This is a genomic window from Acidovorax sp. Leaf191, from assembly GCF_001424425.1.
GTDB lineage: Bacteria > Pseudomonadota > Gammaproteobacteria > Burkholderiales > Burkholderiaceae_C > Acidovorax.
Genome location: NZ_LMPT01000021.1, coordinates 1 through 57,671, shown reverse-complemented (window position 1 = coordinate 57,671; position 57,671 = coordinate 1). Strand labels below are relative to the sequence as shown.

Here is a 57,671-nt window from a genome sequence, read left to right as displayed (position 1 = left end):
CAGACCAGTACGTCGTGGGCCGGGGTGCCGCCGCTCATTCGCCGCTCCGGTCCTTGTTGTGGCCTTCGCCCGTGCCGCGGTACGGCACCTCGTGGTCCACCAGGTCCCACACGAAGCGGGCGGACGGCACGCGCTGCTCTTCAGCGATGTGCGCCACCAACCCCGCCGCACGCGAGATGACGGCAAAGCCGCGCATCAGCGCCGGGGGCACGCCCAGCTCGCCCAGCAGCGTACCTACCGCGCCCGTGGCGTTGATGGTGATGTGCTTGCCAAACGCGGCATCCACCTCGCGCGAGAGCACCTCGATGGCGCGCAGGTAGTGCCCCTCGAAGCGCGGGTGCTCGCGGCCGATGGCCAGCAGCCTGGCGGCGCGCGGGTCGTCGGGCTTGTGCATGTGCTGGCCGAAGCCGGGGATGGGCTTGCGCTCGGTGCGGTAGCGCTGCACCGCGGCGCGCGCCGCGGCCTCCACACCTTCGGGCGCATCGAGTATCTGGCGCAGCAAGATGGCCGAATTTTCCACCGTGCCCACGAACTGGCTGCCCACGGCCAGGAGGCCTGCGGCCACGCCGCTCTGGATGTTCTCGGGCGAGCTCATGTAGACCATGCGGGTGGCGATGGCGCTGGGCGTGAGGCCGTGCTCCATGATGGCGATGAGCGCTGCGTCGAGCACACGCAGGTCGTCGGCGTCAGCCCGCCGGTTCAAGATCTGCGAGAACAGCACATCGGTGAAGCCGCGCTGCCCCAGCACATCGTCGGCCAGGTTGTCGCCCCGGTAGTGGATCGACGTCTGCGAATGCGTGCACAGCTCGGTGTACGGGCGGTCGGTGGGTTTGTTGCTGCTTTGGCTCATGCGGCCCTTTCCTGGCTGGCCTGGCGCACCAGGTGCGTGATGTCGGCCTTGAGCGTCACCTTGTGCACCTTGCCCGCCACGCTGCGCGGCAGGTCGTCGTAGAAGTGCACGGCCTTCGGTGTCTTGACGGACCCCAGGTGCTCCTTGGCAAACGCGATGATCTCCTGCGCGCTGACCTGTGCGCCGGGCTTGAGCTGCACCGCCGCATGCACGGCCTCGCCCCACTTGTCGTCCTCGATGCCGAACACGGCGGACTCGTGCACCGCCGGGTGCTGGTCCAGCACGCTTTCCACATCGATGGGGTAGACGTTGAAGCCGCCGGTGATGACCACCTCGCGCAGCCGGTCCTTGAGGAACAGGTAGCCGCGCTCGTCCACATAGCCCCGGTCGCCCGTGTGCAGCCAGCCGTCGATGATGGTCTCGGCCGTCTTGTCGGGCGCCTTCCAGTAGCCGTTCATGATGAGGTCGCCGCGCACCACGATCTCGCCCGCCTCGCCCGTGGGCAGCAGCGCGCCCTCGGGGCTCATGATGGCCATGTCGGTCAGCAGGCCCTGGCGGCCCACGGAGCGCCAGTTGGCCTCGTCCGCGAAGTCTTCCGCCCGCATCACGCTGACCACCTGCGGCGCCTCGGTCTGGCCGTAGGTGGTCTCCAGCACAGGGCCGAAACAGTCGCGCACCACACGGATCTTTTCAGGCGGCATGGGCGCGCCGCCGTAGATCAGGTGCTTGAGGCGCGGCAGCTGCAGGCGCTCGCCATGCGCTTCTGCCACCAGCATGTACAGCAACGTGGGCGGCATGAAGGTGGTGGTGATGCCGTCCTCGCGAAAGCTGCGCAGCAGCTCGGCCGGCTTGTTGCTGCCCGGCAGCACCAGGCAGCCGCCCTGCGCCAGGATGGGCAGCAGGTAGGTAGAGGTACCGTGCGTGACCGGGGCCGAGATCAGGTAGCGGTCATCCGCATCGAAGCCGAACGCATAAATCTGGTTCACCAGCGTGGTCACCCACGAGCGGTAAGGCTGCATCACGCCCTTGGGCACGCCGGTGGAGCCGCCGGTGAACTTGATGGCCTGCGCTTCGTCGCGCGAGCGGCCATGGGGCTGCGGCTGCTGACCGGTGTGCGCGGCAGCGGCCACGTCCAGGGTCGCATAGATGTCGCCGCGCTCGCCGACTTCACCGCCTTCGCCGCCTTGCCCTAGCGCGAGCACGGCCTTCACGCCCGCCAGGTCCAGCGTGCCCAGGTGGGCGGGTTCTGCCAGCACGATGCTCGGGTCGGTAAAGGCAATGATGCGGTTGAGCTCCGCCGCAGGGTTGCGCCAGTTGAGCGGCACCCACACCTTGCCCGCCGCCAGCACGGCCAGCAACGCCACGATGTGCTCCACCGTGTTGCCGGCGCAGATGCCCACGCGCGAGCCGGGCGTTGCATCCAGCTGCTGCAGTGCGCACGCTGCCGCATTGACACGTACCGCCAGCTCGGTGTAATTCAGCGCTTGGCCGCCGCCGGTCAGCGCCGTGCGCTGGGGATACATCCGGGCGGCCCGGTGAAAGAAGTCGATGGGGTACATGCAGATATTCCGGGATACGGACTTATTTAAGCTTGCCACCAACACAATCGGTAGCAAAATCAATGGAAATTATTGCCACCAATGCCTTTCCAGCAAAGGGTAAAAGTCCGCCATACGGATTAACCGCGAATTTGATGCTCCCATGACCACCGTACAAAGCCTGGACCGCGCCATCGAGCTGCTGCGCCTGATTTCTGCCGAACACAAGTCCGGCGCGCGCCTGTCCGCCCTGGTGGCCGCCAGCGGCCTGGCGCAACCCACCGTGCACCGCCTGCTCAAGCAATTGGTCGAAGGCGGCCTGGTGATGCAGGACGCCCAGCGCCGCTACCGACTGGGCCACTTCGCGTACGAGCTGGGGCTGGTCGCCTCCACCCACTTCCACCTGCGCGACCAGTGCGCGCCGTACCTCGCGCGCATCAGCGCCGAGACGGGGGACACGGTGTTTCTGGTGGTGCGCAGCGGGGCCGATTCGTTTTGCCTGGACCGGCAGTCGGGCAGCTTTCCCATCCAGGTGCTGACCGTGGAAGTCGGCAAGCGCCGCCCGCTGGGCATCGGCGGCGGCGGGCTGGCGCTGCTGAGCTTCATGCCGCCGGACGAGTTGCCCGACGTGCTGGACCGCATAGAGCCGCACCTGCATGCCTACGGCGGCCTGACGCGGGAGACCCTGCTAGGGCTGATACAGACCGCGCGCGCGCAGGGCTACGCCAGCATCACCAACTACGCGGTGGCGGGCGTGACGAGCATTGGGGTGCCGATCCGCGACCGTGGCGGTGTCGTGATCGGCGCGATCAGCGTGAGTGCGATGACGGCCCGGATGCAGCCCCGGGAGGGGTTGGTGGTGCAGACGCTGCAGCGGGAGATTGCGGGGTTGCAGAAGGGGTTGTAGGGGAGGCGCTGTCGACGGCTTTGCGGCGGTTGTCGTCGTACACGGAGCCTTGCCGAAGCCAGGCCGAAGGCGCCGAGCGCTTTGTCACCTTACCTGCGCAAGGTCTTTGAGACCACGGCTTGAAAGCTATCCATCACTTCATCCATCGGATGACCCATCTGGACATGGACGATAGCGCCGTCGATCACTAGCGATAGAGGCCGTCCCGCAGCCACAGCATCGCGCGCAAACAGGTCATCGAGCACGGACGCCATCTCTTGCTTGTGGCGACGGACAGTTTCAAGGATGGCGGGATCGGACGAGCCCAGTTCAGCCGCTGCATTGAGAAATGCACAACCCCGAAAGTCCGGCTGGCTGAACCAAGTTTCGAGGCTCGCTGCAAGCGCCTTCGCCGCTGGCATACCAGTGGCGGTGGCTTGCGCCAAGCTGGCTCGGAACCAGGAGATCCACTTTTCATGGCGATAGTCGAGGTAGGCGCGGATGAGGTCGTCCTTGCTTGGGTACTGCCGGTAAAAGGTGACTTTGCTGACCGAAGACCGCTCGATGATCTTGTCCACACCTGTCGCCCTGATGCCCTCACCGTAGAAGAGAGCATGGGCAGCGATCAGGATGCGCTCCCGCGGGGGCAATGGCTCCAGCGATTTTTCGGAAGTTGTCATGACCATATTGTAGACAGATCGTTCCACATGCACTACATTGTGTATGTAGACAGATCGTTCCACATTACTTCAAGAGGTCAAACCATGGAAACTCGCCCTCCCCTTCCCCCGTTCTCGCTCGCAACCGCTGTCGAAAAAGTCCGCTTGGCCGAAGATGGGTGGAACACACGCGATGCGGCCAAGGTCGCTATGGCATACACCCCCGACACGAAATGGCGCAATCGGGCGGAGTTCGCCAACAGCCGAGCCGAGGCCCAGGCCTTCCTTGAGAGAAAGTGGAAAAAGGAGCTTGACTACAGGCTCATCAAAGAGCTGTGGCTGTATGGAGAAAACCGCATCGCAGTTCGGTATGCGTACGAGTGGCATGACGACGCTGGGAACTGGTTCCGTTCGTATGGGAACGAGAACTGGGAATTCGAGGCCAACGGCCTCATGCATCGACGTTTCGCGTGCATCAACGACATGCCTATCCAGGAATCGGAGCGCAAGTTCCATTGGCCTCTGGGGCGTCGGCCAGACGACCACCCTGGATTGTCTGACCTGGGTCTGTGAGGAAAGCCTCGGGCGGTGCCGACCGCAGCATGATCATGCCGTGGCACGAGCAAGTGCTGGCGGCGCCCCTTGGAACAGCGATGCACAGAGCGCTGCAGGTGCTCAAGCCGGGCGCTGGCGGGCCACCCACCCAGCAAGCCCCAGGCCTACCACCGAAGCCACCCCGGTGACCACCCAGGTGAAATGCCAGCCGCCCGCCAGGCCCGCCACCCAGGCCACGAGCGGTGGCCCCACGAACTGGCCACAGGCCGAGCACTGCTGCACCCAACCCATCGTGGTGGACACGGTCCGCTCGCTGGGTGCCAGCCGTACCGCCAGGGCAAACAAGGTGGCGGGAATCATCCCGCCCACCGCCGAAAACGCCACCACCGCAGCGAACCGAAGGACCGCGCCGTCGCCCGCCAAGGGGCTGAAGGCCACCACCGTCGCCAATGCCGAGCCGCCGAAACCGATGGCCAACAGTTGGTGCGTGCGCCAACCCGCCCGCATCAAGCCGCCGGCCCCCAGGTTCCCCACGACATTGGCTGCGCAGGCCAGTGCGGTCAGCGCACCGGCAACCACGCTGCTGACGCCCGCCTGCATGTAGATGGAGGGCAGAAACCCGATGACAGCCAGCCACTGGCAGGAGTACATGCCAAACGCCACCGCCACCACCCAGGGGCCGGGACTGGCCAGCGTGAGCCGCAGCCGCCGCGCCAGGAGCACCACCGCGGGAGACGGCGGTTCGGTGCGCGGCTGCGCCACCGTGGCGCGCCGTGCATCCGAATCAACGGCCAGGGCCAGCCAGAGCCCGGCGCAGCCCGCCAGCACCCCCAGCAGACCCCACCAGGCCTGCCAGCTCCACAATCCCATGACCACCGGCCCCGCCAGAAGCGCCAGGGCAACGCCGGCAGGCATGTAGGCACCCCACAGCCCCATGAAGGCGGGCAGCCTGGCAGCGGGTACCAACTGCCGCATCAAGCTGGGCGCTGGAAGCACGACACACAGGAAACCCAAGCCCTCCAGCGCCCGCAACGCGAGCAGCTCAGCCGGATGGCGGGCCCACGCGCCCGCGAAGCTGGCGACACACAATACGGCCAGCCCCCACAGCATGCTGCGCCGCAGGCCAAGGCCATCAGCCAGCCCCCCAACCAGAACGCCCAGCAGCATGCCCGCCAGCTGTACAGCCGACAGCAGGAAGCCCGCCTCGACCAGCGAGACCCCCAACGCATCCCTCAACACGGCGATGGCCGGTGGGATCTTGCCGATGTGCACGGCGGCAGCGAGCCCGGCCAGAAAGACGGCGATGGGCGCGCGCAGGGGAAAGGACATCAACGATCGCATTTCTTCAAGGCCTGGATACGGAACGGAGCGGCGGACATGCAATCCGCCGCACGATAGCAGGCGGCCCCGCCGCCACGACCACCGCCGTCACCAGTGGGGCGCCTCATGGACCAGGCAGGCGCGGCCCTGCGTGGCGCTTGCAGCCATCGCGGGCATGGGCGCGTCCCATACGGACCGTGCCGCGCGATCGACCTGCCGGTCTTGCGGGGCGCCCAGGCTCCTGCCGCGTTGCCCGCCGGAGGGCTTCACGCCCTTTCTGATGATGGGTAGCCCAGAAGCGCATCCCACACACGCATCTGGGCGATCTTCGGCACCGTGCCGAACGCGATGGATGATGACGCCCCGGGTCCAATCAGCGCAGAGCTTGTGTTGCCGCTGCCGTAGCTTTGCCAGACGGTGCCATCCGCAAAAGTTGCCGTCCCGCTTTGGGCGAAGGTGGTCATCGCGCTCATCAGATGCCGGCTGAGCTGCTGTTCTGCAGCGCCCGATCCGACTTTTTGGCGGTAGTAGTCCAGCCCGTATGTGCCAAACAAGAACGGCAGCTCTGCGCAATGGGGAACACCCCGCCCCGGGGCCGGCAATTCATGCATGAAGGTTCCGTATCGCACATTGGCGCCCTGCTTCACGAGACTGTCGGCATAACGAACGCAGAAGTTGCGCAGGTTCCGGTCACCATTGATTTCAACCCACAGGTTGCCCGGCGCTGGTGAACGGCGATCAGCCAGGGCCTCAGACTGATAGCTGCCGATCACCTGAGAAGCACGACTGGCAGAGCCAGACAGTGGAGCAACGAGTGCCGTGAGCTCCTCCATCGAGGAAGGCAGTGGAGCGGTGAGCGAAGCCTGCGTCGCTGGATCGACCAGGTCCACAAAAAAGGACCCCTCGGTCAGCGTGTTCGTGATCAGCACCGGCACGCGCTGGGGCCATGCCACCCGGGTCCAATCGGCAAACACCGTCTTCCCATCCATCACGGGCGATGCCTTGACGCCGAAGCCGGACCGAAAAGTAGAGGGCAGTGGTTGGGCGTTCAGTGCCAACTCGGCCGCATGCAACGTGGCCGCAGGAATGCCCAACAACCCCTTGGGTGTGGTCTTGAGGCTCGTGGCCAGCAGCTCTGTGTAGCTGGCCGCGTCCTGCAGGGTGAACCCCGCAGGCGCGGCAATGCCGGCAGAACTGAGCAAAACAGCTTTGTGCAGCCACTGGTTCCAGACCGGGTGCTGCGCGATCAATGCCGTGTTGACAGCGCCCGCTGATTGCCCCGCAAGGCACACATTGCCTGGGTCTCCGCCGAAGCGGGCAATGTTCTCGTGTACCCACCGCAACGCGGCTGCCTGATCCTGCAGGCCCCAGTTTGCAGCAAGTCCGGTTTCAGGATCCGTGAAATCTGGGTGGGCCAGGCTGGACATTGCACCCAAGCGGTAGTTGACGGTGACGACGACCAACCCCTGTTCGGCCAGTCTCTGCCCGTCCATCAGGGGCATGCTGGTCGCGCCCGTGCGCCACGCGCCGCCATGGAGCCAGACCACCACTGGCGCCTTGCCCATGCCGCGAGGCGCCCAAATATTGAGAGTGAGACAGTCTTCGCTTTGTGCTGTGGGCTGGGTGTAGATCCACGTCACATTGGCTGGCAAGGTCTGCAAGCTGGCAGGACCAAACGCGGTAGCCGGGGTCACCTGGGCCGTGACAGGCACATAGGGTCTGGGCGATTGAAATCGCAGCGCTCCAACCGGCGGCTGCGCGTAAGGGATACCCTTGTATATCGCAGTGCCGCCCGACACTGTTCCGCTGAACTTGCCTGACGTGGTGTCCACCACGGGGTTGTCGTCACCTCCGCCGCCACACCCTATCAATGAACCGGCAAGCGCCCCGGAGGAAACCTGCAGAAAGATCCTTCGCGTTGTCATCATGTCTCCTCGAATAGTTGGTCTGGATATCAGCTGCTGACAAACTTATGCTAGATAACCAATCTTGTGGTGGCGAGACCCAGCGGTAGAACGCCCTGTTGCGAAAACAGGCCCGCTGAAGAGGCGGTGCGCCACAGCAAGCTATGGCAAGCTGAGACGTACACAGAGGGGGAGCTTGAATCTCGGGCTCACGCCCCATTTGCACAACGACGATGACGGACGGGCCGAATGGACAACGTGTTGCTGGCTGTGGAAGACCTCCTGAGTTTTGTAGAGGTCGCCGATGCAGGAGGCTTCACTGCCGCCAGCAGGCGCACGGGCATACCGAAGTCGCGATTGAGTCGTCGCGTGGCGGCTCTTGAATCTTTCCTTGGGGTTGCCCTACTGCACCGCAATGCACGGCGGTTTGAACTGACCGACGTAGGGCAACGCATTTTTCAACATGGCCAGACGGTGCGAGCGGAAACGCAAACTGCCGTCGCCGTCGCACGCGAGAGCCTGGAGAGCCCCTGGGGGCAACTGCGGGTGGCTTGCCCAGCAGCCATTGCGGCATCGCTTGTGGGCCGCATCGCATTGCAATTCAGCGCTCGCTATCCCCGCGTCACCCTGTCGCTTCAAACCACCGACGGGCGTTTGCGCCCTCTGGATGACACGGTGGACCTCGTGATTCAGCCGACCGCGCAGCCTCTGACGGACTCCAGCCTCGTCGCCAGACGGCTGGCAACGGTCCCTTATGCCTTGTATGCCAGTCCTGCGCTCGTTGCAGCCCTCGACACCCCGCAGACGCCCTCGGCACTGTCCCGCTGCGCTGCGGTCGGCTGGAGCATCACTGCGTCACTGGCTCGCTGGACATTGATCGGCCCCCAGAACGAAAGTGCGGACGTTGAACTGGACGTGCGCTTCGTGAGCGACAACCTGCTGTTGAACCGCGAAGCGGCGCTCCAGGGCCTGGGGGTTGTGCAGCTTCCGAGGATCATGGCGGCCAGCTTTGTCGCGAGCGGGCAACTGCTTCAGGTAGCGCCCGACTGGGTGCCTCCCGCGATACACATCTACGCCCTGTACCCGTCGCGCCGCCACCTTACGCTCGCGGGTCGCTGCTTTCTGGACATGCTGGAAGAGGGCATGAAGGATGCAGCCATTCCTGCGGCCTGAAGCGCGCCTGCGGCGATTGGATGGTGTTGTATGACCGGCGCTTGCGATCCGGCCTGACCGCCGCAGAAAAGGCCGCGGAACTTGAAAAGACACCCAGCCGCATCCGCCAAGCCCGCTGTCGATTCGGCAATTTGAAGAGCGCCAACTTCAACCCCCGGATTTCCATTTGCAATCCCCCGCGAATCGCCCAGGTGTCTCTGGGCTGAACAGTGCTTTTTGACCAGCAATCGTGCCCTTGTTGCTGGGGTCGCGATGTGCCGCGCAACGGGCGGATTCCACTGAACCGGGTTATTGGGGATTCTTGTCGCCACAGGCCCTCGAGGCCACGACAACGAGTTGATCCAATACACCAAATGGCCCTGACATTCCGTCGGCGTAAAGCGCCGCAATGCGTATCCGTTCCCCAAACTGCAGGAATCCCGTGTGCGGTGCACCTTCGGCAATGACCTCCACCATGCGGCGTTCGGCAATGCAGGACGAACCAGCGTTGACATCCGTGTTGGACACGGTGCCCGAGCCGATGATGGTGCCGGCCGACAACTTGCGCGTGCGCGCCGCATGAGCAATCAACTGGCCGAAGTGAAAATGCATTTCACGGCCGTGTGGGTGGCCAAACCATTCGCCGTTGCGCTGGCTCTGCAGCCGCAGGTGTACGCGGCCGCCTTGCCATGCGGGGCCCAACTCGTCGGGTGTCACTGCAATGGGGGCGAATGCCGTGGAGGGTTTGGCCTGCAAAAAGCCGAAACCGCTTTTTGCCTCACGCGGCCCGAAGGCGCGCAGGCTCCAGTCGTTGATGAGCACGATGAAGCGCACATACTCCAGCGCGGCCTCAGCGGTGACACCCATGGGGGTTTCGCTCAGCACGACGCCGAACTCACCCTCAAAGTCGATCTGGTCGGCTTCGCACGGTAGAAGCACGCTGTCGTGCGGGCCCAGAAAATCGTCGGCGGCGCCCTGGTACATCAGCGGTACGGTCTCGAAGTCGGCCACCGGCGGCACCTTGAACGCGCGCTCCATGAGGCGGCCATGGTTCAGAAAGGCGGAGCCATCGAGCCATTGCCAGGTGCGTGGCAGCGGAGCCATGCACTGGTGCGTATCGAAGGGCATGGTCCCAAGGGCCGCAGGGGCGTTGACTGTGCGGGACAACTCTTGCAATCCAGGCTCCACCGTGCTCCAGCGCTCCAATGCATCAAGCAGCGTCGGTGCCACGGGGCATGCGTCGATGCAGCGGCGGGCGTCATCGCAGACCACTACGAGGCGGCCATCGCGCTGGCCATTGCGCAGGGTTGCGAGTTTCATGAAGAGACTCCCTGCAACGGCAGCACCGGATCAAAAATCGCCACAGCCCGCGTCCAGCCCGCCGACGCACCGCGCACTTTGACTGGAAAGCACGAGATGTAAAAACCGTTGGCGGGAAGCGCCTCCAGGTTGTGCAGCTTTTCCAGGTGGCAGTAGCCAATGTCGCGCCCGGCCTTGTGGCCTTCCCAGATCAGGGATGCGTCGCCGCTTTCGGCGTAACGCTGTGCGGTGTAGGCAAAAGGGGCGTCCCAGCTCCAGGCGTCGGTGCCGGTCAGCCGCACACCACGCTCCAGCAGGTATATGGTGGCCTCGTAGCCCATGCCGCAGCCCGCGCGGGTATAGCCAGGCGTGCCGTAGGCGCTGCCAGCGCGCGTGTTGACCACCACGATCTCCAGCGGCTGCAGCGTGTGGCCGATGCGCGCCAGTTCGGCCTCCACGTCGCCAGCCTGCACCACATAGCCGTCTGGCAGGTGGCGAAAGTCCAGCTTCACGCCAGGCTGAAAGCACCAGTTCAAGTCCACTTCGTCGATGGACAGCGCCCGCTGCCCGCCGTCCATGGTGGAGGCGAAGTGGTACGGCGCGTCCATGTGCGTGCCGTTGTGGGTGTTGAGATGCACGTCCTCGACCGCCCACGACTCACCATCGGGAAGATCTTCTTTCCTCAACCCAGGGAAGAACTGCGCCAGATCCGCAAAGCTCATCTGGTGGTCGATGTAGTTGATGCGCGGACCCAGGCCTGGCGGGTCGGAGACGACATCGTTTTCAAGGTGCATCGAGATATCGACGATGCGGCGGGAAGGCGTGGCAGTCATGGGCAGTCTCGGATGAATGGGCACAAACAAAACGATCAGGATTCGGCCGTGAAACCGGTCTGCTTGATGAGGCCACGCCACTGGTCGGCATCGGCCTTGAGCATCTGCGCCAGTTGCGCAGGGCTGGAGGACTTGACCTCCAGGCCGTACTGCTTGCCGTAGTCCACCACGTCGGGGTGGACCAGCGCTGCCTGCAGCGCCTGCGAAGCGCGCTTGATGGTGTCTGGCGATGCCTTGCCGGGCAGGAAGAAGCCGTACCACTCACTGACCTTGAGGGGGTGCCCCAACTCCGTCAGGGTGGGCACCTGCGGCAGGAAGGGCGAGCGCTTGGCTCCAGCAATGGCCAGCACGCGCAACTTGCCGCCTTTGCTGTGCTGCAGGTAGTCTCCAATCGGCCCCCAGAACGCGGGGATCTGGCCGCCCAGCAGGTCCTGCATGCCCGGCACCGTGCCACGGTAAGCAATGTGGCGCATGTCGATCTTGGTGAACTGCCCCAGCAGCACGCCCACCATGTGCGGCATGGACCCCGCACCCGGGCTGCCGTAGTTGGCGCTGTTGGGGTTGGCCTGCAGCCATGCCAGAAAGTCGGGCAACGTGCGGACGCTTTCGGGCACACCAGGGCCGACAGCCAACCCATGGTCGAACATCGCTCCCAACGCGACGGGTGCCACGTCGTCCAGCGTGTAGCGCAGCTTGGGGTAAGTGTACGGATAGATGGACAACATGGACGACGGGGTGATGAGCAGGCTGGTGCCATCGGCCGGGCTGTCACGCAGGTTGAGGATGCCGATCTGTCCGCCCGCGCCCGGTTTGTTGTCCACCACCACGGCCCCGGCGTAGTGGCCGCGCATGCGGTCGCCCACCCGGCGCGCCAATGCATCGGCTGTGCCTCCGGCAGGAAAGCCCGAGATGATGCGCGCCATGTCAGGAATCGCCTCCTTGGCGGCCTGCGCCCAGGCGGCGGGAGCGCTGCCAAGGGTAGGCAGCAAGGCGGCAGAGAGCTGGGTGAAGCAGCGGCGGGTGATCATGGTGTCTGTCTCCTGTTGACTGGATGGGATCTGCAATACAGCCCCGCAAACCTCGTGTGACATGGCTTGCAGCGGGTGCATGAAAAAATTATACGAACGTACAAATTCAAGATGACTGGGGTTTGTACGAGTGTTCAATAAATTTATACAGTCGTATAAACCAGTCCATGTCCAAATCCCGCCCCACCGCCAAGACGGCAGCCGCCACACCCGCAACGCGAGCTGCAAAAGCACCGACCCCGGCGCACAAGCGTGCGGCTGCCCGCAGCGCCGCCAGCGAAGAAGACCTGGCACCCAACCGCCAAGCCAACATCCTGCAGGCGGCCGAGCGGCTGTTTGCCTCGCGCGGCTTTCATGGCGTTTCGATACGCGACATTGCCGACGAGGCGGGTGTGCCGCTGGCGCTGGTGGGCTACTACTACGGACCCAAGCTGTCGCTGTACCACGCCATCTTCCGAGCGCATGCGGGCTACATCGACGTGCGGCTGCAGTCGCTGGCCCAGGCGCAGCAGAAGGCGCCGCCCGGCCAGCTGCTGGAAGAGATCGTGAAAGCCTTTGTGCTGCCCGTGCTGGAGGTGGCCAGCCAGCCCGCGGGCCACCACTTTCTGCGGTTGCTGTCACGCGGCATGAGCGACCACCTGGAAGAAGACGAGCCCATCATCCGCGAGCTGTTCGACCCGCTAGCGCACGCCTTCATCGACGCCATGGCGGGCGCTCTGCCCCAGGCCACGCGCAGTCAGGCAGCCTGGTGCTATCAGTTTGCACTGGGCGCACTGCTGCACCACGTGAACGACCAGCGCATTGAGCGCCTGTCGCACGGACAGAACCTGGCCGGCGACGACGCCGTAGCCGGTCCGCTGCTGGTGCGCTTCATCGCACAGGGCATGCGAGGCGCATGCGCAGGCGCGGTGCACTGATGCACCAACGCTGAGCCCAACGGACTTCACACCAGCACTGCCGCGCGAGCGCCGCATGCAAAGCACAGTCACGCCCATTTTTCTGGCCCCAGCCCACCACCACCCGAGGTGGCTGGGGCCCTGCGCCGCCGCCCCACCCACAGCATCGGCCCGGTAGACCGGTACACCCTCGCGGTCTCCATCCCAGCGCACGGTGCGCTGATGTCCTGCCCCGTTTGAACTGACCCTTCGGTCCAGCATTGGCTGCGCCGTGGGCTCGTTCGCCCCTCACCTGCTCCTCATTCATCGAAAGACACCATGAAACCCCGCACCTCCTTCACGACCTGCCCCTCTCTCACGCAGGCCCGTCGGCCCTGGACACGGACCGTGGGCGCCGCGGCAGTCCTGTCAACTGCGTCGTTCGCTATCCACGCTCAGCCAGCAGCTGGGCCCGGCCTGCAGCTGTACGGCCTGGTCGACGCCGCTGTAGGCCGCTTTGCCAGCCCTGCCGGGGGCGTGAACGCGCAGGACCGCGCCGTGACCAAACTGGACGGGGGTGGCATGTCCACCAGCCATTGGGGCGTGCGCGGCGCGGAAGACCTCGGCGATGGGCTGTCGGCCCAGTTCGAGCTGTCGTCCTTTGTACGCAACGACTCGGGCGCGGCCGGCCGCAGCGACGCACTGCCCGCCCCTGTGAATGTGGCGGCCGACCCCGTGTTCTCGCGCGCGGCCTGGGTGGGCGTCTCGCACCGCGACTGGGGCCGCGTTCGGCTGGGCAACGTCACGTCGTTGCTGTTCTTGAACTCCATCACGTCCAATGCGTTCGGTGACTCGACCGTGCTCGGGCCGCTGAACCTGGTCACCTTCATCGGCAGCCCGCTCACGGGAGGCACGGCGTGGGCCAACTCGGTGGTGTACGACAGTCCCGGCTTCGCGGGGTTCAATGCCTCGGTGGCTCATTCCATCTCGGAGGGCCAGGGCGGTGGCAACAGTGCAGCGCGATGGGCCTACGCCCACGGCCCCTGGGCCGCATCGCTGGTATGGCAGAGCGTGAAGAAGAACCCCGGTACCTTTGCCGACGGCACATCACCCAACGACACCCGCGCCTGGCAGTTGGCGGCGTCTTACGACTTCGAGGTGATCAAGCTGTTTGCCCACCTGGGCCGTATCGACAATCTGGGCACTGCTGTTGCGCCGCTCAACGTGTCGTACCGCGTATGGGATCTGAGCGCGGCCGTGCCCGTGGGCGCAGGCCGCGTGCTGGCAGGCTACGCCGTGCGCCGCACCAGTGACACCGTAGGCCCGGTGCCCGCCACGGTGGCAGGCGGCAATGTCGAGCGCAAGGTGTTCACCCTGGGGTACGACTACTTTTTGTCCAAGCGGACGGACCTGTACGCGATGGTCATGCGCGACAGCACCCTGACCCGTACGCTGCCCGCGTCGCCTGCGCTGGCGAGCGCTCGGGGAACCAGCTTTGCGGTGGGGGTTCGCCATCGGTTCTGAAGGTTCCTTGCAACGGTTGCCTCCAAGTTTCAGGGCGCCTTCGGGCGCCCTTTTTTTCAGCGGCAAGCGTGTACACACGCATCCAACTTGAAGCATCTGCCCACATAGAAAGATCTTGACAACACGTTCCGGCCCGAGCCCGCTGATGCTGGGGGAGGACGAACGCAAACGGCTGCTTGCAGCGATTGCAGCCGCTCGCACCTCGGTCACCAATGGGTACTGCAGGCCAACGTCAGCAGGTGGCAGCCAAAGAAAGCGGACCTTCAACCAGTCGACGATCGAGGTTGAAGTGGCTGCGTCTTCGAGGCGTCCAACGACATTCTCCAGTTCCAAGTGGGCTGTGTTTCGACGCATCACACTGTCTTCTTTTCCAGACGCGCCAGCGCCGCCTCATACGCTTGCAGCACATCCGGTCGATCTTCGGCGGCGGCATCGAACCGGCTGGCCAGCACAGCGGCGTCGGCCTTGCTGCCCAGTTGGCCGATGGCCTTGAAGATCCTTTTCATGAAGACGGCGTCGCCACCGACGATGTGCCGCTCCAGGCGCAGCAGGTCCATGATGGGCTCCACCAGCTGCGGCGCCTTGGTCTTGCCCACCACCTCGAGCAGGCATTTGTAGTTGCCCAGATGCGCGTTCGAGAACTGGTTACGGTCGTTGAAGAAGGCGAGGAAGAGGTCGGTGTACGCCGGGCTGGCCACCTGGAGCAGCACGTTCATGATTGTGGCGTGGTCGCTCTTGAGCTTGCCGGCCAGGAACTCTTGCCGGTAGGGGTGAAATGCCAGCGCCTTGTGAAAGCACTCGGTCATCGGCGCGATAGTGCGCTCGCCCAAGCTGCTGAGCACCTCTATCAGCACCGCCCATTCCTCGGTGTAGTGCGGGCGCAGGCCATTGGCCACCAGGGTGTGGAAAGCGCCCTCGGCCGGGTGGGCCAGCACCCCGCGCAGGGCCTCCTCGTCGTAGTGCCCACCTACAAAGCTGGAGAAGCCGCGGGCCAGCAGATCCAGGTCGGTGACGGCATAGACCGCAGGCCAGTTCTTGGCCTGCATCAGGGCAGCCAGGCGCCACGCCTCCAAATTCTCGGGCTGGTGCTCCTGGGGCGGCGGGCGCAAGTCCAGCTTCAGGGCAAGCCGCTCCTCGAGTTGCGGCGCGCTGGCGTGAAAGTCCACAAACTTGCGGCCGGCCAGCGGCGCAAGGCTGCTGATGGGGTTGTAAGCTACGTTCAGCTTCACGATCTGAGGGCATGCCGCCAACGGTGACAGGTCGCTGATCTCATTGAAGCTCAGGTTCAGTTCCGTCACCTGGGTGCACGCCACCAGATGGGACAGGTCGCTGAGTTGGTTGCCCGAAAGGTCCAGCTTGACCATGCCGGGGTAGCTGCGCGCATACCCATCGACAAAGGCCAGGTCCGTGATACCGCTGCGCGACAGGTGCAGGGACTGGAGCTGCGGCAGGTCCAGCCCCGCAGGAAACATTGCCTTCTTGTTGTTGCGCAGAGTCAGGTCGGTCAGCGTCTGAAAGCCGTTGAGTGCCGAGAAGTCGGAGAACCGGCAGTTGTCGATGTACAGCGTCCGCAGGCGGGGCAGCGCGCGCAGCGCGGCGAGGTTGGTGAACTTCACCCTATCCAGTTGCAGCGTGGTCAGGCTGCTGATGTGGGCGATGCGGGCCAGGTCCACGGGCTCGGCCGTCTTGCTGCTGCGCAGGCACAGCGCTTGCACATCATCGCAGCCGGCAATGGGGTCCAGGTCTTCGCTGGTGAAGCGCTCCAGGTTCAGCTCCGTGGTGTGGTTGAGCACCTGGACAGGGGAAAACGAGCTGTTCGTCCATTTGGATTTTTGGGTTGCCATGGTGTTGGACTGAGGGGTTTGTTCCAGGTGGGCGCTGTGGCTTGGCATGATCGCCCTCAGCGCACCGCGCGTGAATCATAGAGGGCACTCGTGCCAGTTTGGCTGGCTACCGGAGCGGCGAGAGCATCCCTTTCCTCCACTCACCGGTCTTTCGCCTTCAACAACCCCCACCAGAAATCGTCCCCATACTTCGTCGCCCCGTACACACACGCCAGCACAGCCACCACGATCACAGCAGTTAGTGCCCAAGGCTCCCGCAGCCGCCCTTTCCAGCAGACAAGCAACCCGACGACCACGCCGGCGAGCGCACCGCAAACGGCTCGTACCGCCAACTCCACAGTGTCTGAGCCGCGCTCGTTGGGTTCTTCGTTGTGCATGTGCAAAGCCCACGTCGAATGGTCTGCCCCACAGCAATGGGGGCCGTGATCAGCGGGCCGTGTCCTCGCCCGGATACGTGCCCGGCAACAAGATCGACCGGTCCACCGTGTTGATGTTCGTGTGTCCACAAAACGCCATCGTGATGTCCAGCTCCCGCTGAATGATCTGCAGCGCACGCGTCACCCCCGCTTCGCCATAGGCCCCCAGCCCATACAGAAAACTCCGCCCGATCAGCGTGCCCTGTGCGCCCAGCGCGCGGGCCTTCAGCACGTCCTGCCCGCTGCGGATGCCGCCGTCCATCCAGACCTCGATGCCGCCACCCGCTTGTCGCACCGCTTCGGCAATGCCGGGCAGCGCGGCGATGGACGATGGCGCGCCGTCGAGCTGGCGGCCGCCGTGGTTGCTGACGATGAGCGCATCGGCGCCGCTGTTGACGGCCAGGCGGGCGTCTTCTGCGTCCATGATGCCTTTGAGGATCAGCTTGCCGCCCCAGCGCTTCTTGATCCACTCCACATCGCCCCAGTTGAGTTGCGGGTCGAACTGCTCAGCCGTCCAGGACGACAGCGATGACAAATCACCCACGCCCTTGGCGTGGCCCACGATGTTGCCGAAAGTGCGGCGCTTCGTGCCCAGCATGCCCAGGCACCAGTGCGGCTTGGTGGCCAGGTTGATCAGGTTGGCGATGGTGGGCTTGGGCGGCGTGGACAGGCCGTTCTTGATGTCCTTGTGGCGCTGGCCCAGGATCTGCAGGTCCAGCGTGAGCTGCAGCGCAGAGCAGTTGGCGGCCTTGGCGCGGTCGATCAGGCGTTCGATGAAGTCGCGATCGCGCATCACGTACAGCTGAAACCAGAACGGGTGGCGGCCCGTGTGCTCGGCCACGTCTTCGATGGAGCAGATGCTCATGGTCGACAGCGTGAACGGAATGCCGAAGGCCTTGGCAGCGCGGGCACCCAGGATCTCGCCGTCGGCGTGCTGCATGCCGGTCAGGCCGGTGGGCGCTATCGCCACGGGCATGGCCACGTCCTGGCCGATCATGGTGGTGCGGGTGCTGCGGCCTTGCATGTTCACGGCCACGCGCTGGCGCAGCTGGATGGACTGGAAGTCCTGCGTGTTGGCGCGGTACGTGCCCTCGGTGTACGAGCCTGAATCGGCGTAGTCATAAAACATGCGCGGTACGCGGCGCTTGGCGACGACGCGCAGGTCTTCGATGCAGGTGATTTTGGACAGGTCAGGCACGCGGCACTCCAAAGCAAAAAGACATTGAACGGTTTCTAAAGCCTGGCCGGATGGTAGGCAGTTGCGCGCCGCACGGCCATCAAAATTATTTGCGCGGGTCTGCAACAAATTTCCATGGCAAGTTCGCGTACTGTGCGACCGGGCCGTCCGTGGCTCTCATTGTGTAGTGGCTGCAGCGGCCCTGCGCTACCCAGGCCGTAGTTCTGCAGACCCTTTCAAACCGATGGCAACGCAGCATCCGGCGCACTGCGCACATCAATGGCGGGCATCTTCTCAGCAGCAATGGGCGGTGCTTCGATATCGGAATCACGGTGGCCACGGCGTTGGACCGGTACCTTCGAACGGCCAATCCCTTTGCCGGCGACCCCGACCCGATGACCGCAGGCAACGGTGCACTGATGCGATTGGCGCCGATCCCGATGTACTACCGCCGCGACGCAAGCCGCGTTGTGCAGTTCGCGGCAGAGAGCACACGCACCACGCACGGTGCCCAGGAAGCCATCGACAGCTCCAAGCTGTTCGCGCTTTATGTGCGGGCAGCGCTGCTGGGTGCTGACAAGCAGGCGATCTGGTCCATGGACGCCCCCGCACACCTGTCTCCAAAGCTCCAAGCCATCGCCGACGGTCGCTTTCTGGCCGCGCCACGCGACGTGATCAAGGGTTCAGGGTATTGCGTCGACGCCTTGCAAGCAGCGCTCTGGTGTTTCAACAGCACGGACTCGTTCGAATCCGCAATTCTCGCCGCGGCGAACCTGGGAGACGATGCGGATACGACGGCGGCCATATGCGGCCAACTGGCGGGCGCGTACTACGGAGCCTCGTCCATTCCTGCACATTGGCTGGAGCGGCTGGCGATGCGCAGTGAGATCGAGGCGCTGGCCGATCAGTTGCTCGACGCCAGCGAGAGCGACACACGGCAAGACGCCTGAGCCGCGGATTCGCGCTTCATGAAGGACGCGGGGTCATCGCCGGGTCCACCTGCACCACTTCAGGATCGGTGTCCGGCCCGCGGTACAGCATGAAGCGCATGCGCCCGCCGCGCTTGGCGGCGTACATGGCGCTGTCGGCGTGGCGCGAGAGCGCGTCAAACGTGTCGCCGTGCTGCGGGTACAGCGCGATGCCGCCGCTCAGCCCCATGTGCAACACGCGGCCGGCCAGCTCGAACGGGGCGTCGCAGGACGCGAGGATCTTGCGGGCCACGCCGCAGGCGGGCTCCACGCCCTCCAGGCCGGGCAGCAGCACCACGAACTCGTCGCCGCCCTGGCGGCACACGGTGTCGGACGCGCGCACGGCGGCCTTGAGGCGCTGGGCGAACTGCACGAGCAGCAGGTCGCCCACATCGTGGCCCAGGCTGTCGTTCACGGCCTTGAAGCCGTCCAGGTCCAGGTACATGACGGCCAGGCATTTGCCGTCGCGCCGCGCCTGGGTGATGGCCATCTGGGCGCGGTCCTGCAGCAGCACGCGGTTGGGCAGGTCGGTCAGCGCGTCGTACTGGGCGAGGTGGGCCATGCGTTCGGCCATGACCACGGCGTCGGTCACATCGCGCAGCACGGCCACGGCGCCGGTGACCTGGCCGTGGCGGTCGGTGATGGGGCTGGAGGTTTTCTCGACCTGGAAGCGCTGGCCGCTGGTACGGTGCACGATCACGCCACGCACCGAATCGACGCCCTCGCCGCTCTGAATGGCGGCCAGCAGCGAGCTGGCCAGCACGGCGTCGTTGTGCGGGCTGCGCAGCACCACCACCTCGTCGATGCGGCGGCCCGCGGCGTCGAAGGCCTGCCAGCCTGTCAGGCGCTCGGCCACCGGGTTCAGGTAGGTGACGGCGCCCTGCGCGTCGGCGCACACGACCGCGTCACCGATGGACTGCAAGCTCAGGCGCACACGCTCCTTCTCGGCAAAGAGCTCTTCCTCCATGCGCTTGCGCTCGGTGATGTCGGTGGCCTGCACGAAGAAGCCGCGCACGTGGCCGTCGACCTCGTCGGGCAGGTAGGACACCAGGGCATGAAGCACCTGGCCGCGGGTGTCCACCAGCGCCCGCTCGAACAACTGGGGCTGGCCGGCGAGCGCGTGCTGCATGAACGGCAGGTTCTGCGCATACACATCCGGGCCCAGCAACTGGCTGATGTGCTGGCCGCGCAGCTGGCCGGGCATGACCCCGAACCACTGGAAGTACACCTGGTTGGCAAAGAGGTTGTTCAGGTCCCGGTCCCAGTAGCTGATGGCGGACGGCAGGTTGTCGAGGATGGTGCGCAAATGGTGCTCGGCCTCGTGCAACTGGGCCGACACCCGCTGGCGCAGCGTGAGCTCGCGCACGAACATGGCCGCCAGGGCCACGCAGGCGACCATGAGCAGCAGCGCGAAACCGCCCAGCACGGCCGCGCTGCGGTACCACTTGGCGAGCACCGTGTCGGCGGCCTGGGCCACGTTGATGATGAGCGGGTAGGAGCCCACCTGCCGGAACGCATACAGCCGCTCCACACCGTCCAGCGCCGCCGTGCCCACGAAGACACCGTTGCCCTCGCGCTGAAAGCGCTCCATGTTGGGCGAGCCCGCGATCGTCTTGCCCACGTCAGATTCGCCGTATGGAAAGCGCGAGATCACCACGCCGTCCTGGCGGAACAGGTTGACGCCGCTGTTGGCGCCCAGGTCGAGCGAGCCGAAGAGTTCGTTGAAGTAGCTCAGGCGCACGGCCCCGACCACCACGCCCGCGAAGCTGCCGTCCGGGTGGCGGTAGGCCCGGGCCATGGGCAGCACGTTCAGCCCGGTCACGCGCGAAGGCACCGGTTTGCCGATGAAAAGCCCCTGGTGCCCGTCCTTGGCGAAGGCCACGAAGTAGTCCCGGTCTGCCAGGTTGGCGCGGCGCAGCGTGCTCGCGCCCGAGTCGAGCACGATGGCGCCCGACGCATCCAGCACGAACACGTCGCCCGCGCCGCGCGCGCGCAGCGAGTTGTCAAAGATAACGCGGTTGCGCAGGTCGGGCGGCAGGGCCCACACGTCGCTGCGGGCCACTTCGCGGGCTACGCCTTCCAGCGACTTGTCGATGGAGTCGAGCGACCAGCTCAGCCCCTGCTCCAGCGTGTGCACCAGGTTGCTGTTGGTCTGGCTGGCGTAGTTCCACTCGTCGGTGCGGATCGTCCAGATCGTGCGGGCGAACAAGGCACCGATTCCCAGCGACAACAGCAGCGCCAACCAGATGAGGCGGTGGGAGAAGAACTGGCGCAGGAACGGCATAGAAATATTTGGTAACCATTCTAGTGGGGGCCGTTGTCCGGAAGCTGACATCCCATCAGGCCGTGCATGGCATTGCCGCCCTGCCCATGGACCAACCCCACGGACTCCGGGCCACCGTCGCGGTCGCCCTGTGAATCCCGCCGAAGCGGCCGCATGCTCTTCTGACGCCACCCCCCTGCCCCGCCAAGCCGCCGCCAATATGCAGCGGCCTTGCGCGGGTCCGTCACACCGTAGCTGCCGCGCCGGGTGCCGTCAATTCGCAGCGCCCCGGGGCGGCTTGGATGCCACACCCGCGCCGCGCACTTCGATGCGGATTTCGTCGAGCACCTCGCCCTTGGCGTCGGTGATCTGCACCACATGCCGGCCGGGCCAGGGCAGCCAGGCCACGCGCGGGCCCTGGCCCAGGGGCTTGCCGTCCATGCGCCACAGCAGGCCCTCGCCGGTGGCGGTGAACTGCAGGCGCTGGCGGGCGGGCGGGATGTCCGGGTCCAGCGCGATGATGGTGCCGCCGGCCGGCGCGGTGATGCGCGCCGGGGCGCCGGACGGGGCATCCGGCACCTTGCGCGCCGCATTTTTGGCATCCTTGACGGCCTTGGCGCTGACCCCATCAGCGCCAGCAGCTATCGAATCAATAGCAAACAGGGGTTGCTGGGTGCCTTGCAGAAACCATTCGTCGCGGGCGGCCTCGAGCGGCTGGCGGCCGTCTGCCAGCGCGGCGGCGGGCCCCGGGCCGAACCGCACCGCGGCCTTGTGCAGGCCCGCGGGCGCCTTGGGCGCACGGCTGGGCTCGCGCGCATGCAGAAAGCCCATCACGGCGCCCCAGATGGGCGCCGCGCCGCTGGTGCCGCTCACGTCGTGCATGGCCGCGCCGCTGGCGTTGCCCACCCACACGCCGACGGTGTAGCGCTCGGACCAGCCCACGGCCCAGTTGTCGCGCATGTCCTTGCTGGTGCCGGTCTTCACTGCCGTCCAGAAGCGCGTGGCCAGCACGCTGTCGGTACCGAAAGTGCGCGCGCGGGCGTTGCCGTCGGACAGGATGTCGCCCACGATGAAGGCGGCGCGCGGGTCCAGCGCCGCGGTGAAAACGGGCGACCGGCTGCGGGCCGGCACGGACACGTCGACGGCGCTGGCACGCCCGCCGTTGGCCAGCGTGCGAAACGCGTTGGTCAGGTGCACCAGGGGCACCTCAGGACTGCCCAGCGCCAGGCTGTAGCCAAAATAGTCGCCGCTCTCGCGCAGCGGCATGCCCACGGCGCGCAGCTGCCGGTGGAATGCATCGGGCGTGACCATGACCAGCGTGCGCACCGCGGGCACGTTGAGCGACGCGGCCAGCGCGGTGCGCACCGACACCCAGCCCTTGAACTGCCGGTCGTAGTTCTGCGGGATGTACAACCCGCCCGCCGTGGCGATGTGGGCGGGCGAGTCGTCCACCAGCGACGCGGCGGTGAGCCGCCGCTCGGCGATGGCCTGCCCGTACAAAAAGGGTTTGAGCGTGGAGCCCGGCTGGCGCAGCGCCAGCACGCCATCGACCTCGCTCGCCTGGCTCAGCTGCCCCGACGATCCCACCCATGCCAGCACCGCACCCGTGGCGTTGTCGAGCACCAGCACGGCGCCGTCTTCCACGTTGCGCCCCCGCAGTTCGCGCAGGTGCTGCTGCAGGGTGCTGACGGCAAAGCGTTGGAGCGGCGCGCGCACCGTGCTCTGCACACGCTCGGGCAGTGCGGCACCGTCCTTGTCGCGCTGGCGCAGCAGGTAGCGCGCAAAGTGCGGCGCCACGCCCTCGCTGGCATCGAATGCGCGGCGCTGCAGCGCGGCGGTGGTGAAGAGGTCGAGCGCATCGCAATCCACACGCGGTGGCTGGGCTGGCGATGCGGGGGCGCCCGCGGTGGTGGCCGGCTTTCTTGGCGGCGGCTGGGCCTGCATGTCCCGCAGCACGCCACAGGCCCGCTGGGCCACCAGCGCGGGGCGCGCGTTGGGCGCCCGCACCAGCGCGGCCGCCACTGCGGCCTCGCGGTCGTCCAGGCCATGGGCGGCCTTGCCGAACAGCGTGCGGCTGAGGGCGTCGATGCCCACCAGCTCGCTGCGAAACGGCACGAGGTTGAGGTACGCCTCCAGCACCTGGTCCTTGCGCCAGCGCCGGTCCAGCACCTGCGCCGCCACCGTCTGGCCGAGCTTTTGCACCACGGTGCGCCCGCCAGGGCCCTGGCGCCAGTCGCCGTCGAGCAGGCCCGCCAGCTGCATGGTGATGGTGCTGGCACCGCGCGTGCGCTGGTTCCACAGGTTGCCCCAGGCGGCGGCCGACGCAGCGCGCCAGTCCACGCCGCTGTGCTCGAAGAAGCGCTTGTCTTCGCTCAGCACCAGCGCCGTGCGCAGCGCGGGCGACACATCGGCCAGGGCCACCCACTGGCCGCGCCGCACGGTCGGGTCGGTGCGCAGCCGCTGCAGCACCTCGCCCTCGCGCGAGAGGATCAGGGTGTCGGACGGCTTGAAGTCGGCCCGCACCTCGTCGTAGGACGGCAGGGCGTGGGCCCGCGGCGCACCGACCAGCAAAAGACAGGCCACAGCCACCGCAGGCAGCGCCGCCGCGGGCCGCGTGCCGGACCAGACCCTAGGCCAGGGCATGGGTACGCCTCGGCGGCTCGACGGCTGGCCGCGGGCAGGCGAACGTCTGCGCCATGCGCATCAACCACCCGGCTCCACGAACTTCTTGTAGTTGCCCAAAATGGCCTGCCAACCCGCACGTTGCTGTTCGTGCGGGAAGGTCGCATCCGGGGTGAAGGACTGCTGCACCTCGGTGCGGCCCTGGGGCAGGTCGACAAACTCGACGACCACCTCGCGGCGGTCGCCCAGGGCATAGCGCAGGCGGCGGTGCGGCACGATCTCGGTGAACGTGCCGGCAAAGTCGAAGCCCATGGAACCGTCCTTGGCCTCCATGCGGTAGCTGAAGGCGCCGCCCACGCGCAGGTCGTTCTCGGCCCGGGGGCAGCACCATTCGGGGCTGGCGAAGTTCCAGGCCGTGATGGCGGTGGGGCTGACAAAAGCCTGCCACGCACGCTGCGCATCGCAACCGACCTCGACGGAGAGGGTGAGCACAGAGGGGGTCGGCGCGGGGCTGGAAGCATCGGTCATGGTCATGGCTCCTTGGGGTCGGGGTGGTGGCCGGTCGTGCCGGCGTCGCCAAAGCTGCGGGCCGGCGCGGAAGGTGCCGCCCGGCCGCCGCGGCGCTGCGGCTGGGCGGACACCTTGCCAGCCGGGGCGGGCACGCGGCCTGCCCCCAGCAGCAGCAGCAGCAGCAGCAGCAGTGACAGCTTACTTGCCGGGCTCCACCTTCACCCGGGCGTTGGGCGACTCGCCGAACATCTCGGGCGCGTACATCGCCTCGACCCGGCTCGGGGGCAGCGCGAAGTCGCCCACGTTGTTCAGGCGCACGGTGTACTCCATCTTGACGGCGCCCTTGGGCAGGTACTCGTAGTAGCTGCGGAAGGACTCGAAGCTGCGCTCCTCGAATGCGGGCCAGCCGGGGCCGGTGCGCGCCTTCTCGCCCTGCGTGGCGATGGCCGAGTCGCGGCCCAGTCCGCTGCCCAGGATGGTCGCGCCGCCCGGGATCGGGTCGGTGATGGCCACCCAGGTCATGTCGGCGCTGGCGTTCACCTCCAGCGTCACGCGCAGCACGTCGCCGCGCGTGTACTGGCCGGGCGGCAGCGCCTTGTTGGCCTGCTCCACGGGGGTCACCGTCTTGGTGATGCTGTACCCGGCCGCGAAGGGTGCCTTCAGCTGGATGGCGGCCACGGACTGCAGCGTGAGCCATGGCTTGCCGGGGCCCTGGTGCGTGACGGCCAGTTGTTCCTTGCCACCCGCCTTGCCAGCAGCTGAGGTCCAGGGCAGGAACATGCCGTTGTTCTTCAGGTTGCCCGGCGATGCAGGCGCGCCGAACCAGGTGGTCTGGTGCGCGGCACCGGTGAGGTCGGTGGTCTTCACGCGCTCGACCTTGCTCCAGTCCACGGCGGCGTTGTTGGCGCCCATGGCGGCCTTGGTCGTGCCGGACACCGGTGTGGCCTCGAACTTGGCGCTGAATTTTTCCAGCGCCAGCCCGCCCCACAGGTTGGCCGTGGTGGTGTGCCACGCGCCCGCCTGCTGTCGGCTGATGAAGCCGTTGGCCAGGCGGCCCATGTCGTCCTTCCAGGTCGGGTCGTCCATCACGGCCAGCATCAGGCGGGCGGTGTTCACGTCGCCGTTTTGCATCAGCCACCACCAGTAGTCGTCCTGCTCGGTGCTGAAGATGAGCTTGGTGCCCTGGAACGACAGGCGTGCCCGCAGGATCTGCATGGCCTCGGCCAGGCGCTTGTCGCGCTCGGGCACATCGGCCACGCGCTTCAAGATGTTCACCCAGTCGATCACGGAGTGCGTGGGCCACTGGTTGGGCGCGACGGTGATGCTGCTGACCATGCGGCCCTGCGCCTTGCCGTAGCGCGACAGCGCCTCGATGGCGGCGAGCTTGCGCATGTCCAGGTCCTTGCGCGGGCTCCAGAAGCTGCGTTCGATGCGGCCTTCGATGAAGGCGATCAGGCCGCGCTCCATGGGTGCGCGCACGTCGTCGGGCAGCGCGAAGGCCGGGTTGACGGCCGCGGCCTCGTGCGTGGCGGCCAGCACATAGGCGGTCAGCGTGTCGCTGCCGCGGTTGGCGTCACCGTCGCGCGGCGGGAAGTAGTTGGCCAGCCCGTCGCTGTCCAGGTAGGTGGGCAGCTGCGCCATCACCGTCTGCCACATCGCGCCGTCGCGCAGGCCCACGGCCTTGCTGGTCTTTTGCTCCAGGCAGGCGAACGGGTAGCGGGCCCACCAGTCGCGCACGCCCGGCAGGCCTTCGGCCAGCTTGGGCTGCAGCGACATCTTGAGGCCACCGCGGCCGGGCAACGCATCGGCGGGCGGGTTCACGTCCAGGTTGAAGCTGCCGTCCACCTGCACCAGCGTGGCCTGCTGCACCGTGAGCGGCACGGCCGGGATGAGCTTCTGGCTGGCCTTGAGCGCGTCGCGCGCGCCGCTGACCGTGTCCTTGGCCTCGATCTCCCACAGGATGGCCTGCGAGCGGGTCTGCGCCAGCTGCGCGGGCGCGGTGACGGTCCACGCCACCTCGCGCGCCTCGCCGGCCGGGATGTCCACCGTCTGGGGCTTCAAGTCCAGCAGCGTGGCGCGTGGGGCCACCTCGACCTTCATCGCCGCCTTGGTCGTGTTGCGCAGCGTGAGCTGGGCGCGGAACTGGTCGTCCTCGCGCACCAGCGGCGGCAGGCCGCTGATGATCTGCAGGTCCTGCGTGGCGCGGATGCTGGTGCTGCCGGTGCCGAACAGTCCGGTGGATGCATCGGCCACCGCGACGATCTTGAAGGTGGTGAGCGCATCGTTGAGCGGCACCGTCACCTTGGCCTGGCCGTTGGCGTCCAGCACGATGGCGGGCTGCCACAGGAGCAGCGTGTCCAGCAGCTCGCGCGTCTGCGCCTTGCCGCCGCCGCCGCCCGCGGGCACGGCCTTCTTGCCGTAATGGCGCCGCCCGATGATCTCCATCTGCGCGGTGGAGGTCTCCACGCCCCAGCTGCGGCGCTGCAGCATGGCTTCAAGCAGGTTCCAGCTGTTGTTGGGCATGAGCTCCAGCAGGGCCTGGTCCACGGCGGCCACGGCCACCTCGGCGTTGGCCGCGGGCTTGCCGCCGGGCAGCGTGGCGGTGATGGTGACCTGCGCCTTGCCGCGCACGGCATAGCTTTCCTTGTCGGCCGTGACCTTCACGTCGATCTGGTGGGCCTGGGTGCCCACGCGGATCTCGGCCAGGCCCAGGCGGAACGCGGGCTTGGACAGGTCCACCAGCGCGGTGGGCGCCTGGTATTCCTTGCCCTCGTACCAGAACGAGGTCCACCACTCGCGCGGCGACTTGAAGCCCCAGGTGAAGAAGCTGTACCAGGGCACCTCGCGCAGACGGCCGCGCAGGGCCAACACGCTCACGTAGACGTTGGGGCCCCACTCGGGCTGGATCTTGAGGCTGACCGTGGGGTCCTGGCCGTTGAGCTGCACCACCTGCGTGTCGATGATGCCTTCGCGCTCCACCGCCACCAGCGCCGTGGCGTAGCGGAAAGGCATGCGCACCTGGAACTTGGCGGTCTCGCCGGGCTGGTAGCTCTTCTTTTCGGGCAGCAGGTCGATGCGGTCGTGGTCTTCGCCGCCGAACCAGAGCTCGCCCTGGCGCGTGACCCACACCGACGACGCCGCCACGCTGGCATTGCCATCCTTGTCGGTGGCCGTGACCACCAGTTCGACCTCGCCGGCTTCATCGAGCTTGGACTCGCACAGCAGCAGGCCGCGGGCATCGCTCTTGCCGCTGCACAGCGTGCCCAGGTCCTTGGTCTCGGTCTGGTTGTCGTAGCTGTAGAAGCCGCCCACCATGCGCTTGCGCGTGGTGGTGGTGATGCGCGCCACGGCCTGCACCTGCAGCGACGTGTCGGCGGCCGGCTTGCCGTTGTGCTGCAGCGCCAGCGCCTGGAAGCGGATCTTCTGGCGGGCAGAGACCCAGCCTTCGGTCTTGATGCCGGCCACCACGCCGGCGGGCCACAGGGCCTGCGTGCTGCGGATGGTCTGCACTTCGCCGTTGGGGTCGGCGTAGGTGGCTTCCATCACCAGCTCCTGCGGCTGGCGCGCCTGCGGCACGTTGTCGATGGTGACCTTGCCCGCGCCGTCCTTGTTGAGGGTGAGCGGCAGCTTGTCGGCGATCACGCGCGCATCCTGGCTGGCCGTGGCTTCCTCGTCGTCGCTGTTGGCGTTCGACTGCTCGCGCTTGCGCGGGGGGGTGAAGCTGAAGGCGTCGTAGTCGCTGTAGTTCAGCGTCTTGCCGCGCACCATGGCGGACACGCGCACGGGCAGGTTGGCGGCGCCGCCGCCGGCCACGTAGTTGATCTGCACGTCCGTGGGCACGGACCGCACACGCACCAGCGCCTTCTTGTCGGCGGGCGCGATGCGGCCTTCCAGCACCGGCAGACGGAATTCCTCGACGCGGAACTCGCCCGAGCTGAAGCTGCGGCCGTTGTTGGACTGGTTGCGCAGCTCGACCTGGTACAGGCCCAGCTTGGCGGCGGGTGGCACGGCAAAGGTGTTCTGCGCGCTCAGGCCGCCGCTGGGCGTCGTGCGCCATGCCAGGGGCTGGGTGAACTGCTGGCCGCTGCCCACGTGGGTGATCACCAGGGTGTCCGGGCCTGCGGGCGGCACGCCGAAGCCCTTGCGGGTCTCGGTGCGCAACAGGTGCTTCATCGACACCGTCTCGCCGGCCCGGAACAGGGTGCGGTCGAAGATGGTGTGGGCGCGTTCGTCCGGCTCGTTCGAGGTGCTGGTGGGCACGTTGAAGCGCCAGGGTTCGATGCCGCGCTGCCAGTCGCTCCAGGTGAAGGCCATGTCCTCGACCGCGTCGGCGCCCTTGTGGCGCGCGCTCACGAAGTAGCCGCGGCTGCCGTCGCCTTCGCCGTATCCGCCGGATTCACCGCAGGCGGGGGAGTCGGTCGACACGCCTTCGAGCCGGGCCAGGCCCTGCGCGTCGGTGACGCCCGTGGCCACTTCGTTGCCGCGGCAGTCGGACACGCGCACCTTGGCGCCCTCCACCGGCTGGCCCTTGTCGAGCGTGGTCACCCAGGCCATGGCGTTCTCGCGGCCCAGCTTGAAGTGCACGCCCAGGTTGGTCACCAGCGCGGAGGTGCGCACGTACATCGTGCGGGCATCGCCGTGGCGGTCGTCCAGCAGCGATGCGCCGAGCTTTTGCGATGCGATCTCCACCACGTGGAATCCGGGCGACAGCGGAATGCCCACCACCTCGAACGGACGGGCATCGGTGCTGGCCGGCTTGGGCAGGTCCAGCGTCTTCACGCCGCCCTTGCCCGCCAGCAGCGAGACCATGCGGGTCTGCACGTACTCGCGGTCGTTGTCCAGCACCTTGGGCAGCGGGCCGGTCACGTCCTGGCGTGCCTGCTTGCGCTCCACCGTGTAGTTGTCGTAGCGCCGGACCTTGCGGAACCACGCGATGATGTCGGCGTCGGTGCCGGGCTTGAAGGTGCTCACCTTGCCCGCGGGCGCTGCCGCACCCGGGGTGCCGGGCTGCAGGCCCTGCACCCGCAAGGCGGCTTCCACGTTGCGCAGCGTCACCGGCAGCAGGGCGGGCGGGTTGTCGGATGCGGGGCCTTCGGCAAAACGCTCCACCACGCCGAACGACGCGGCGGCAAACTTGGCCAGCGGCGGCATGCCGCCCGTGGCGACCTTGAGCGGGAAGCTGTCGGCATTGATCAGCGCGCGGCCCGAGGCGTCCTTGAAGTCCTTGGGCAACTCGATGGTGAAGGCCGTGTTCTCGGCCAGCGGGGCGTCGAACTGCACGCTGGTCACCAGCGCGTCGGCCTGCTGCTCTTCCTTGTCGGTCGCGGCCTGCGGCTTGAGCGTTTCCTTCGCCGACTTCAGGCGGATGGCCGACGCCAGCTTGCGCGGCACGGGCGCGTTGAACGACAGCATCATGGGGCGGATCGGCAGGCAGGCGGCCTGGGCGTTCTCGCGCTCGCAGCTGAATTCGGCAGAGAACGGCTCGCGCACCTTGTAGTCGAAGCGTTTTTCCACGGTGTTGGCCACACCGCTGGGCGTGGCGACGCCCTTGCCGAACACGATCTGCATGCGCGAGCCCGAGGTGAGCCGGCGGTTGCAGGTCAGCGTGGCGTACTGCAGCGGCTCCTGGGCGGCGTTTTTGTCCAGGCTCAGAGCCTTGAGGATTTCCGCGCGCTGGGCACCGTCGATCATGCGAACGGGGATGCGTTCGCCCATGCCCTCGGCCGTGCACCACACATTGGCCTGGACGCTGGCGGTGGTGGCGGGCCCGTTGAACTGCAGCACGAAGAACTGCTCTTCGTCGATGTCCTGGTAGGTGCCGGGGCGGATGTTCTGCACGAACGGCCCGCCGCTATTGAATTGATAGCTCTTGGCGCCCGTCAGTTCAACGCCAGCGGCCGATTTGAAGCCCGGCTTGACGGTGGCAGTGCAGCGCACGCCGGGCGGCAGGTCGCGCTCGAAGTCGAACACCCATTCGCGCTCGCCCGTCCAGCGGCCGGTGCCTTTGGTGGCGGCAGCGTCGCTGCAACTCAGGCCGATGGGTGCGGGGGCCTTGGGATCGCCGAAGTTGACCGCTGCCGCATCGAACTTGGCCACTACCTGGCGCACCTTGGCCACCTCGCCCTGGGGCGAAAAGCTGGTGATCTGCAGGGCCTGTGCACCCCATGCGGCCAGTGTCAAACCGGCAGCCAACATCCATTTGTGAGCGTTCACGCTGTCCCCTCTCCGAAGAACCGGCAAGCGTAACAAAACAACACTACCGCCGGTGTCGCGTTGCAAGCGCTTACGTATTCGCCCGAACAGCCATTTCGCTGCCGGCGACGACGGGGCCATAGGGCCGCGTCCTACCTCCGCCACCGCCATCACGCCCAATGATCGAAGTTTGTCCCGTCTTTCAACATCCACCAGGAGCGCACACCCATGGCACGAGCCCCCACGTCGCGCAACGCGACCAAGAGATCGCCGTCCAACCACCCGTCGTCCACACAGTCCGACACCTACCGCGGCAACGCAGGTGAACTGCAACAGCAAGCCGGGGGCAAGCACCCGGTACTGACCACGCAGCAGGGCATTCCGGTGGCAGACAACCAGAACTCCCTGCGCCCCTCTCCCCGCGGCCCCACGTTGCTGGAAGACTTCATACTGCGCGAGAAGATCACGCACTTCGACCACGAACGCATCCCCGAGCGCATCGTGCACGCCCGCGGCTCTGGCGCCCATGGGTTTTTCGAGCTGACCCATTCGCTGCGCGACGTCACCACGGCCCGCGTGCTGACGGAAGTGGGCGTGCAGACGCCCGTGTTCACGCGCTTTTCCACCGTGGCAGGCGGCGCAGGCTCGGTGGACACCCCGCGCGACGTGCGCGGCTTTGCCGTCAAGTTCTACACGCCCGAAGGCAACTGGGACCTGGTGGGCAACAACATTCCGGTGTTCTTCATCCAGGACGCGATGAAGTTCCCCGACCTCGTGCACGCCGTGAAGATGGAGCCCGACCGCGGCTTCCCGCAGGCGGGCAGCGCGCACGACACGTTCTGGGACTTCGTCTCGCTGATGCCAGAAACGCTGCACATGGTGATGTGGGCCATGAGCGACCGCACCCTGCCGCGCAGCCTGCGCATGATGGAGGGCTTTGGCGTGCACAGCTTCCGGCTGGTCAATGCGGACGGCGACAGCACCTTCGTGAAGTTCCACTGGCGGCCCAAGCTGGGCATCCAGTCCACCGTGTGGGACGAGGCGCTGAAGCTGCAGGCCGCCGACAACGACTTTCACCGCCGCGACCTGTTCGAGTCCATCGAGGCGGGCGACTTCCCCGAATGGGAGCTGGCCGTGCAGCTGTTCACCGAGGAAGAGGCGGAGAACTTCCCCTTCGACCACCTGGACCCGACCAAGCTCGTGCCCGAAGAACTGGTGCCGCTGCAGGTCATCGGCCGCATGGTGCTCAACCGCTGGCCCGACAACTTCTTCGCCGAAACCGAGCAGGTGGCCTTCTGCCCCACCAATGTGCCGCCGGGCATCGACTTCAGCAACGACCCGCTGCTGCAGGGCCGGCTGTTCTCGTACCTGGACACACAACTGTCGCGCCTGGGCGGGCCCAACTTCGCGCAGATCCCCATCAACGCGCCCAAGTGTCCCTTCCACAACATGCAGCGCGACGGCCAGATGCAGATGCAGGTACCCAAGGGCCGCGTGAGCTACGAGCCCAGCAGCCTGCAGCCGGACACGCCGCGCGCATCGCAGGCGCAGGGCTTCAGGCACTTCGCGCAGGTGGACGATGGCAAGGGCCAGGGCAAGGGCAAGGGCCGCATCCGCCCCGAGAGCTTTGCCGACCACTACAGCCAGGCGCGCATGTTCTTTCGCAGCCAGAGCCCGCTGGAGCAGTCGCACATCGCGTCGGCCCTGGTGTTCGAGCTGTCCAAAGTCGGCACGCCCCATGTCCGCGAGGCCGTCGTCGGCCACCTGGTGCATGTGGATCCAGCCCTCGCCGAGCGCGTGGCCGCAGGCCTGGGCTTGCCGCAGGTGCCGGCGGCCCCGTCCGCCGCCGAGCCGGTGCGTGACCTGCCGCTGTCCCCGCAGCTGCGCATCATCGACCGCATGAAGCCCACGCTGCAGGGCCGCTGCATCGGCATCCTGGTGGCCGATGGCTCCAACGGCGACACGGTGACCACGCTGCGCAAGGCGCTCGAGAAGGTGGGTGCCACCGTCAAGATCGTGTCGCCCCGCGTGGGCGGCGCCAAGCTGCGCGACGGCACGCTGCTGGCGGCCCATGGGCAGCTGGCGGGCACGCCATCCACGGTTTTCGATGCAGTGGTGTCGGTGTTGACGTCGGAAATGGGCGAGCAGCTGTCGCGCGAAGCGGCGGCGGTGGACTGGTTCCGTGACGCGTTCGGCCACCTCAAAGCCATCGCTGCCGGCAAGGGGTCGCAAGCGCTGCTGAGCGCTGCCGGCATCGAGCCCGACGCCGGTGTGGTGGACCCGGCCAATGTGCAGGGCTTCATCGCCGCGGCACAGACCCGCCAGTGGGCCCGCGAGCCCAAGCTGCGCAACCTGGCCTGAGCCAAGGGCGGGCCAGCCAGCCAGCAGAGCGCCAAGCAGCGCTGATGCTGGCCAGCCATCTACCCCGGCCTGGACGATGTTCAGGCCGTGGCGTGGGGCCGGCATTCAGGGCCCGACTGACCCCATCCGTCATCGCCCTGGCCCGGCTCCTCGTTCAGGGTCTTCGTCAAGCCTATGCGGCGGCCCCGGGCAGGCCCGGCGCATCGGCCAGGCTTGCCAGCCCCTTGCCATTGCGCTTGCTGACGTAGAGCGCACGGTCGGCGCGGTCCATCAGTGCGGGGATGCCTTCGACAGCATCGCCCTGCGGGAACAGCGCCACCCCGACACTGGCGCCAATGAGCACATGCTGGCCGTTGTCCAGCCCCATGGGCGTCAGCAACGCGGCGAGCACCGCATGCGCGGTCGCCATCGCGGCCTCGGGGGATTCCACAGCGTTGAGCACCAGGGCAAACTCGTCGCCGCCCAGCCGCGCGGCCGTGTCGCTGGCGCGGGTGAGGCTGGTGAGGCGCTGCGCCACGCGCGCCAGCACCTGGTCGCCGCTGGCATGGCCCCGCTCGTCGTTGACGGCCTTGAACCCATCCAGGTCCAGCAGCAGCAAGGCGCCCGCGCGGTGGTCGCGGTGTGCGGCCAGCACCGCCTGGGAAAGGCGGTCTTCGAACAACCGGCGGTTGGGCAGGCCGGTGAGCCGGTCGTGCGTGGCCAGGGCCAGCACCTGCTGGTGCGCGCGCACCAGCCGGGCGCTGAGCAGGCCCACCACCACCGCGAACACATACGACAGCATCACGATCAGCGCGGGCGCCTGGCCGGCGGCCTTCCAGCCGCCTGAAGGCACGGCGCCCAATATCCAGCTGCCGCCGCCTGGCAGGGGAATGTCGAGCGTGGCCGGCGATTCGTCAAAAAGCTGCGGGCGGCCCACGAACACCGCGCCCTGCGCACCCATGGCGTCCAGCCCGCGGGCGGCCACCTGAAAGCCCATCTGCTCGGAGTTGAGGCCCACGTCCGCGAACAGCGTGTCGGCGTTGACGGTGAGCGACACGATGCCCCAGTAGCGCGGCCCGCCCACCGGCGTCTTGCCGGGCGGGGTGGCCAGGAACACCGGCGTGCGGCTCACGATGCCCAGGCCGCCCTGCACCAGCGGTATGGGGCCGGCCACGACCGTGCGGCGCGTCTGGATGGCCCGCTCCACCGCGTTGCGCTGCTGCGGGTTGTCCAGGTAGTGCAGGCCCAGCGCCCGCTCGTTGCCCAGGCGCGGGTAGATGTCGCTGATGACGTTGTCCGGCGCGAGCGCCAGGTTGCGGATGTTGCGCTGGTGCTCCAGCAGGCGCCCCACCACCGTCGAGAAGATCTCGGGCGACATGCCGCCCTGTGCGGACACGAAGGCGGCCACCGTCTCGGGCACCGAAAGCGTGCTTTGCAGCTGTCGGTCCAGCCGGTCGCGGATCTGCAGCAGGTGGCTTTGCGCCTGCGCGGCAATCTCGGTGCGCGCCTTGGTGTGCGCGATGTCGATCACCACCCAGGCGAGCAGCGCGGCCAGCGCGCCGCTGCAGAGCCCGGCAACCAGCGGCAGCCGGCGGTGGTGGATCCAGTTGGCGGGCAGGTGGCGCTGGTGCATGGGAGCGGTGGCGGCAGGGCGCAGTGAAGTGGGCCGGGCCTCGGCCCGGCAGGTGCTGGAAGTCGGGCGTGCAGCGCCGGCTTACTGCGCGACGAAGCCGCTGGTCTTGATGATGCGCGTCCAGGCCTCGGTGTAGGCTTTTTCACGCGCGCCCAGCTGCTGCGGCGTCATGTGGCCCACGGTGAGGCCCATGGCGGTGAGGTGGTCGCGCACGTCGGGCATGGCCACGACCTTGGCCAGCGCGGCCGAGAAGTCGGTGATGAACATCTGCGGCGTGCCCGCAGGCGCGTAGATGCCGTAGTACGGCAGGTCTTCGAAGCCCTTGAGGCCCATTTCGTCGAACGTGGGCACATCGGGCATGGCGGCCTGGCGCCTGGTGCCCAGCACGCCCACCACGCGCACCTTGCCGGCCTTGTGGTTCTCGATGAAGTCCTGCACTGACGCCACGCCCGCGCTGATCTGGTTGCCCAGCATGTCGGCCATCATGGGCGCGCTGCCGCGGTAGGGGGCGGATACCAGGTCGATCTGGTACTTCTGGCCCAGCAGCTTGACCAGGAATTCGGGCGTGGACGCAGGCGCCGGGATGCCCACCGCGCCCTTGCCGCCGCCGCTGGCCTTGACCCACGCCACGTACTCGGTGAACGACTTGGCCGGCGTGCCGCCCGACACCGCGAACGCGTTCACGAAGGTGGCGAAGCCGCCCACGGGCACGAAGTCGCGCGCCGGGTCGAAGCCCGGGTTCTTCACCACCTGGGGCAGGATCGAGATGGTGTGGTCGTGCGTGAGGAACAGCGTGGTGCCGTCCGGTGCCGCAGACTTGAGCGCCTGCGCGGCGATCTGGCCGCCGGCTCCGGGGCGGTTTTCCACCACCACGGGCTGGCCCAGCTCGTCCTTGAGCTTCTCGGCCAGCGTGCGTGCGATGGCGTCCGTGCCGCCGCCGGGCGGAAAGCCCACCAGCAGGCGGATCGGCTTGGGTGTCTGGGCACAGGCCAGCCCCATGGTCAGGGCCACGCCGGCCAGCGCGCCGGTGCGCAAAAGGCGGGACAGCAGGCTGCGGCGGGAAGTCGTCGTCATGGCAGAACTCCAGGGTCGAAGGTGTTGGGGTATCACTGAGCCGCAAAAATCAAGCCAGGCGGGCGCGGTGGCGGGCCACCTGAGTCCGGACCTGGGCCGGCGCAGTTCCGCCCAGCGTGTTGCGTGCGTTCAGCGAGCCACGCAGGCTGAGCACCTCGTACACGTCCTTCTCGATCTGCGGGTGGAAACCCTGCAGCACCGTCAATGGCAGCTCGGACAGATCGCAGGCGTGCGACTGGGCCGCCTTCACGGCGTGGGCCACAGTCTCGTGGGCATCCCTGAAAGGCAGGCCCTTCTTGACCAGGTAGTCGGCCAGGTCGGTGGCGGTGGCGTAGCCCTTGAGTGCCGCCTGCTCCATGGCCTGCGGGTTGACGGTGATGCCGCCTTCCTTGACGCCCGTGGCGGGGTTCAGCTGGCCGCCGACCATCTCGGCGAAGATGCGCAGTGTGTCCTTGAGCGTATCCACCGTGTCGAACAGCGGCTCCTTGTCTTCCTGGTTGTCCTTGTTGTAGGCCAGGGGCTGGCCCTTCATCAGGGTGATCAGGCCCATGAGGTGTCCGACCACGCGGCCGGTCTTGCCGCGCGCGAGTTCGGGCACGTCGGGGTTCTTCTTCTGCGGCATGATCGATGAGCCGGTGGTGAAGCGGTCGGCGATCTTGATGAAGCCGAAGTTCTGGCTCATCCAGATGATGAGCTCTTCGGACAGGCGGCTCACGTGCACCATGCACAGGCTGGCGGCGGCGGTGAATTCGATAGCGAAGTCGCGGTCGCTCACGGCGTCCAGGCTGTTCTGGCACACCGCGGGGGACCCGTTCACGTCCACCATGCCCAGCGTCTTGGCCACGCGCTCGCGGTCCAGCGGGTAGGTGGTGCCGGCCAGGGCCGCTGACCCGAGAGGCAGCACGTTGGTGCGGCGGCGCACATCGGCCATGCGCTCGGCGTCGCGCGCGAACATTTCCACATAGGCCAGCATGTGGTGGCCGAAGCTCACCGGCTGGGCCACCTGCAGGTGGGTGAAGCCGGGCAGGATCACCTCGACGTTCTGCTCGGCCACATCCACCAGCGACACCTGCAGTTCTTTCAGCAGGTCGCCGATGAGGTCGATCTCGCCACGCAGCCACAGGCGCACGTCGGTGGCCACCTGGTCGTTGCGGCTGCGGCCGGTGTGCAGGCGCTTGCCGGCGTCGCCCACCAGCTGCGTCAGGCGCGCTTCGATGTTCAGGTGCACGTCTTCCAGGTCAAGCTTCCACTCGAACGCGCCGGACTCGATCTCGGAGGTGATCTGCGCCATGCCGCGCTGGATGGAGGCGTGGTCTTCAGCGCCGATGATGCCCTGCGCTGCCAGCATCTCGGCGTGCGCCAGGCTGCCTGCGATGTCGGCCTGCCACAGGCGCTTGTCGAAGAACACGCTGGAGGTGTAGCGCTTGACCAGGTCGCTCATGGGCTCGGAAAACAGCGCCGACCAGGCCTGTGCCTTGGTGTCGAGCTGGTTGTGGGACGGCGCAGACGGCGTGGCGCTGGTGGCTTGGGCTTTGGACATAGGAGGGCAATAATCCGGAGGTTCAGACACCCGGACTGCCCGGATGCCGCAATGCAAAACACGCAAATTTTATCGACCCCGCCTCCCCCACCGGATTCCGACCCGCTGAACGGTGCTGCGCGGGGCCTGCGCCCCGGGCCCGGACAGGCACGCGGCGGCCTGGCGCCACCGCGGCGCGCGCTGGTGTTTGACGCCTGCCATGTGGGCGTGGTGCTGCGGGCCGTGCTGTTCGTGGAGCTGGTGGTGGGCGTGGGCGCGATGTACGGCGCGCGCTCCCCGGCGGAGTGGCTGGCCACGCTGGCGCTGCTGACCGGTGGCGCCTTGCCGGCCACCCTGGTGTGGCTGGTCACGGCCTGCAGTTTGAAGACACTGCTGCAGCGCCTGTCCACCGCGCTGCAGTACGCCGCTGGCGTGCTGCTGGGAGCCCTGGCCGGGGCGTACGCCTGCGCCATGCTCACCCTGGTGTCGCAGACCACGGCGCCCCCCTGGATGGCGAGCGCCGCCACCGGGGCCCTGCTGGCGGCCATTCTGGTGGCGGCACTGGTGCTGCGGGCGCGCGGCCGCACCCCCGCGGCCACCACGGCCCGCCTGACCGAGCTGCAGTCGCGCATTCGCCCGCACTTCCTGTTCAACACCCTCAACAGCGCCATCGCCCTGGTGCGCGAAGAACCCGCCAAGGCGGAGTCGCTGCTGGAAGACCTGTCGGACCTGTTTCGCCACGCGCTCATCGAGCAAGGCGAATCGGTGACGCTGGCCGAGGAGATCACCCTGGCGCGGCGCTACCTGGCGATCGAGGAAGTGCGCTTTGGCACGCGGCTGCAGGTGCAGTGGAGCCTGGACCCGCGCACCGACGGCGCGCGCCTGCCGCCGCTGCTGCTGCAGCCGCTGGTGGAAAACGCCGTCAAGCACGGCGTGGAGCCCAGCGCGCGCGGTGGCCGGCTGCGGGTGCTGACCGAGCTGCGCGGCAGCCGCGTGGTGGTGCGCATCACCAACACCCTGCCACCCAAGGAAGGCCGGGGCGGCAAGGGCGACGAGCCCATCAGCACCAAGGGGCACGGCATCGCCTTGGCCAACGTGCGCGCCCGGCTGGCCCTGCTGCACGATGTGCAGGGTGAGTTCACCGCAGGGGTTCAGGACGGCCTGTACCAGGTGCGCATCACCCTGCCCGCCCCCGAAGACAACAAGCACCGCGACCCGCGCACCGACGACCGGGGCCGTCAGCGTGACCGGGGCCGCCCCCGCAGCGCCGGCCGGGGCACGCCACCAACACCCCGGCGCGGCGCCGTGCCCACCCCTGCCGATGCCCCCTTGCCCACCGACGACCGCCCATGAACATCCTCATCGTTGACGACGAAACCCTGGCCCGCAGCCGGCTGCGCACCCTGCTGTCCGACTGCACGGAAGGCACGCCCACCCCGCGCATGACCGTGGCCGAGGCCGCCAATGCCGGCGAGGCCATGGCCCAGCTGGGCCCCACGGGCGGGCGGGCCTTCGACGTGGTGCTGCTGGACATCCACATGCCCGGGCAGGACGGCCTGTCGCTCGCGCATGCGCTGCAGGCGCTGCCCCACCCCCCGGCCGTGGTGTTCGTGACTGCCCACATGGACCACGCGGTGAGCGCCTTCGAGCTGGACGCGGTGGACTACCTCACCAAGCCCGTGCGCCGTGAACGCCTGCAGCAGGCGCTGGCCAAGGTGCAGCGCAGCACCCGCTCGTCCGCCGCGGCCGCCGCACCCAGCGCGCCGGATGGCGAAACCCTGCTGATCCAGGACCGCGGCCGCACCGAGCGCCTGCCTCTGGCCGAGGTGCTGTACTTCAAGGCCGAGCAGAAGTACGTGACCGTGCGCACCGCCACGCGCAGCTACATCATGGACGGAGCGCTGAGCGAGCTGGAGACCAAGTTCGCGCCCCGCTTCATGCGCATCCACCGCAACGCCCTGGTGGCCCGCCGCGCCGTGCGCGCGCTGGAAAAGCACTACGACCCGGAGGAAGGCGAAGGCTGGGCGGTGCGGCTGCAGGGGTCGACCGAACTGCTCGCGGTATCGCGCCGGCAGGTGGCGGCGGTGCGGGAAGAGCTGGCGAGGTAAGAAGCCCCCTGGGTCGCTGCGCGACTTCCCCCAAGGGGGACGCCACCGGTGGACTGGCAGAGCCAGATCCACGGTGCCACTGGCATGGGAGCGCGCCACTGGCATGGGAGCGCGCCACTGGCATGGGAGCGCGCCAGTAGCGTGGAACGGGGCCCTGGCGGCACTGCCACGGAGCTGTGTGCCGCCCCCGATGGACGCCTGCCGCGGCTTGTCAGACGTATTCCGCAGGTGTGCAGAAGCCAAATTTTAGTTAAATTGGCCCCTACCGCTTGCCTGCATTGCGCCAGAAGCTATAAATACCATAGCAAATCGACAACGGTGGACGTGCAGCCGGCTGCGCTGCCCGCATCCGCCTCAGTGCGCGTGCGCCGCGCCGCTCACCAGCGTGACGATGACCATGCCCGCGATCAGCCAGGCGATCTGCGCCACGGTTTCGCGCGCGGTCAGGCGCTTTTGCAGTTGCGGGATCAGGTCGGCCAGGGCCACGTAGACAAAACTGCTGGAGGCTACGGCCAGAAAGTACGGCAGCAGGTCCTGCAACTGCCCCACCAGAAAGTAGCCGACCACGCCGCCCAGCGCCGTCACCGCGCCTGCCAGGGACACCTTGACCAGCGCCATGCGCCGGTTGGGGCTGGTCTGGCGCAGCACCACTAGGTCGCCCATGTGGTGCGGCACCTCGTGCGCCAGCACCGACACGGCGGCGATCACGCCCAGGCGGATGTCGGCCAGGAAGGCTGATGCGATGAGGATGCCGTCGCCAAAGCAATGCACGCTGTCGCCGGTCAGCACGGCCCAGCCGCCCGAGCGCGGGCCATGGTGGTGGTGATGGTGGTCGTGGTGCGCGTGGTCGTGCCCGTGCGCAGCTTCGGCGCCGCCATGCTGGTGCGCCGGCACGGCGGCGTGGGCGCCGTGGCTGTGCTCGTGCCCGTGGTGCCAGAGCTCGGCCTTGTCAAGCAGAAAGAAAAACACCACGCCCACCAACAAGGTGGCGAACAGGTCGTGCGCGCCCGCCTGGCTCTCGAACGCCTCGGGCAGCAAATGCATGAAGGCCGTGGCCAGCAGCGCGCCGGCCGCCAGGCTCAGCAGGTGCTGGGGCCCCACGCTGTCCGAACGCCCGCCCAGGCCCAGCCGCATCAACAACGCGGCCAGCCACACGCTGCCAATGCCTGCGGCCAACGTGGCCAGGATGATTGCTACCAAAGTCATAGCTTCTTGTGCTTTATGGATCAGCGCCAGCGCGTATTTTCTTTCAAATGTCCGTGGCCCGCCGCAGGGGTAAAAAAAGCCGCCCCTCGGGGCGGCTTCTGCTGCGGCAGGTGGACCTGGGAGCCTTCGCAGACTCCGGGCGGTCACACCACGCCGTTTTTGCCGAACCAGGCCAGCGCCCGCTTCCAGCCGTCCTCGGCCGCTTCCTTGCGGTAGCTGGGGCGGTAGTCGGCATGGAAGGCGTGGGGCGCGTCAGGGTACACCACGAACTCCGAGGCCTTGGCCTGCGGTGAACCACCGGCCAGGGCAGCTTTCATCTTATCAACCGTGTCAAGAGGGATGCCGGTGTCTTTTTCGCCGTACAGGCCCAGCACCGGGGCCTTGAGGATGGGGGCGATGTCCACCGGGTGCTTGGGGGTGAGTTCGCTCGCCTGGCCCACGAGGCGGCCATACCAGGCCACGCCGGCCTTCACCGGGCCGTGGGCTGCGTACAGCCAGGTGATGCGGCCACCCCAGCAAAAGCCGGTGATGCCCACGCGCGCACCGTCGCCGCCGTTGGCCGTGGCCCACGCCACGGCGCCATCCAGGTCGGCCATCACCTGGGCATCGGGCACCTTGGAGACGACTTCGGCCATGAGCTTGGCCACGTCGGTGTACTGCGATGGGTCGCCCTGGCGCGCATACAGCTGCGGCGCGATGGCCAGGTAGCCCGCCTTGGCAAAGCGGCGGCAGGTGTCGGCGATGTATTCGTGCACGCCGAAGATCTCCTGGATCACCAGGATCACCGGCAGGCCCGTCTTGCCCGCAGGGGCGGCGCGGTAGGCCGGCACCTTGAAGCCGTTGACCGTGAAGCTCACCTCGCCGGCCGTGAGGCCGTCGCTGGGCGTGGCGATGGCCGTCTGCGCCATGATGGGCGCCGCCGCCGCGGCGTAGCCCAGGCCCAGCGCGGCCTGCAGCGCGGTGCGGCGGGTGGCGCCGGACTCGGTGGACCGGCCGGGCAACAGGGCCTTGGCGTCGGAATGGAGGTCTTCAGTGAGCATCGGTTTCTCCAGGAAAGAAGGATGGACGGACAAAAGTAGCCTGTTCTCAGGAACGGCCCCGCAGTCTAGGGGCTTTATGCAACGCCTGCAGCGCACGTCGGAACTCTGGGGGAATTAATGGATGACAGGCCCCGGACTTTCTGCGAACCTGTCCAGGGATTGACCGGTCCGCCCGCCCAGTCGCACCATGCAGGTGCACACCAGCACCCAGACAGCGGCCCCATCGGCACCCGTGCCCCGCCCTGCGTCCGCCAACCTGGGAGCCACCGACCATGACCGCTGCCCCACCGCGCGAAGAACCTGTGGCACCCCTGGTGGCCGCAGTGTGCGGTGTGTGCCTCGCCATGGGGCTGGGCCTGCTGGCCTGGGCGCTGGCCAGCCACACCCTGACAACGCCCGTCCTGGCCGCGTTCGTCGTGGCCGGCCTGCTGCTGCTGGTGATCGCTGGCCTGCACTGGCGCCTGGCGCGGCGCACGCAGCGGCTGCAGGCGGATGCCGATGCTGCGCTGCAGGCAGCCCAGCGGGCCAGCGCGCAGTTGCTGGCCACGCTCGACATCCTGCCCGACGGGCTGGCCATCTACGACGCGGACGACCGCCTGGTGCTGTGCAACGCGCGCTACCGCGAGGTGGCGCCGGGCACCGACATGCCGCTGGCCTATGGCACCCGCTTCGAAGATGCCTTGCGCCGCGCCGCCAGCTCGGGCCAGATCATGGATGCCGTGCCGGACGTCGAGGCGTGGCTGGCCCGCCGCTTGGCGCGCCACCGCGCACCCACCGGGCCCGAAGTGCAGGAGGTGCGCGGCGACCGCTGGATGCAGCTGACCGAGCGCACGCTGGACGGCGGCGGCGTGGTCGTGCTGCGCAGCGACATCACCGACATCGTGCACAAGGAGCGCGCACTCAAGCAGGCGCTGCAGCACGCTGAACGCGCCGAGCGCAGCCTGCGCGAAGCGGTGGATGCGATGCCCGCGGGCCTGGAGATCTACGACGAGAACGACCGGCTGGTGCTGTGCAACGAGCACATGGCCCGCCTGCGCCCGCAGGTGCCGGTGCAGGCCATGCTGGGCCGCACCTACGAAGAGCTGCTGCGCGAAGGCCTGCGCCACGGCATCCCCGAAGAGGCCGCGGGGCAGGAAGAGCTGTGGCTGGCGCACGAGCTGGCGATCCGCGGCCACCGCCCCGGCCCCGAGGTGCGCCATTACCCCGGGGGCGCGTGGATGCACATGCACGAAAGCCGCACGCCATCGGGCATGACGGTGTGCGTGCGCCTCAACATCACCGACCTGATCGAGCAGCGCCAGGTGGCCGAGGCCGCCCGCCAGGAGAGCCTGCGCATCCGGCAACTGCTGGAGCGTGCCGTCGAGGCGCTGCCGGTCAGCATCGAGATCTTCGACGAGCAGGACCGGCTGGTGCTGTACAACCAGCAGCTGTCGCGCATGTACCCGCACATGAACTACGCCGAGCACCTGGGCAGCCACTTTGCCGACATCCTGCGGCATGCGGTGGACCGGGGGCTGATACCGTCCGCCCACGGCCGCGAGGAGGCCTGGATCGCAGAGCGCCTGTCCGAGCACGGCAGCCGCACCTCCACGCTGGTGCAGCGGCTGGCCGACGGCCGCTGGATCAACATCTACGAGACCCGCACACCCGAGAACTATGTGGTGGCGGTGCGCCTGGATATCACCGACCTGATCGAGCAGCGCCAGGCGCTGGAGGCCGCGCAAGAGGCCGCGCACTCTGCGCGCGAACTGCTGCAGGACGCGGTCGAATCGCTGCCCGAGGGCTTTGCCCTGTTCGACGCGGACGACAAGCTCGTGGTGTGCAACGCCCAGTACCGCAAGCTCTACCCCATCTCCGCTCCGGTGATCGTGCCCGGCACCACCTTTGAGCAGATTGCGCGCTACGGCGCAGAGCGTGGCCAGTACCTGGACGCCGTGGGCAACGAGGAGGCCTGGATCGCACAGCGTGTGGCCGACCACCGCGCCGCCAACCACGCGGTGCTGCAGCGCCTGCCAGAGGGCCGCTGGCTGCAGGCCGATGAGCGGCGCACGCCGCAGGGCGGCATCGCCGGCGTGCGCACCGAGGTGACCCAGCTCGTGCGCAAGGAACAGGAGCTGGCGGCCGCCAACGAAAAGCTGGCCCTGCTGTCCACCACCGACGGCGTCACCGGCATCGGCAACCGGCGCCGCTTCGACGAACGGCTGGCCACCGAATGGCTGCGGTGCGGCCGCCACCGGTCGCCACTGGCGGTGGTGCTGATCGACATCGACCACTTCAAGCTCTACAACGACCACTACGGCCACATCGCGGGCGACGAGTGCCTGCGCCGCGTGGCGCAGCTGCTGCAGGCCACCATCCGCCGGGCCGACGAGGTGGCCGCGCGCTATGGCGGCGAGGAGTTCGTGCTGCTGTTGCCCGACACGCTGCTGCCCGATGCCGCCACCGTGGCCCAGCGCTGCATGGACAGCCTGCGCGCCGCCGCCCTGCCCCATCCGCGCTCGCCCACGGCCGCCATGCTCACGCTGAGCCTCGGCGTGGCCAGCGTGGTGCCCCAGCCCGATGCAGGCTCGGACACCCTGGTGCAGGCCGCCGACGCCGCGCTCTACCGCGCCAAGCGCGCGGGACGCAACCGATTCGAGGTGTTCGCGCCGCCGCCCGCCGCACTCACTGCGGCACAAAGTCCGACGGGTACTTGAGCGAATCCACCAGCAGGTGCGGCATGCGCATGTGCAGGTTCAGCCCATGGGGCGGGATGGGCGCGGTGAACCACTTGTCGTACAGGCGGTGCAGCTCGCGCGCCTGGATGAGCCGGCGCAGTTCGGCATCCACCACGGCCTTGAGTTCGGGGTTGCCGCGCTCGAACGCGATGGCGTAGGGCTCGATGGTCATGGGCTTGCCGATGACTTTCAGGTCCTCCGGCCGGCTGTGGCTGGCGCGCAGGCCGAACAGCAGCACGTCGTCCATCGCAAAGCCTTCGACCTTGCCATCGACCACCCAGCCAAAGCCTTCGGCATGGTCCTTGGCGGGCTCGATCTTGACCCGCACCGATTTGGCCGCGGCCTCGCGCGCCAGGGAGTCGATGTTGGTCGTGCCCACGGTGGATGCCAGCGTCTTGCCATCGAGGTCTTCGATGCGCGAATACGGCTTGCCGCTTTGCACCACGATGCGCGACGAGGCGATGAAGTGCGCGATGGTGAAGGCCACGCGCTCACGGCGTGCCGCGGTGTTGGTGGTGGAGCCGCACTCCAGGTCCACCTCGCCCTTCTCGATGGCGTCGAACCGGTTGCCCGACGTGACCAGGCGGTAGGCCACCCGCGGCGCGGGCAACTTCAGATGGCGGCCCAGCGCCTGCGCGACCTGCAGGCACACGTCCACGCTGTACCCCATGGGCGTGCCATGGGCCACGTACGACATGGGCACGGACGACTCGCGGTGCCCGATGACCACCGTGCCGGTGGTGCGGATGCGATCGAGCGCGCGGCCTGGGGCCTGTGGTGCCGTGGAACCCCCTGCCACTACGCCCGCGGCAGGCTGGGCCTGAGCAGCACAGCCGGCCCAGGCCATAGCCAGCGCGGCACAGAGCGCTGCGGGTCTCAGCGGCTGCCGCAGGCCGGGAACGAAGTGGCGCATGGTGTTCAGCCCCGGCAGGATGCGGGCTGCGCCGCATCTCGGTAGGCATGCCGCGCCAATGCGCCGGCCAGCACCAGGGTGGGGTTGACCAGCGCCACACCCGGCAGGCGCGGGCTGTCGTTCAGCGCCAGCGGGATCTCGGTGCAGCCCATGATGAGCGTGGACACGTTGTGGCGCTGCTGCAGGGCCCGCGACACGGATTCGAAGCGGTCGCGCGCGAGGCGGTAGTTGCCGGCCTTCACGCCGTCGTAGATGCCCTGCATCAGCACGTCCTGCTCCGCCGCCGTGGGCACGAAGCACTCGATGCCGCTGCGTGCCAGTTCGCGCTGGTACAGGCCCGCGTCGTAGGCACCGCGGGTGGCCAGCAGGCCCACTCCCTGCACCTGTTGGGCAGCCAAGCCTGCCACCACTTCCTGCATGCCGTGCAGCACCACCATCTGCGGAAACCGCTGCTGCAGCAGGCCATGCCACGCGTGCGCCGTGTTGCAGGCAATGGCCACCACGCGCGCGCCCAGCGCGGCCAGCCGGCCGGTGGCCTGCAGCATGGGCTCGGCCGGCTGGTGCGCGCCCTCGCGCGTGTCGTTCAGCGCGGCCGTGCGGTCCGGAATGGGCACCTGGGCCAGCCAGTGCTCGGGGTAGGCCTGGTCGTGCACGGGGATGCCCAGGGCAGCCATGCGGTCGGTGCAGGCCTGCACGAACAGGCGTACGAAGTCGGCCCCCGCGGCAGGGCCCATGCCGCCGAGGATCCCCACCACCTGGGGCTGCGGGCTGTGGCTTGCAGACACTGGCATGCGCGCTCCGGTCCGTGCGTCAGATGGCGGGCTTGTCGCTCTGCGCGGCCAGGTTGTCGCGCAGCTCCTTGCTCATGGGCAGGCTCAGGTTCTGGTTGCGCGGGGGGACGGGCGAGTTGAACCACTTGGTGTAAAGCTTGTCGAAGTCGCCGGACTTCATCATCCCGCCGATCACGCCGTTGACCAGCGCCTGGAACTGCGGGTCGTCCTTGCGCAGCATGCAGGCATAGGGCTCGACCTGCAGCGAATCGCCCACCACCGTCCAGTCCGCCGGGTTGCGCATGTTGCCCATCAGGCCGAACAGCAGGATGTCGTCCATCGCGAAGGCCTCGGCGCGGCCGCTGTCCACCAGCAGCACGGCGTCGTCGTGGTCCTTGCCCAGCACGATGTCCATGTCCAGGTTGTTGTCGCGGTTGTACTTGCGGATCACCTGCGCGTTGGTGGTGCCCGAGGTGCTGGCCACCTTCTTCTTGGCCAGGTCGGCGTAGTTCTTCACGCCCGACGATTTCTTGGTCAGCAGGCGCGTGCCGGTGTAGAAATAGTTGATGGCGAATTGCACGTCCTTGCCGCGCGTGCTGTTGTTGGTGGTGGAGCCGCACTCCAGGTCGATGGTGCCGTTTTGCAGCAGTGGAATGCGGTTTTGCGACGTGACCGCCTGCAGGTCCACCTTCAGGGCCGGGTTGTTCACGCGCTTTTTCACCGCATCGACCACGGCGTTGGTGATGTCCACCGCAAAGCCCACCGGTGCGCCGGGGCCCGCCAGGTAGCTGAAGGGCACCGACGACTCGCGGTAGGCCACGGTGATCTTGCCCGACTCGGCCACCTTCTTGAGGGTGTCGGCCTGGGCCACGGTGCAGGCCAGCAGGCCGGTGGCAACAACGAAGGCGGCGGAGGTGACGGCAGAGAGCTTCATGGAAATCCCTTTGTGCAAAACGATGGGCAGTGAATGGACGTGGCGCGACCGAAAAAAGCCGGGGAGCCGGATCACACTGACACGGAAAAAATCCAGTGACCGCGTGAACCGGCACATGCAAAAAACCGGAACGCAGGTGCACTGTAGGAACTTGCGCCGCCCTTGAACAATTCATTTGCACAGGTAGGCCATGACCAAAAGTTATGCCGCCAGTTTGGTGCAGGCAGCCGCACCATCCAAGTGCCATTTCCTGGCCCCGCAGGCCCACCTTGCGCATCCGCGCACCTCGTCGGGCGGTGCACATAACTTCCCGGCATGGCCACCGGCGGCATTGGCATTGTTCAGGCGGGGGCCCGCGCCCTACAGTGGCCTCGAGTCCCGCACCCCATCCTTCCATCCCTTCAACACCCCGTCCCACCCAATGCAGGTATGTGTTCTCGGCGCCGGCATCGTCGGCCTGGCCACCGCGTATGAACTCCACCAGCGCGGCATGGCCGTGACCGTGGTCGACCAGGCCCAGCCCGGCGCTGGCGCCAGCGGCGGCAACGGCGCGCAACTGAGCTACAGCTACGTGCAGCCGCTGGCGGATGCCGGCATCTGGCGCCAGTTGCCCAAGCTGCTGCTGTCGCCCCAGTCCCCCCTGAAGCTGCGGCCGCAGTGGGATGTGCACCAGTGGCGCTGGGGCGTGGATTTCTTGCGTGCGTGCAACCGGCACACGTCGGAGCAGAGCACGCGGCAACTGCTCGCCCTCGCCGCGCTGAGCCGCCATCACTTCGACGCCATGCTGCAGGCCGAAAAACTGGAGTGCGACTTCTCGACCACCGGCAAACTGGTGCTGTACGACACGCCCGCGGCCTTGGCCGCCGCGCGCCGCCAGATGGACCTGCAGCAGCCCTGGGGCAGCCCGCAGGAAGCCGTATCCGCCACGCGCTGCGTGGAGCTCGAACCCGCCCTCGCGCACTACCAGGGCCGCATCGCCGGTGCGATCCACACGCCCAGCGAATGCGCGGCCGACTGCCTCAAGGTCTGCCTGGGCCTGCAGCAACGGCTGGCAGAGCGCGGCGTGCGCTTCGTGCTGGGAGCCCGGGTGACCGGCTTTGCGCGCGAGGGCGGGCGCATCGTGGCCGCCCGCACCAGCGCCGGTGACGTCGAAGCGCAGCAGTTCGTCCTGGCCCTGGGCAGCGCCAGCCACCAGGCCGCGCAGACCCTGGGGTTTGGCCTGCCCGTCTACCCGCTCAAGGGCTACAGCATCACCCTGGACACCACGGACGCACCCCGCACCGCCCCCCACGTCAGCGTGACCGATGCGGCGCGCAAGGTGGTGTTCGCGCGCATCGGCCAGCGCCTGCGCGTGGCGGGCATGGCCGAGCTGGTAGGGCACGACGACCACATCCCGCCCGCCCGCATCCAGAGCCTGTGCGAGGCGGCCCGTGCGGTCTTTCCGGGCTGCAGCGACTTCGGGCGACTGCACCCCTGGACCGGCATGCGCCCGGCCACCCCCACCGGGGTGCCGCTGGTGGGGCCGCACACCCGTGCGCCGGACAACCTGCTGCTCAACACCGGGCACGGGGCCCTGGGCTTCACGCTCGCGTTCGGCACGGCAGCGCAGCTGGCGCAGCGGCTCGCACCCGCCTGATGCGCCTGATGCATGCGCCGGCGTCAGGCCGCGCACTGCACTACCGCATCACTCGGCCACCGGCACGCCCACGGACGCCATGGTCTCGGCCACCGCCTGTCGCATGCAGCGCGTCATGGCACTGGCCAGCAGCGAGCTGGGCCGGTTGACGGTGCGCAGCGACTTGATGGGCACGGCGATGTGGGGTGCCAGCGCCAGCACATCGACCTTGCTGCGGTCCGCTGAGGCGGCGGTGCACGCATCCACCACCGCCACCGCGTGCCCGTGGTGCGCCAGCGCCAGCGCGGCGTGGTAGGTCTGCACGGTAATGGCGGTGTTGAGCCCCACCCCCGCTTCACGGCACGCGTGGCTGACCACCGTGCCGATGGGGTCGCGCACATCCAGCCGCACCACGGGCGTCTCCGCCAGGTCGGCCAGGTGCACGGTGCCGGACTGCACCAGCGCCGCCGCGAGCATGCCCTTGGGCGCCACGCACAGCATGCGCCCGTCGGCCAGATGCTCCTGCGTGAGCGAGGGGTGCGCCACCGCGCTGAACACAAAGCCCACGTCGGCCTCCTGCAGCACCAGGGCCGAGATGATCTGCGGCGAATGCAGCGCATCGATGGTGATCACCACGTCCGGATGCGCCTGCCGAAAGAACCGCAGCGCGCGCGGCAGCACTTCGTAGCTGAGTGCCAGCACGCTCAGGATGTGCAACTCGCCCTCGCGCCGGCCACCCTTCAGGCTGTTGGCCAGCCGCTGCACGTCGTCGAGCTGGGTGAACAGGCGCTCGATGTGCGGGTACAGCGTCTGCGCCTCGGTGGTAGGCACCAGGCGGCCCTTCAAGCGGTTGAAGAGCGGAAAGCCCAGCTGCAGTTCGGCGTGCGCCAGGATGCGGCTCACCGCCGGCTGGGTCACGTTGATGAGGCGGGCCGCCGCGCTCACGCTGCCGGTGAGCATGACGGCGTTGAAGACTTCAATGTGGCGAAGGCGCATGGGGTGACGATGCAAGGAATGGGCCGGTTGCGCAATACCGGATGATCCTATGGTTGGCGGGCGGGATCGCGTTCATGCGGTTGCGCACCGGGATGCAGGCGCTGGCGATTCCGCTGCTTCGGCGCACGCCGGCCCTCCCCTGGCTCACATCACCCCAAAACCCCCGACACCAGCCGGACCACCCGCCCGCACCTCGCGGCCAGCGACTCGTCGTGGGTGACCATGACGAACGCGGTGCCATGGTCGCGCGCCAGCTGCAGCATCAGCTCGAACACGCCATCGGCGGTCGACCTGTCGAGGTTGCCCGTGGGCTCATCGGCCAGCACGCACGCCGGCCGGGTGACCAATGCCCGGGCGATGGCGACCCGCTGGCGCTCGCCGCCGGAGAGTTCGGCGGGGCGGTGGTGCACGCGCTCCCTGAGGCCCACCGACGCGAGCACCTGGGCGGCCTGCTCGTGGGCCTGGGCGTCGGGCATGCGGCGGATGCGCAGGGGCATCGCCACGTTGTCCAGCGCGCTGAACTCCGGCAGCAGGTGGTGGAACTGGTAGATGAAGCCCAGGTGCTGGTTGCGCAGCTGGCCCTGGCGCTCGGCCGACAGAGACGACATGGCCTCGCCTTTCAGGCGCACGCTGCCCGCGGTGGGCGCGTCCAGGCCGCCCAGAAGGTGCAGCAAGGTGCTCTTGCCCGAGCCCGATGCGCCGACGATGGCCACGGTCTCGCCCGCGCGGATCTGCAGATCCACGCCCTTGAGCACGGTCACGTCGAGCCGGCCTTCGGTGAAGCGCTTGGTCAGGCCCTTGGCTTCCAGCACCACGGCGCCCGCAGCAGGGGCGGCGTGGCCGGTGTCGTTGTTGTAGTTGTTGTTCTTGTCACTCATAGCGCAGCGCCTCGGCAGGGTTCACACGGCTGGCGCGCCAGCTGGGGTACAGGGTGGCCACGAAGGCCAGCACCAGCGAGATGAGCCCGATGGGCACGATGTCGCTGCTTTGCGGCTCGCTGGGCATCTTGCTGATGAGGTAGATGTCCTTGGGCAGGAAGCTCGCGTTCAGGGCCTTTTCGATGGCCGGGACGATCACGTCGATGTTGAAGGCGATACCCAGGCCGAGCAGCAGGCCCACCGCGGTGCCGATCACGCCGACCATGGCGCCTTGCACCACGAAGATGCCCATGATGCTTTTGGGGCTGGCGCCCAGGGTGCGCAGGATGGCGATGTCGGCGCGCTTGTCGGTCACTGTCATCACCAGGGTAGAGACCAGGTTGAACGCAGCCACCGCCACGATGAGCGTGAGGATGATGAACATCATGCGCTTTTCAAGCTGCACGGCGGCGAACCAGGTGCGGTTTTGCTGTGTCCAGTCGCGCACCAGCAGCATGCCGCTCAGGCTGTTGGCCAGTTGCTGCGCCACTTCGCGGGCCTGGTGCAGGTCCTTGAGCTTCAGGCGCACGCCGGTGGGGCCTTCCAGCCGGAAGATGCGCTGCGCGTCCTCGTGGTGCAGCAGCACCAGGGCCGAGTCGTATTCGTAGTGGCCCGAGTCGAAGGTGCCCGCCACCGTCATCTGCTTGAGGCGCGGCACCACGCCCGCCGGGGTGACCTGCCCTGCGGGGGCGATCAGCGTGACCACATCGCCAGCGCGCACACCCAGGGCACGGGCCAGCTCGCCGCCCAGCACCACCCGGAATTCTCCGGGCACGAGCAGGTTGAGCGTCTTTTCATTGGTGGCCGCCAGGTCGGTCACCGCGCCTTCCAGCGCCGGGTCGATGCCCCGCACAAGCGCGCCCTTCATGTCCTCGCCGCGCGCCAGCAGCGCCTGGGCCGAGACGAACGGCGCGGCGCCCACCACATTGGGGTTCTTCTTGGCCTCGGCCAGCGTGAGCGCCGGGTCGGGCAGCGCGGCCCCCTGGGGCGCAAAGATCTCGATGTGCGAGACCACGCTGAGCATGCGGTCGCGCACTTCCTTCTGAAAGCCGTTCATCACCGACAGCACGATGATGAGGGCGGCCACCCCGAGCGCGATGCCCAGCATGGACACGCCCGAGATGAACGAGATGAAGCCGTTGCGCCGGGTGGCGCGGCCGGCGCGGGTGTAGCGCCAGCCCAGGGCCAGTTCGTAAGGGATTTTCATGGATCAAAAAGAAGAGGCCCCGGCAGCGCGGAATGTCTGGTCGGGGCGGGGCAGATTGTGGCATCCCGGACAATAGGGGGATGTCGGACACCACCCATTTGCTCATTCCCTATGCCGCAAGCGCTTCCGAGGGATGCCAGCAAGCCCTGCAGGACCTGGCCCTGCCCCACCTGGACAGGCTCCTGGCCCGGCTCAGCCCCCTCCCCGCATTGAGCGACAACGGCGAAGACACCAGCTTTTCCACGCCCCATGAACGCGCCCTGGCGCGCGACCTGGGCCTGCCCGCGCAGGACGGCCGCATCCCGTGGGCCGCCTGGTACCGCCACCAGCAGGGCCTGGCCGCCGACGGACAGGCGTGGGCGTTCTTCACGCCCTGCCAGTGGCAGGTCACCACCGACCACGTCACCCTGCGCGACCCTGAAACGCTGGGCCTGGACGAGGCGGCGTCGCGCGCGCTGCTGGCCATCGTCTCGCCCTGGTTTGCCGAAGACGGCATCACGCTGCATTACGACCAGCCCACACGCTGGCTGGCCAGCGGCGCGCTGTTTGCGCAGCTCGCCACCGCATCGCTCGAGCGTGTGCTGCTGCGCGATGTGCGCGCCTGGATGCCCGACGCCCGTGCCGAGCCCGCTGCCCGCACCCTGCACCGACTGCACAGCGAGATGCAGATGCTGCTCTACACCCATGCCTTCAACGACGAGCGATCGGCGCGCGAGCTGCCGGTGGTCAACTCGTTCTGGGTCCATGGCGCGGGTGTGCTGCCAGAGGCCTTGCCCCCGGCCGCATCCAAGGCCGTGAACCCCACCCTGCCCACCACCTTGCGCGACGCCGCACTGCGCGACGATTGGCGCGCCTGGCGCACGGCGTGGGCCGCGCTCGACGCAGGCCCCGTGGCCGACCTGCTGCGCCAGGCCGAGGCCGGCACCCCCGTGCAACTCACGCTGTGCGGCGAGCGCAGCGCCCTGGCCTTTCATTCCGCCCCGCGCACGCTCACCCAGCGCATTCAAGGCTTTTTCAAGCCCTCCCGCTTTATGGACCTGCGCAACCAGCTATGAAAATAATAGCAAGAGACATTCCCCCCCGTGCCGCCTGGGCGCTGGAGCAGGCCGGCGTGCACCCGCTGCTGGCGCGCCTGTACGCAGCGCGTGGCGTGCGGGCCAAGGACGAACTGGACGACGGCCTGGCCCGGCTGCTGCCGCCCAGCGGCGAACACGGGCTCAAGGGCATTGGCGACGCCGCCCGCCTGCTGGCCGACGCCATGGCGCAGAACCAGCGCCTGGTGATCGTGGCCGACTACGACTGCGACGGCGCCACCGCCTGCGCCGTGGGCGTGCGCGGCCTGCGCATGCTGGGCGCGCAGCAGGTGGACTACCTGGTGCCCGACCGCGTGACGGACGGCTATGGCCTCACGCCCAGCATCGCGCGCCGCGTGAAGGAGCGCGGGGCCGATGTGCTGATCACCGTGGACAACGGCATCGCCAGCGTGGACGGCGTGGCCGAAGCCAAGGCGCTGGGCCTGACCGTGGTCGTCACCGACCACCACTTGCCGGGCCCCGCGCTGCCGGCGGCCGACGCCATCGTCAACCCCAACCAGCCCGGCTGCACGTTCGAGAGCAAGTCCATGGCCGGCGTGGGCGTGATGTTCTACGTGCTGCTGGCGCTGCGGGCCGAGTTGCGGGCGCGGGGTGTTTTTGATGCGGCCACCCAACCCAAGCTGGACCCGTTGTTGACTCTCGTGGCGCTGGGCACGGTGGCCGATGTGGTCCGGCTCGACGCCAACAACCGCCGCCTGGTCGCCCAGGGCCTCAAGCGCATCCGCGCGGGCCAGATGCCCGCCGGGGTGGCGGCGCTGTTCCACGCCGCGGGCCGCAAGGCGCCCGTCGCCACCACGTTCGACTTCGGCTTTGCGTTGGGCCCGCGCATCAACGCCGCAGGCCGCCTGGCGGACATGACACTGGGCATCGAATGCCTGCTGACCGACGATGCGGGCCGCGCTGCCGAACTGGCCGCCACGCTCGACGGCATCAACCGTGAGCGCCGCGAGATCGAGGGCGGCATGCGCGAGCAGGCGATGCTGATGGCCGAGAGCCTGTTCGACGACAGCGAGGAGCCGCCACCCGCCATCAGCGTGTTCGACCCCGATTTTCACGAAGGCGTGGTGGGCATCGTGGCCAGCCGCATCAAGGACAAACTGCACCGCCCCACGTTCGTGTTTGCCGCCAGCAGCGCGCCGGGCAAATCGCACGAGCTCAAGGGCTCGGGCCGCTCCATCCCGGGCTTTCACCTGCGCGATGCGCTGGACCTGGTGGCCAAGCGCCACCCGGGCGTGCTGCTGAAGTTCGGGGGGCACGCCATGGCGGCGGGCTGCACGGTGGATGCGGACTCGTTCGACACCTTCGAGCAGGCACTGGCCCAGGTGGCGCAGGAGTGGCTCGATGCCTCCACCCTCACCCGCCGCATCGAGACGGACGGCCCGCTGTCGGCGGAGTACTGCCGCGCCGACATCGTGGACACCCTGCACCGCGAGGTCTGGGGCCAGGGCTTCTTGCCACCCACGTTCAGCGAAGAAGTGCAGATCGTGAGCCAGCGCCTCGTGGGCGAGGCCAAGAACCATTTGTCGATCAAGCTCATGCACCAGGGCAATCCCGTCGACGCGATCTGGTTCGGGCACACCGAGCAGCTGCCTGCGCGGGTGCTGCTGGCGTTTCGGCTGGATGTGAACGAGTGGAAGGGGGAGCGCAAGGTGCAGTTTTTGGTGGAGGGCGCTGAAACTTAGGGGCATCCCCCTGAGGCGCTTCGCGCCATCCCCCTTCTCTCGAATCGCTGCGCGATTCGGGAAGGGGGACGCAGCCAGCGCGGCGGGGCGGCCCTTGCGCGGCTGCCGCTGGCTTGCGCTGCGACAGTGGCTAAGGTTTTTTGGCGATTCCGGTATCCGCAGCATACAAACGCCCGTTGACAAGGTCGGGTGTGGTCGGCGAGGCGGATATTGACGTCTGTTCGGTGAAGTACCAAAAGCAAAGGCAGCCAGGGCTGCCTTTGTTTCTTCGTCTGTGTGTTTGACTTTGGAAGCTTGCGCCAACAACATTCATAATTTTTAGAAGCTCTCCCAGTCGTCATCCCCTCCCTGCGCGGTAGCACGGGGCGCGGGTGATGGAGCGGCTGCGCGAGGGGCTGCAGGGGCGGTTGACGACGCGAGCCGGGGCGCGGCTGGCGCCTTGGCGTTTGCGCTGGCAGGCTTGGACGGTGCGGCGACGCGTGCGGCAGGCGCGGCGGCCTTGACCGCGGCGGCAGGCCTGGGCGCGGCGGGTGCGGGGCGTGGTGCCGGGGCGGGGGCCTGCACAGCCATAGCGCCGACGTTGAATACCGACACCACTTCGGCCAGTCGTTGCGCCTGGTCGCGCATTGAGGTGGCTGCGGCTGTCGATTCCTCCACCAGCGCTGCGTTCTGCTGGGTCATCTGATCGAGGTGCGTCACGGCCTGGTTGACCTGCGCAATCCCGTCGCGTTGCTCGGTGGACGATGCGGTGATCTCGCCGATCAGATCGCTCACGCGCTGCACGCTCGCCACGATCTCCTGCATGGTCTGCCCGGCCTGGGCCACCTGGGCCGAGCCGGATTCCACGTTCTGCACCGAGGCACCGATGAGTGCCTTGATCTCCTTGGCGGCTTCGGCGCTGCGCCCGGCCAGGCTGCGCACTTCGCTGGCCACCACCGCAAAGCCCCGGCCTTGCTCGCCRGCGCGGGCTGCTTCCACCGCGGCGTTCAGTGCCAGGATGTTGGTCTGGAAGGCGATGCCGTCGATCACGCCGATGATGTCGTTGATCTTTTTGCTGCTGTGGTGATCTGCTGCATGCTGGTCACCACCTGGCCNGCGCGGGCTGCTTCCACCGCGGCGTTCAGTGCCAGGATGTTGGTCTGGAAGGCGATGCCGTCGATCACGCCGATGATGTCGTTGATCTTTTTGCTGCTGTCGGTGATCTGCTGCATGCTGGTCACCACCTGGCCCACCACTTCGCCGCCGCGCGCTGCAGCCTGGGCTGCGGTGCTGGCCAGCTGGTTGGCCTGGCGGGCGGTGTCGGCCGACTGGCTCACGGTGGCAGTCAGCTGCTCCATGCTGGCCGCGGTCTCCTCCAGGTTGGAGGCCGTCTGCTCGGTGCGGGCCGACAGGTCGTGGTTGCCGTTGGCGATCTCCACCGATGCCGAGGACACGGAATTGACGCCCGTGCGCACCTCGCCCACCACGCCGCGCAAACGTTCGGACATGGCCGACAGCGCGCGGGTGAGAAGAGCCCTTTGAGGGCTCTTTTTTCATNGTTGGCGATCTCCACCGATGCCGAGGACACGGAATTGACGCCCGTGCGCACCTCGCCCACCACGCCGCGCAAACGTTCGGACATGGCCGACAGCGCGCGCAGCATGTGGCCGAATTCGTCCTTGCGGGTGGACTGGATCTCGCGCGTGAGGTCGCCTGCGGCAATGGCGTCGATGTTCTCGACCGCCTGGTTCAGCGGCACGGTGATGGAGTGCACCAGCTTCCACGCCAGGAACAAGCCCACCGCCATCAGCACGAGCGAGGTGACGATGCCCCAGATGGCGTACTCCACGCGGCGCGCGGTGGCGTCGGCACGGATGGCATCGCGGCGCTTTTCCAGCGTGGCCACGAAGTCGTCCTGGGCCTTGAGGTACTTGGTGACCAGGGGCGCGAACTCGTCGTCCGCAAACTTCTGGGTCGCCACGGCATCGCCTGCGCCCTTGAGCTCCCAGGTCTTGGCGGTGGCGGCCAGCACGGCCTTGCGCGCGTCCAGCACCTTGTCGAGCGATGCCTTTTCTTCCGGCGCGGTGGCCGTGGCGACGATGCTTTCCTGCACCTTGTTGATGGAGCCGATGATTTCCTTGACCTTGGCGCCGTACTGCTCGGCCAGCACCGCGTCGGTGGTCACCGCGCCGCCCATGACCATGGTGACCGCGGTTTCAGTGGAGCCCCGCCAGCGCACGGCCGACGAGATGCGTGCCTCGATCTCCACCACCGCATCAATGGCGGCAGACATGGACGTGTTGGCCCGGTTCTGCGCAAAGCCCGAGAGCAGCAGCATGCCGATCATCAGGCCCAGAAATGCGCCCCACAGCTTGCGGGAGACGCGGATATTGTCGAATTGCATGGTTTTTCCCTGGTGGATCTGTTGTGTGTTCATGCAAGGCGCGGCTCGCCCGGAAACATTCGATTACATCAGCAACAACCCATAGCCTACGCCAGCCAGGCACCCTCTTGCGCCAGCCATTCACCGGGAGAAACCCGCATTCAGAAACCCCGGGAACGGCAGACAGACGCTGGCCGCGCGCCCGAGTCGCAGGCGGCCTACCGAGCCTGCCGGTGACAGCGCACGGGCTGGGTTTCGCTAAAAATTGCCGCTACCGCACGGCTGATCTGCGCCAGCAGCTATCAATTCGGTAGCGGCCAGGGCCGCCATCCGGGATCGGGCGCCCTGTCAGAAGCTTTCCCAGTCATCGTCGTTGCCTCCTGCTGTCGCACGGGGTGCCGGTGCGTTGGATGGGGCCGTTGCGGTCCCTGCGGCCTTGGATGCCGAGGCGGGCTTGGAAGACGCCAGCCGCGGCGCTGCCGGGGCTTTGGTGGCGGGGGGCCGGGCGGTAGAGGCGGCCGCGGCAGGTTTGGCTCCAGTGCCGCCTATGCGGGGCGTGGCTGAAGATGCCGGCCGGGGTGCTGCCGCAGGGGCGGGCCGGGAGGCCTGGGGTGACGGGGCGGGTGCATGCACCGCCATCGCACCCACGTTGAACACCGACACCACTTCGGCCAGACGCTGCGCCTGGTCGCGCATCGAGGTAGCTGCGGCTGTCGATTCCTCCACCAGCGCCGCATTCTGCTGCGTCATCTGATCAAGGTGCGTGACCGCCTGGTTCACCTGCGCAATGCCGTCGCGTTGCTCGGTGGACGATGCCGTGATCTCGCCGATCAGGTCGCTCACGCGCTGCACGCTGGCCACGATCTCCTGCATGGTCTGCCCCGCCTGGGCCACCTGGGCCGAGCCCGATTCGACGTTCTGCACCGAGGCGCCGATGAGTGCCTTGATTTCCTTGGCCGCCTCTGCACTGCGCCCGGCCAGGCTGCGCACTTCGCTGGCCACCACCGCAAAGCCGCGGCCTTGCTCGCCAGCGCGGGCTGCTTCCACCGCGGCGTTCAGTGCCAGGATGTTGGTCTGGAAGGCGATGCCGTCGATCACGCCGATGATGTCGTTGATCTTTTTGCTGCTG

The 57,671-nt window shown here is 67.7% G+C and carries 43 protein-coding genes and 2 pseudogenes (1 of these 45 running past the window's edge); 13 read left to right on the top strand and 32 right to left on the bottom strand.

Annotation, left to right across the window (positions count from 1 at the left end; genetic code table 11):
* The 3 genes in view from ASG27_RS21690 to ASG27_RS21680 are tightly spaced (each overlapping or abutting the next) and all read right to left on the bottom strand, a layout consistent with a single transcriptional unit that may run on beyond the window.
* On the bottom strand, nucleotides 1-38 hold the 5' portion of the coding sequence (locus tag ASG27_RS21690; RefSeq protein ID WP_056420744.1) for a hypothetical protein. 787 nt of this gene lie to the left of the window's left edge; only the first 38 of its 825 coding nucleotides appear in the window; it begins with the start codon at nucleotides 36-38; the stop codon falls past the left edge of the window.
* The gene (locus ASG27_RS21685; protein ID WP_056420743.1) at nucleotides 35-850 is read right to left on the bottom strand and encodes a citryl-CoA lyase; all 816 of its coding nucleotides are present in this window, start codon (nucleotides 848-850) and stop codon (nucleotides 35-37) included. Before ASG27_RS21685 ends, ASG27_RS21690 begins: the two co-directional genes overlap by 4 nt.
* Nucleotides 847-2,409 (bottom strand): class I adenylate-forming enzyme family protein, encoded by a 1,563-nt coding sequence (locus ASG27_RS21680; RefSeq protein WP_056420740.1) that lies wholly within the window; start codon nucleotides 2,407-2,409, stop codon nucleotides 847-849. The genes ASG27_RS21685 and ASG27_RS21680 overlap by 4 nt, the downstream gene beginning before the upstream one ends.
* Before the next feature lie 142 nt (nucleotides 2,410-2,551).
* Between ASG27_RS21680 and ASG27_RS21675 the strand changes: the two genes are divergently transcribed.
* On the top strand, nucleotides 2,552-3,295 hold the full coding sequence (locus tag ASG27_RS21675; RefSeq protein ID WP_056420737.1) for an IclR family transcriptional regulator: 744 nt from the start codon (nucleotides 2,552-2,554) through the stop codon (nucleotides 3,293-3,295).
* An 89-nt stretch (nucleotides 3,296-3,384) separates the two neighbouring features.
* Here ASG27_RS21675 and ASG27_RS21670 read toward each other — a convergent pair whose 3' ends face one another.
* Nucleotides 3,385-3,954, bottom strand: a complete 570-nt coding sequence (locus tag ASG27_RS21670; RefSeq protein WP_056421090.1) for a TetR/AcrR family transcriptional regulator — start codon at nucleotides 3,952-3,954, stop codon at nucleotides 3,385-3,387.
* Nucleotides 3,955-4,038: 84 nt separating this feature from the next.
* On the opposite strand from ASG27_RS21670, the gene ASG27_RS21665 reads away from it, so the two are divergent.
* Nucleotides 4,039-4,506, top strand: a complete 468-nt coding sequence (locus tag ASG27_RS21665) for a nuclear transport factor 2 family protein (RefSeq protein WP_056420735.1) — start codon at nucleotides 4,039-4,041, stop codon at nucleotides 4,504-4,506.
* A 102-nt stretch (nucleotides 4,507-4,608) separates the two neighbouring features.
* Here the strand turns inward: ASG27_RS21665 and ASG27_RS21660 are convergent, their stop codons facing one another.
* Together ASG27_RS21660 and ASG27_RS21655 are read right to left on the bottom strand one after the other, a co-directional pair.
* Nucleotides 4,609-5,817: an MFS transporter gene (locus ASG27_RS21660; RefSeq protein ID WP_056420733.1), complete on the bottom strand. Its 1,209-nt coding sequence runs from the start codon at nucleotides 5,815-5,817 to the stop codon at nucleotides 4,609-4,611.
* A 257-nt stretch (nucleotides 5,818-6,074) separates the two neighbouring features.
* Nucleotides 6,075-7,733, bottom strand: a complete 1,659-nt coding sequence (locus ASG27_RS21655; RefSeq protein WP_156370869.1) for a carboxylesterase/lipase family protein — start codon at nucleotides 7,731-7,733, stop codon at nucleotides 6,075-6,077.
* A 228-nt stretch (nucleotides 7,734-7,961) separates the two neighbouring features.
* Between ASG27_RS21655 and ASG27_RS21650 the strand changes: the two genes are divergently transcribed.
* Nucleotides 7,962-8,885 (top strand): LysR substrate-binding domain-containing protein, encoded by a 924-nt coding sequence (locus ASG27_RS21650; RefSeq protein WP_056420730.1) that lies wholly within the window; start codon nucleotides 7,962-7,964, stop codon nucleotides 8,883-8,885.
* Between the two features lie 288 nt (nucleotides 8,886-9,173).
* Here the strand turns inward: ASG27_RS21650 and ASG27_RS21645 are convergent, their stop codons facing one another.
* Genes ASG27_RS21645 through ASG27_RS21635 form a run of 3 tightly spaced genes read right to left on the bottom strand, consistent with a single transcriptional unit; the run spans nucleotide 9,174 to nucleotide 12,024 of the window.
* Nucleotides 9,174-10,184: a fumarylacetoacetate hydrolase family protein gene (locus ASG27_RS21645; protein WP_056420726.1), complete on the bottom strand. Its 1,011-nt coding sequence runs from the start codon at nucleotides 10,182-10,184 to the stop codon at nucleotides 9,174-9,176.
* Nucleotides 10,181-10,996, bottom strand: coding sequence for a cyclase family protein (locus tag ASG27_RS21640; RefSeq protein ID WP_235504108.1), 816 nt, complete (start codon nucleotides 10,994-10,996; stop codon nucleotides 10,181-10,183). The genes ASG27_RS21645 and ASG27_RS21640 overlap by 4 nt, the downstream gene beginning before the upstream one ends.
* A 35-nt stretch (nucleotides 10,997-11,031) precedes the next feature.
* On the bottom strand, nucleotides 11,032-12,024 hold the full coding sequence (locus ASG27_RS21635) for a Bug family tripartite tricarboxylate transporter substrate binding protein (protein WP_056420723.1): 993 nt from the start codon (nucleotides 12,022-12,024) through the stop codon (nucleotides 11,032-11,034).
* Between the two features lie 167 nt (nucleotides 12,025-12,191).
* On the opposite strand from ASG27_RS21635, the gene ASG27_RS21630 reads away from it, so the two are divergent.
* Nucleotides 12,192-12,941, top strand: coding sequence for a TetR/AcrR family transcriptional regulator (locus tag ASG27_RS21630; RefSeq protein ID WP_056420720.1), 750 nt, complete (start codon nucleotides 12,192-12,194; stop codon nucleotides 12,939-12,941).
* 297 nt (nucleotides 12,942-13,238) lie between these two features.
* Nucleotides 13,239-14,423 (top strand): porin, encoded by a 1,185-nt coding sequence (locus ASG27_RS21625; RefSeq protein ID WP_056420717.1) that lies wholly within the window; start codon nucleotides 13,239-13,241, stop codon nucleotides 14,421-14,423.
* A gap of 353 nt (nucleotides 14,424-14,776) precedes the next feature.
* On the opposite strand, the gene ASG27_RS21620 is transcribed toward ASG27_RS21625, so the two are convergent.
* The 3 genes from ASG27_RS21620 to ASG27_RS21610 form a co-directional block, all read right to left on the bottom strand.
* Nucleotides 14,777-16,267 (bottom strand): leucine-rich repeat domain-containing protein, encoded by a 1,491-nt coding sequence (locus tag ASG27_RS21620; protein WP_162240454.1) that lies wholly within the window; start codon nucleotides 16,265-16,267, stop codon nucleotides 14,777-14,779.
* 140 nt (nucleotides 16,268-16,407) lie between these two features.
* The gene (locus ASG27_RS21615) at nucleotides 16,408-16,644 is read right to left on the bottom strand and encodes a hypothetical protein (protein ID WP_056420712.1); all 237 of its coding nucleotides are present in this window, start codon (nucleotides 16,642-16,644) and stop codon (nucleotides 16,408-16,410) included.
* 49 nt (nucleotides 16,645-16,693) lie between these two features.
* On the bottom strand, nucleotides 16,694-17,881 hold the full coding sequence (locus tag ASG27_RS21610) for an alpha-hydroxy acid oxidase (RefSeq protein WP_056421085.1): 1,188 nt from the start codon (nucleotides 17,879-17,881) through the stop codon (nucleotides 16,694-16,696).
* A 170-nt stretch (nucleotides 17,882-18,051) separates the two neighbouring features.
* On the opposite strand from ASG27_RS21610, the gene ASG27_RS21605 reads away from it, so the two are divergent.
* Nucleotides 18,052-18,810 carry an ADP-ribosylglycohydrolase family protein gene (locus ASG27_RS21605; protein ID WP_082486062.1) on the top strand — a complete coding sequence of 253 codons (759 nt, stop codon included), beginning with the start codon at nucleotides 18,052-18,054 and terminating at the stop codon, nucleotides 18,808-18,810.
* A gap of 16 nt (nucleotides 18,811-18,826) precedes the next feature.
* On the opposite strand, the gene ASG27_RS21600 is transcribed toward ASG27_RS21605, so the two are convergent.
* The 5 genes from ASG27_RS21600 to ASG27_RS21585 all read right to left on the bottom strand — a co-directional run bounded on the left by ASG27_RS21600 (nucleotide 18,827) and on the right by ASG27_RS21585 (nucleotide 30,418).
* Nucleotides 18,827-21,112 (bottom strand): bifunctional diguanylate cyclase/phosphodiesterase, encoded by a 2,286-nt coding sequence (locus tag ASG27_RS21600; RefSeq protein ID WP_056420710.1) that lies wholly within the window; start codon nucleotides 21,110-21,112, stop codon nucleotides 18,827-18,829.
* Nucleotides 21,113-21,364: 252 nt separating this feature from the next.
* A complete protein-coding gene (pbpC, locus tag ASG27_RS21595; RefSeq protein ID WP_056420707.1) occupies nucleotides 21,365-23,734 on the bottom strand; it encodes a penicillin-binding protein 1C in 2,370 nt (789 codons plus the stop codon).
* A 60-nt stretch (nucleotides 23,735-23,794) separates the two neighbouring features.
* Entirely contained in the window at nucleotides 23,795-24,241 is a 447-nt protein-coding gene (locus tag ASG27_RS21590) for an SRPBCC domain-containing protein (protein ID WP_082486061.1), read from the bottom strand.
* Nucleotides 24,242-24,243: 2 nt separating this feature from the next.
* A complete protein-coding gene (locus ASG27_RS27810; RefSeq protein WP_268753256.1) occupies nucleotides 24,244-24,375 on the bottom strand; it encodes a hypothetical protein in 132 nt (43 codons plus the stop codon).
* 46 nt (nucleotides 24,376-24,421) lie between these two features.
* Entirely contained in the window at nucleotides 24,422-30,418 is a 5,997-nt protein-coding gene (locus ASG27_RS21585) for an MG2 domain-containing protein (protein WP_056420704.1), read from the bottom strand.
* A 225-nt stretch (nucleotides 30,419-30,643) separates the two neighbouring features.
* Here ASG27_RS21585 and ASG27_RS21580 point away from each other — a divergent pair, with 225 nt between their 5' ends.
* The gene (locus ASG27_RS21580) at nucleotides 30,644-32,776 is read left to right on the top strand and encodes a catalase (RefSeq protein WP_056420701.1); all 2,133 of its coding nucleotides are present in this window, start codon (nucleotides 30,644-30,646) and stop codon (nucleotides 32,774-32,776) included.
* A 172-nt stretch (nucleotides 32,777-32,948) separates the two neighbouring features.
* Here ASG27_RS21580 and ASG27_RS21575 read toward each other — a convergent pair whose 3' ends face one another.
* The 3 genes from ASG27_RS21575 to argH form a co-directional block, all read right to left on the bottom strand.
* Entirely contained in the window at nucleotides 32,949-34,388 is a 1,440-nt protein-coding gene (locus ASG27_RS21575) for a sensor domain-containing diguanylate cyclase (protein ID WP_056420698.1), read from the bottom strand.
* 81 nt (nucleotides 34,389-34,469) lie between these two features.
* Nucleotides 34,470-35,462, bottom strand: a complete 993-nt coding sequence (locus ASG27_RS21570) for a Bug family tripartite tricarboxylate transporter substrate binding protein (RefSeq protein ID WP_056420696.1) — start codon at nucleotides 35,460-35,462, stop codon at nucleotides 34,470-34,472.
* A gap of 49 nt (nucleotides 35,463-35,511) precedes the next feature.
* Nucleotides 35,512-37,002: an argininosuccinate lyase gene (gene argH / locus ASG27_RS21565; RefSeq protein WP_056420693.1), complete on the bottom strand. Its 1,491-nt coding sequence runs from the start codon at nucleotides 37,000-37,002 to the stop codon at nucleotides 35,512-35,514.
* Nucleotides 37,003-37,053: 51 nt separating this feature from the next.
* On the opposite strand from argH, the gene ASG27_RS21560 reads away from it, so the two are divergent.
* The gene (locus ASG27_RS21560; protein ID WP_056420690.1) at nucleotides 37,054-38,334 is read left to right on the top strand and encodes a sensor histidine kinase; all 1,281 of its coding nucleotides are present in this window, start codon (nucleotides 37,054-37,056) and stop codon (nucleotides 38,332-38,334) included.
* Entirely contained in the window at nucleotides 38,331-39,089 is a 759-nt protein-coding gene (locus ASG27_RS21555; RefSeq protein ID WP_056420687.1) for a LytR/AlgR family response regulator transcription factor, read from the top strand. Before ASG27_RS21560 ends, ASG27_RS21555 begins: the two co-directional genes overlap by 4 nt.
* 354 nt (nucleotides 39,090-39,443) lie before the next feature.
* On the opposite strand, the gene ASG27_RS21550 is transcribed toward ASG27_RS21555, so the two are convergent.
* Both ASG27_RS21550 and ASG27_RS21545 read right to left on the bottom strand, forming a co-directional pair.
* A complete protein-coding gene (locus tag ASG27_RS21550) occupies nucleotides 39,444-40,295 on the bottom strand; it encodes a ZIP family metal transporter (protein WP_056420685.1) in 852 nt (283 codons plus the stop codon).
* Between the two features lie 143 nt (nucleotides 40,296-40,438).
* The gene (locus ASG27_RS21545) at nucleotides 40,439-41,335 is read right to left on the bottom strand and encodes a dienelactone hydrolase family protein (protein WP_056420683.1); all 897 of its coding nucleotides are present in this window, start codon (nucleotides 41,333-41,335) and stop codon (nucleotides 40,439-40,441) included.
* A gap of 272 nt (nucleotides 41,336-41,607) precedes the next feature.
* Between ASG27_RS21545 and ASG27_RS21540 the strand changes: the two genes are divergently transcribed.
* The gene (locus ASG27_RS21540; RefSeq protein WP_056420680.1) at nucleotides 41,608-44,031 is read left to right on the top strand and encodes a sensor domain-containing diguanylate cyclase; all 2,424 of its coding nucleotides are present in this window, start codon (nucleotides 41,608-41,610) and stop codon (nucleotides 44,029-44,031) included.
* On the opposite strand, the gene ASG27_RS21535 is transcribed toward ASG27_RS21540, so the two are convergent.
* From ASG27_RS21535 to ASG27_RS21525, 3 genes are all read right to left on the bottom strand, one after another.
* Nucleotides 44,000-44,851, bottom strand: coding sequence for an amino acid ABC transporter substrate-binding protein (locus ASG27_RS21535; RefSeq protein WP_235504227.1), 852 nt, complete (start codon nucleotides 44,849-44,851; stop codon nucleotides 44,000-44,002). The two genes, ASG27_RS21540 and ASG27_RS21535, sit on opposite strands and share 32 nt — an antisense overlap.
* Nucleotides 44,852-44,970: 119 nt before the next feature.
* Nucleotides 44,971-45,756, bottom strand: coding sequence for an aspartate/glutamate racemase family protein (locus ASG27_RS21530; RefSeq protein ID WP_056420677.1), 786 nt, complete (start codon nucleotides 45,754-45,756; stop codon nucleotides 44,971-44,973).
* Nucleotides 45,757-45,775: 19 nt separating this feature from the next.
* Entirely contained in the window at nucleotides 45,776-46,669 is an 894-nt protein-coding gene (locus ASG27_RS21525) for an amino acid ABC transporter substrate-binding protein (RefSeq protein WP_056420675.1), read from the bottom strand.
* A 421-nt stretch (nucleotides 46,670-47,090) separates the two neighbouring features.
* Between ASG27_RS21525 and ASG27_RS21520 the strand changes: the two genes are divergently transcribed.
* Entirely contained in the window at nucleotides 47,091-48,305 is a 1,215-nt protein-coding gene (locus ASG27_RS21520; protein WP_056420672.1) for a D-amino acid dehydrogenase, read from the top strand.
* Between the two features lie 48 nt (nucleotides 48,306-48,353).
* Here ASG27_RS21520 and ASG27_RS21515 read toward each other — a convergent pair whose 3' ends face one another.
* The 3 genes from ASG27_RS21515 to ASG27_RS21505 form a co-directional block, all read right to left on the bottom strand.
* Nucleotides 48,354-49,280 (bottom strand): LysR family transcriptional regulator, encoded by a 927-nt coding sequence (locus ASG27_RS21515; RefSeq protein ID WP_056420667.1) that lies wholly within the window; start codon nucleotides 49,278-49,280, stop codon nucleotides 48,354-48,356.
* 149 nt (nucleotides 49,281-49,429) lie between these two features.
* The gene (gene lolD / locus ASG27_RS21510; protein ID WP_235504107.1) at nucleotides 49,430-50,158 is read right to left on the bottom strand and encodes a lipoprotein-releasing ABC transporter ATP-binding protein LolD; all 729 of its coding nucleotides are present in this window, start codon (nucleotides 50,156-50,158) and stop codon (nucleotides 49,430-49,432) included.
* Nucleotides 50,151-51,404: a lipoprotein-releasing ABC transporter permease subunit gene (locus tag ASG27_RS21505; RefSeq protein WP_056420665.1), complete on the bottom strand. Its 1,254-nt coding sequence runs from the start codon at nucleotides 51,402-51,404 to the stop codon at nucleotides 50,151-50,153. The genes lolD and ASG27_RS21505 overlap by 8 nt, the downstream gene beginning before the upstream one ends.
* 80 nt (nucleotides 51,405-51,484) lie before the next feature.
* On the opposite strand from ASG27_RS21505, the gene ASG27_RS21500 reads away from it, so the two are divergent.
* Nucleotides 51,485-52,459 carry a hypothetical protein gene (locus ASG27_RS21500; protein WP_056420662.1) on the top strand — a complete coding sequence of 325 codons (975 nt, stop codon included), beginning with the start codon at nucleotides 51,485-51,487 and terminating at the stop codon, nucleotides 52,457-52,459.
* Nucleotides 52,456-54,180, top strand: coding sequence for a single-stranded-DNA-specific exonuclease RecJ (gene recJ / locus ASG27_RS21495; RefSeq protein ID WP_056420660.1), 1,725 nt, complete (start codon nucleotides 52,456-52,458; stop codon nucleotides 54,178-54,180). Before ASG27_RS21500 ends, recJ begins: the two co-directional genes overlap by 4 nt.
* Nucleotides 54,181-54,498: 318 nt before the next feature.
* Here recJ and ASG27_RS21490 read toward each other — a convergent pair.
* From ASG27_RS21490 to ASG27_RS21480, 4 genes and pseudogenes are all read right to left on the bottom strand, one after another.
* Nucleotides 54,499-55,274 (bottom strand): annotated as a pseudogene (locus tag ASG27_RS21490) (methyl-accepting chemotaxis protein); the annotation flags it as partial.
* A 1-nt stretch (nucleotide 55,275) separates the two neighbouring features.
* A pseudogene (locus ASG27_RS27190) lies at nucleotides 55,276-55,682 on the bottom strand (methyl-accepting chemotaxis protein); the annotation flags it as partial.
* Between the two features lie 35 nt (nucleotides 55,683-55,717).
* Nucleotides 55,718-56,563, bottom strand: an 846-nt coding sequence (locus ASG27_RS21485; protein ID WP_156388148.1) for an MCP four helix bundle domain-containing protein, incomplete at its 3' end; no start/stop codon positions are given.
* A 327-nt stretch (nucleotides 56,564-56,890) separates the two neighbouring features.
* On the bottom strand, nucleotides 56,891-57,671 hold a 781-nt coding region (locus ASG27_RS21480), incomplete at its 5' end, for a methyl-accepting chemotaxis protein (RefSeq protein WP_235504106.1).

Coding starts and splice junctions, on each gene's coding strand:
- ASG27_RS21685 (WP_056420743.1), bottom strand. CDS start 850: ATGAGCCAAAGCAGCAACAAACCCACCGACCGCCCGTACACCGAGCTG.
- ASG27_RS21680 (WP_056420740.1), bottom strand. CDS start 2,409: ATGTACCCCATCGACTTCTTTCACCGGGCCGCCCGGATGTATCCCCAG.
- ASG27_RS21675 (WP_056420737.1), top strand. CDS start 2,552: ATGACCACCGTACAAAGCCTGGACCGCGCCATCGAGCTGCTGCGCCTG.
- ASG27_RS21670 (WP_056421090.1), bottom strand. CDS start 3,954: ATGACAACTTCCGAAAAATCGCTGGAGCCATTGCCCCCGCGGGAGCGC.
- ASG27_RS21665 (WP_056420735.1), top strand. CDS start 4,039: ATGGAAACTCGCCCTCCCCTTCCCCCGTTCTCGCTCGCAACCGCTGTC.
- ASG27_RS21660 (WP_056420733.1), bottom strand. CDS start 5,817: ATGTCCTTTCCCCTGCGCGCGCCCATCGCCGTCTTTCTGGCCGGGCTC.
- ASG27_RS21655 (WP_156370869.1), bottom strand. CDS start 7,733: ATGACAACGCGAAGGATCTTTCTGCAGGTTTCCTCCGGGGCGCTTGCC.
- ASG27_RS21650 (WP_056420730.1), top strand. CDS start 7,962: ATGGACAACGTGTTGCTGGCTGTGGAAGACCTCCTGAGTTTTGTAGAG.
- ASG27_RS21645 (WP_056420726.1), bottom strand. CDS start 10,184: ATGAAACTCGCAACCCTGCGCAATGGCCAGCGCGATGGCCGCCTCGTA.
- ASG27_RS21640 (WP_235504108.1), bottom strand. CDS start 10,996: ATGACTGCCACGCCTTCCCGCCGCATCGTCGATATCTCGATGCACCTT.
- ASG27_RS21635 (WP_056420723.1), bottom strand. CDS start 12,024: ATGATCACCCGCCGCTGCTTCACCCAGCTCTCTGCCGCCTTGCTGCCT.
- ASG27_RS21630 (WP_056420720.1), top strand. CDS start 12,192: ATGTCCAAATCCCGCCCCACCGCCAAGACGGCAGCCGCCACACCCGCA.
- ASG27_RS21625 (WP_056420717.1), top strand. CDS start 13,239: ATGAAACCCCGCACCTCCTTCACGACCTGCCCCTCTCTCACGCAGGCC.
- ASG27_RS21620 (WP_162240454.1), bottom strand. CDS start 16,267: ATGGCAACCCAAAAATCCAAATGGACGAACAGCTCGTTTTCCCCTGTC.
- ASG27_RS21615 (WP_056420712.1), bottom strand. CDS start 16,644: ATGCACAACGAAGAACCCAACGAGCGCGGCTCAGACACTGTGGAGTTG.
- ASG27_RS21600 (WP_056420710.1), bottom strand. CDS start 21,112: ATGCCGTTCCTGCGCCAGTTCTTCTCCCACCGCCTCATCTGGTTGGCG.
- pbpC (WP_056420707.1), bottom strand. CDS start 23,734: ATGCCCTGGCCTAGGGTCTGGTCCGGCACGCGGCCCGCGGCGGCGCTG.
- ASG27_RS21590 (WP_082486061.1), bottom strand. CDS start 24,241: ATGACCGATGCTTCCAGCCCCGCGCCGACCCCCTCTGTGCTCACCCTC.
- ASG27_RS21585 (WP_056420704.1), bottom strand. CDS start 30,418: ATGTTGGCTGCCGGTTTGACACTGGCCGCATGGGGTGCACAGGCCCTG.
- ASG27_RS21580 (WP_056420701.1), top strand. CDS start 30,644: ATGGCACGAGCCCCCACGTCGCGCAACGCGACCAAGAGATCGCCGTCC.
- ASG27_RS21575 (WP_056420698.1), bottom strand. CDS start 34,388: ATGCACCAGCGCCACCTGCCCGCCAACTGGATCCACCACCGCCGGCTG.
- ASG27_RS21570 (WP_056420696.1), bottom strand. CDS start 35,462: ATGACGACGACTTCCCGCCGCAGCCTGCTGTCCCGCCTTTTGCGCACC.
- argH (WP_056420693.1), bottom strand. CDS start 37,002: ATGTCCAAAGCCCAAGCCACCAGCGCCACGCCGTCTGCGCCGTCCCAC.
- ASG27_RS21560 (WP_056420690.1), top strand. CDS start 37,054: ATGCAAAACACGCAAATTTTATCGACCCCGCCTCCCCCACCGGATTCC.
- ASG27_RS21555 (WP_056420687.1), top strand. CDS start 38,331: ATGAACATCCTCATCGTTGACGACGAAACCCTGGCCCGCAGCCGGCTG.
- ASG27_RS21550 (WP_056420685.1), bottom strand. CDS start 40,295: ATGACTTTGGTAGCAATCATCCTGGCCACGTTGGCCGCAGGCATTGGC.
- ASG27_RS21545 (WP_056420683.1), bottom strand. CDS start 41,335: ATGCTCACTGAAGACCTCCATTCCGACGCCAAGGCCCTGTTGCCCGGC.
- ASG27_RS21540 (WP_056420680.1), top strand. CDS start 41,608: ATGACCGCTGCCCCACCGCGCGAAGAACCTGTGGCACCCCTGGTGGCC.
- ASG27_RS21530 (WP_056420677.1), bottom strand. CDS start 45,756: ATGCCAGTGTCTGCAAGCCACAGCCCGCAGCCCCAGGTGGTGGGGATC.
- ASG27_RS21525 (WP_056420675.1), bottom strand. CDS start 46,669: ATGAAGCTCTCTGCCGTCACCTCCGCCGCCTTCGTTGTTGCCACCGGC.
- ASG27_RS21520 (WP_056420672.1), top strand. CDS start 47,091: ATGCAGGTATGTGTTCTCGGCGCCGGCATCGTCGGCCTGGCCACCGCG.
- ASG27_RS21515 (WP_056420667.1), bottom strand. CDS start 49,280: ATGCGCCTTCGCCACATTGAAGTCTTCAACGCCGTCATGCTCACCGGC.
- lolD (WP_235504107.1), bottom strand. CDS start 50,158: ATGAGTGACAAGAACAACAACTACAACAACGACACCGGCCACGCCGCC.
- ASG27_RS21505 (WP_056420665.1), bottom strand. CDS start 51,404: ATGAAAATCCCTTACGAACTGGCCCTGGGCTGGCGCTACACCCGCGCC.
- ASG27_RS21500 (WP_056420662.1), top strand. CDS start 51,485: ATGTCGGACACCACCCATTTGCTCATTCCCTATGCCGCAAGCGCTTCC.
- recJ (WP_056420660.1), top strand. CDS start 52,456: ATGAAAATAATAGCAAGAGACATTCCCCCCCGTGCCGCCTGGGCGCTG.